This window comes from Thermogutta sp., assembly GCF_039793925.1.
Lineage (GTDB): Bacteria > Planctomycetota > Planctomycetia > Pirellulales > Thermoguttaceae > Thermogutta.
This window is the reverse complement of sequence record NZ_JBAMME010000202.1, coordinates 1-45,116: the sequence shown is the minus strand read 5'-3', so window position 1 is coordinate 45,116 and position 45,116 is coordinate 1. Positions and strand designations below refer to the sequence as shown.

At 58.0% G+C, this 45,116-nt stretch carries 33 protein-coding genes; 13 read left to right on the top strand and 20 right to left on the bottom strand.

All coding sequences use genetic code 11. From position 1 onward, the window contains the following. Window positions 1-340: 340 nt before the first annotated feature. Together ABJK56_RS08100 and trpD are read right to left on the bottom strand one after the other, a co-directional pair. Complete coding sequence (locus ABJK56_RS08100) at window positions 341-1,057, bottom strand: YqaA family protein (RefSeq protein ID WP_347244159.1); 717 nt, start codon at window positions 1,055-1,057, stop codon at window positions 341-343. 328 nt (window positions 1,058-1,385) lie between these two features. Continuing rightward, a complete protein-coding gene (trpD, locus tag ABJK56_RS08095; RefSeq protein ID WP_347244158.1) occupies window positions 1,386-2,408 on the bottom strand; it encodes an anthranilate phosphoribosyltransferase in 1,023 nt (340 codons plus the stop codon). A gap of 116 nt (window positions 2,409-2,524) precedes the next feature. Here trpD and ABJK56_RS08090 point away from each other — a divergent pair, with 116 nt between their 5' ends. Further along, on the top strand, window positions 2,525-3,496 hold the full coding sequence (locus tag ABJK56_RS08090) for a nucleoside hydrolase (protein ID WP_347244157.1): 972 nt from the start codon (window positions 2,525-2,527) through the stop codon (window positions 3,494-3,496). Between the two features lie 54 nt (window positions 3,497-3,550). Beyond that, window positions 3,551-4,987, top strand: coding sequence for a sugar porter family MFS transporter (locus ABJK56_RS08085; RefSeq protein ID WP_347244156.1), 1,437 nt, complete (start codon window positions 3,551-3,553; stop codon window positions 4,985-4,987). A gap of 88 nt (window positions 4,988-5,075) precedes the next feature. Here ABJK56_RS08085 and ABJK56_RS08080 read toward each other — a convergent pair whose 3' ends face one another. The 4 genes from ABJK56_RS08080 to ABJK56_RS08065 form a co-directional block, all read right to left on the bottom strand. Next, complete coding sequence (locus ABJK56_RS08080) at window positions 5,076-6,083, bottom strand: right-handed parallel beta-helix repeat-containing protein (RefSeq protein WP_347244155.1); 1,008 nt, start codon at window positions 6,081-6,083, stop codon at window positions 5,076-5,078. Between the two features lie 211 nt (window positions 6,084-6,294). Next, the gene (locus ABJK56_RS08075) at window positions 6,295-8,028 is read right to left on the bottom strand and encodes a diguanylate cyclase (RefSeq protein WP_347244154.1); all 1,734 of its coding nucleotides are present in this window, start codon (window positions 8,026-8,028) and stop codon (window positions 6,295-6,297) included. Window positions 8,029-8,236: 208 nt separating this feature from the next. After that, complete coding sequence (gene smc / locus ABJK56_RS08070) at window positions 8,237-11,887, bottom strand: chromosome segregation protein SMC (protein WP_347244153.1); 3,651 nt, start codon at window positions 11,885-11,887, stop codon at window positions 8,237-8,239. Between the two features lie 460 nt (window positions 11,888-12,347). After that, entirely contained in the window at window positions 12,348-12,728 is a 381-nt protein-coding gene (locus tag ABJK56_RS08065; protein WP_347244152.1) for a desulfoferrodoxin, read from the bottom strand. A 331-nt stretch (window positions 12,729-13,059) separates the two neighbouring features. Here ABJK56_RS08065 and ABJK56_RS08060 point away from each other — a divergent pair, with 331 nt between their 5' ends. Then, entirely contained in the window at window positions 13,060-14,082 is a 1,023-nt protein-coding gene (locus ABJK56_RS08060; RefSeq protein WP_347244151.1) for an aldo/keto reductase, read from the top strand. Between the two features lie 16 nt (window positions 14,083-14,098). On the opposite strand, the gene hypD is transcribed toward ABJK56_RS08060, so the two are convergent. Genes hypD through ABJK56_RS08045 form a run of 3 tightly spaced genes read right to left on the bottom strand, consistent with a single transcriptional unit; the run spans window position 14,099 to window position 18,238 of the window. Beyond that, window positions 14,099-15,199, bottom strand: coding sequence for a hydrogenase formation protein HypD (gene hypD, locus ABJK56_RS08055; RefSeq protein ID WP_347244150.1), 1,101 nt, complete (start codon window positions 15,197-15,199; stop codon window positions 14,099-14,101). Next, a complete protein-coding gene (locus ABJK56_RS08050) occupies window positions 15,199-15,474 on the bottom strand; it encodes a HypC/HybG/HupF family hydrogenase formation chaperone (RefSeq protein ID WP_347244149.1) in 276 nt (91 codons plus the stop codon). Before ABJK56_RS08050 ends, hypD begins: the two co-directional genes overlap by 1 nt. A gap of 49 nt (window positions 15,475-15,523) precedes the next feature. Continuing rightward, window positions 15,524-18,238, bottom strand: coding sequence for a carbamoyltransferase HypF (locus tag ABJK56_RS08045; protein WP_347244148.1), 2,715 nt, complete (start codon window positions 18,236-18,238; stop codon window positions 15,524-15,526). A 206-nt stretch (window positions 18,239-18,444) separates the two neighbouring features. Between ABJK56_RS08045 and lpxK the strand changes: the two genes are divergently transcribed. Then, window positions 18,445-19,533: a tetraacyldisaccharide 4'-kinase gene (gene lpxK / locus ABJK56_RS08040; protein WP_347244147.1), complete on the top strand. Its 1,089-nt coding sequence runs from the start codon at window positions 18,445-18,447 to the stop codon at window positions 19,531-19,533. A 34-nt stretch (window positions 19,534-19,567) separates the two neighbouring features. Here lpxK and ABJK56_RS08035 read toward each other — a convergent pair whose 3' ends face one another. Both ABJK56_RS08035 and ABJK56_RS08030 read right to left on the bottom strand, forming a co-directional pair. Further along, window positions 19,568-20,068, bottom strand: a complete 501-nt coding sequence (locus tag ABJK56_RS08035) for a TrmH family RNA methyltransferase (protein ID WP_347244146.1) — start codon at window positions 20,066-20,068, stop codon at window positions 19,568-19,570. A gap of 6 nt (window positions 20,069-20,074) precedes the next feature. Then, complete coding sequence (locus ABJK56_RS08030; protein WP_347244145.1) at window positions 20,075-20,533, bottom strand: PGPGW domain-containing protein; 459 nt, start codon at window positions 20,531-20,533, stop codon at window positions 20,075-20,077. 161 nt (window positions 20,534-20,694) lie between these two features. Between ABJK56_RS08030 and ABJK56_RS08025 the strand changes: the two genes are divergently transcribed. Then, the gene (locus ABJK56_RS08025; RefSeq protein WP_347244144.1) at window positions 20,695-21,057 is read left to right on the top strand and encodes a cupin domain-containing protein; all 363 of its coding nucleotides are present in this window, start codon (window positions 20,695-20,697) and stop codon (window positions 21,055-21,057) included. A 254-nt stretch (window positions 21,058-21,311) separates the two neighbouring features. On the opposite strand, the gene ABJK56_RS08020 is transcribed toward ABJK56_RS08025, so the two are convergent. The 3 genes from ABJK56_RS08020 to ABJK56_RS08010 form a co-directional block, all read right to left on the bottom strand. Further along, a complete protein-coding gene (locus ABJK56_RS08020; protein ID WP_347244143.1) occupies window positions 21,312-25,427 on the bottom strand; it encodes an SUMF1/EgtB/PvdO family nonheme iron enzyme in 4,116 nt (1,371 codons plus the stop codon). Window positions 25,428-26,021: 594 nt separating this feature from the next. Further along, a complete protein-coding gene (locus ABJK56_RS08015) occupies window positions 26,022-27,581 on the bottom strand; it encodes an FGGY-family carbohydrate kinase (protein WP_347244142.1) in 1,560 nt (519 codons plus the stop codon). Window positions 27,582-27,640: 59 nt separating this feature from the next. Further along, entirely contained in the window at window positions 27,641-29,305 is a 1,665-nt protein-coding gene (locus ABJK56_RS08010) for a fucose isomerase (protein ID WP_347244141.1), read from the bottom strand. Window positions 29,306-29,801: 496 nt separating this feature from the next. Here ABJK56_RS08010 and ABJK56_RS08005 point away from each other — a divergent pair, with 496 nt between their 5' ends. The 3 genes from ABJK56_RS08005 (at window position 29,802) to ABJK56_RS07995 (ending at window position 33,291) form a co-directional block, all read left to right on the top strand. Beyond that, complete coding sequence (locus ABJK56_RS08005; protein ID WP_347244140.1) at window positions 29,802-30,344, top strand: shikimate kinase; 543 nt, start codon at window positions 29,802-29,804, stop codon at window positions 30,342-30,344. Next, a complete protein-coding gene (locus ABJK56_RS08000) occupies window positions 30,344-31,618 on the top strand; it encodes an A24 family peptidase (RefSeq protein ID WP_347244163.1) in 1,275 nt (424 codons plus the stop codon). Before ABJK56_RS08005 ends, ABJK56_RS08000 begins: the two co-directional genes overlap by 1 nt. A 257-nt stretch (window positions 31,619-31,875) precedes the next feature. Further along, window positions 31,876-33,291 (top strand): sugar porter family MFS transporter, encoded by a 1,416-nt coding sequence (locus ABJK56_RS07995; protein WP_347244139.1) that lies wholly within the window; start codon window positions 31,876-31,878, stop codon window positions 33,289-33,291. A gap of 27 nt (window positions 33,292-33,318) precedes the next feature. Here ABJK56_RS07995 and ABJK56_RS07990 read toward each other — a convergent pair whose 3' ends face one another. The 4 genes from ABJK56_RS07990 to ABJK56_RS07975 form a co-directional block, all read right to left on the bottom strand. Next, window positions 33,319-34,494 carry an MlaD family protein gene (locus tag ABJK56_RS07990; protein WP_347244138.1) on the bottom strand — a complete coding sequence of 392 codons (1,176 nt, stop codon included), beginning with the start codon at window positions 34,492-34,494 and terminating at the stop codon, window positions 33,319-33,321. Continuing rightward, window positions 34,487-35,425, bottom strand: coding sequence for an ABC transporter ATP-binding protein (locus tag ABJK56_RS07985; RefSeq protein ID WP_347244137.1), 939 nt, complete (start codon window positions 35,423-35,425; stop codon window positions 34,487-34,489). The genes ABJK56_RS07990 and ABJK56_RS07985 overlap by 8 nt, the downstream gene beginning before the upstream one ends. A gap of 1 nt (window position 35,426) precedes the next feature. Beyond that, window positions 35,427-36,203: an ABC transporter permease gene (locus ABJK56_RS07980; protein ID WP_347244162.1), complete on the bottom strand. Its 777-nt coding sequence runs from the start codon at window positions 36,201-36,203 to the stop codon at window positions 35,427-35,429. Window positions 36,204-36,570: 367 nt separating this feature from the next. Beyond that, on the bottom strand, window positions 36,571-37,572 hold the full coding sequence (locus tag ABJK56_RS07975) for a PmoA family protein (RefSeq protein ID WP_347244136.1): 1,002 nt from the start codon (window positions 37,570-37,572) through the stop codon (window positions 36,571-36,573). Window positions 37,573-37,889: 317 nt separating this feature from the next. On the opposite strand from ABJK56_RS07975, the gene ABJK56_RS07970 reads away from it, so the two are divergent. Beyond that, entirely contained in the window at window positions 37,890-38,444 is a 555-nt protein-coding gene (locus ABJK56_RS07970; RefSeq protein ID WP_347244135.1) for a YqgE/AlgH family protein, read from the top strand. Window positions 38,445-38,514: 70 nt separating this feature from the next. On the opposite strand, the gene ABJK56_RS07965 is transcribed toward ABJK56_RS07970, so the two are convergent. Together ABJK56_RS07965 and tkt are read right to left on the bottom strand one after the other, a co-directional pair. Beyond that, window positions 38,515-38,814 (bottom strand): hypothetical protein, encoded by a 300-nt coding sequence (locus ABJK56_RS07965; protein WP_347244134.1) that lies wholly within the window; start codon window positions 38,812-38,814, stop codon window positions 38,515-38,517. Between the two features lie 59 nt (window positions 38,815-38,873). Beyond that, window positions 38,874-40,940 carry a transketolase gene (gene tkt / locus ABJK56_RS07960; RefSeq protein WP_347244133.1) on the bottom strand — a complete coding sequence of 689 codons (2,067 nt, stop codon included), beginning with the start codon at window positions 40,938-40,940 and terminating at the stop codon, window positions 38,874-38,876. Between the two features lie 886 nt (window positions 40,941-41,826). Between tkt and ABJK56_RS07955 the strand changes: the two genes are divergently transcribed. From ABJK56_RS07955 to ABJK56_RS07940, 4 genes are all read left to right on the top strand, one after another. Next, window positions 41,827-42,633, top strand: coding sequence for an NRDE family protein (locus ABJK56_RS07955; protein WP_347244132.1), 807 nt, complete (start codon window positions 41,827-41,829; stop codon window positions 42,631-42,633). A gap of 430 nt (window positions 42,634-43,063) precedes the next feature. Continuing rightward, window positions 43,064-43,657, top strand: a complete 594-nt coding sequence (locus ABJK56_RS07950) for a peroxiredoxin (protein WP_347244131.1) — start codon at window positions 43,064-43,066, stop codon at window positions 43,655-43,657. 355 nt (window positions 43,658-44,012) lie between these two features. Then, complete coding sequence (locus ABJK56_RS07945; protein ID WP_347244130.1) at window positions 44,013-44,681, top strand: HAD family phosphatase; 669 nt, start codon at window positions 44,013-44,015, stop codon at window positions 44,679-44,681. Window positions 44,682-44,772: 91 nt separating this feature from the next. Next, window positions 44,773-45,116, top strand: a 344-nt coding sequence (locus tag ABJK56_RS07940) for a HisA/HisF-related TIM barrel protein (protein WP_347244129.1), incomplete at its 3' end; no start/stop codon positions are given.

Here is a 45,116-nt window from a genome sequence, read left to right as displayed (position 1 = left end):
GGACTATTGCGTAAAGCCAACCTTGCGCGCATTTCGAGATCGCCGGAAAGAAGTTGCACACTCATAGCTGCTTCCGTCCTTGGTGCCAAGAATAACGAACCACTTCTGCCGGCCCGCGCCGGTTAGCTCATGCTGCCGAAACTCGGAGAAGCGTAGTCAAGGGCCGAATCAAAGCGGGTCGCGGCCTCACGGACCAAATGCCTCGATTTAACAATCATGCGGCTTAAACAAGCCACTGACATTTATATCACAGGACATCCGGCAGTCAAGCCCAAGCCGTCAAGGCAGCCAGTTTTTCAGACTTGATCTTCACTTAGTGTCCGGCTTCCTTGGGTTGAGGTTACATCAGCCATTTGATGGCCACAAAACCGAGGATTGCGAGAGCAGCCAGAGCCAGGGCCGCCCAATCGAAGTAGCGCTCAATCAACGACTTAACGCCAGGTCCGAAGAAGTACAGGCACGCGCCCACGAGAAAAAACCTGCCGAATCGGCCGATGATCGAGCCCATCACCAGCACCCCCAAAGAAACATATTCGTGGAACACACCGGCCGCGATGGTGAACACTTTGTAGGGGATCGGAGTGAAACCTGCACAGACGATCGCCCAGAAAGCGTTTTGCTGGTAAAGTTTCCCCACGTAATCGATATTTTCCTGAGAAAAGCCTGGAACATATTGCATAAAAAAGCCGCCCACTGCTGCCCATAAGACCAGGCCAATGGCGTAGCCCAGGATACCCCCCAGAACAGAGCCGACACCGCTCACGAGGGCATAATAAAAGGAACGTTTTGGCTTGGCGACGGAAAGGGCGATTTGCAGCACATCCGGCGGTACGGGAAAAAAGGAGCTTTCCGCTACAGCAAGAAAAAACAATGCCGGCGTGCCGTAGGGTGTATCTGCCCAATGGAGAACCCAATCATAGAGACGTCGAAGGAAATGGGGGCGGCGGGCCGAGGTATATGCCATCGGGCGAGAAGCCCTGTCCTCCTGCAAATGGCCCCCGTTGTCCGTGGCCATCGAAGAGGGCTGCGATTCAGGAAGTATTTTTCTCAGATTCATAGGCTATAGAATCATCTGTTCCAGTTCGGCGGATGTTGGGCCACTGCTCTATTGTAGCCGACGGCCATTGCTTTTCCGCATCACGGCACTTCCCATATCTTGCTGCCGGGTGCGAAGTTCCTGATCCAAACCGGCGGGCCAGCCGGCCTTTCGGGTCCGAAGGAAACGAGTTTGTAGTGGATGATACTCATCCGTTCCTCCCTACACGTGGTGTTGAAAACACCGAAAGAGTCCCGTGCCGCAGGCAGGTGGTGTGTGCAAGTTCCGCGCCGTTAATGAATTTGGTGTTCAAAAGTGGTTTTAGGAAAGGCCGCGATCAAGTCGGGTTTCAGGCTTTAGGTGCCTTCTTGGTTTTTTCAATCCATCGGTTGAGGAGATCTTTGGCGGCCCCGCTCGCGATGGCTTCCCGCGCCAGGCCGATCCCCTCTGCCAGGTGGCGCGCCGCGCCCGCCAGGACGAGAGCCGCGGCGGCATTGGCGAGGACGCAGTCGGTGACCGGGCCGGGGACACCCTCTACGACTTCCCGGATCCGCGCGGCACTTTCCTCCGGTCCGCTGACCCGCAGTGCTTCCACTGGCACTTCGGCAAAGCTGAAATCGGCGGGGCTCCATGAGAATTCCGTGAGCTGTTGCCCCTCGATGAGAGTTCCCACTGTGGGGCCGGATAAGCTCACCTCGTCGAGGTCGCCGTCTCCGTAGACCACGGCGCTGCGGACGGTGCCCAGCAAGCGGAGGGCTTCGGCAAGGAGGGGACGAAGGTAGGCTCGTCCCACGCCCACCAACTGGTACCGTACCTGGGCGGGATTCGTGAGCGGCCCTAGCAGGTTGAAGATGGTGGGATGGCCAAGCTGGCGCCGGACTTCTGCCACATTCTTCATGGCCGGATGCATCAGGGGTGCGAAACAGAAGCAAATCCCCAGTTCGGCCAGACACTCCGTCACCACGGGCAAGGGAGCTTCCACATTGAGACCCAATTCGGCGAGGACATCGGCGGATCCGGTCCGGCTGGTGATCCGGCGGTTCCCGTGTTTGGCGACGGGAACTCCCGCAGCGGCCACCACGATGGCGGCGGCCGTGCTGATGTTGAACGTGCCAGCACCGTCACCGCCAGTGCCCACAATGTCCATCACATTGGGCCGGTCGGTCGGAACCACCAGCATATGTTTGCGCATGGCTTGGGCGGCCCCTGCCAGCTCTTCCGCGGTTACCCCTTTGGTGTGGAGGGCGATGAGCAGGCGGGCGACAAGTTCCTGCGGGGCATTTCCTCCCACAATGAGATCGATAACCTGTTCCGCCTCGCTGATGGTCAGATCCGCACCGCGTTCGACCTTGGCCACAGCGCTTTCCAGCATGGGCGTCTCCTTCAGTCTAATAGTGACACACTCTTGCGAGAGGGGAAAGGGTCCCCTAAAATCGGCCGGTATCCGGCGGGCTGCCGGGATTTTCCGCACAATCCTGAGGAGGTGCAATGTCTCGAAAGATCATCATCGATTTTGATCCCGGTATCGACGATGCGCTTGCGCTTTGTCTCCTGCTATTTGATCCGGAGTGGGAGGTCGTTGCCGTCACAGCCGTCGGGGGAAACGTATCGCCCGCCATTGCCAACCGGAATGTTCAGGCTCTTATAGCTTACCTGGACCCGCCGCGTATTCCAAGGATCGGGGTGGCGACAGCCCCGGATGAGGGGCTTCCCGTTGAGGGCCGTTTTGCAAACGCCGTCGATGACCTCCGCGAGGCGGAACTGCCCGTCGCCGAACTCCGGACTCCGCACCCGTCGGAAAAAGTGCTCGCGGATGAAGTGCGGGCCGCTCCTCATGAGGTGACCGTGCTGGCCCTGGGACCGCTGACTAACCTTGCCCGCGCCATGCAGAAAGACCCCGACTTCCCCACTCTCGTTCACCGAATCATCATTGCCGGGGGGGCCGTCCAGGTGCCGGGGAATATCACGCCTGCTGCTGAATTCAACATTTACTGCGATCCGCGGGCGGCAAAGATCGTGTTTGCATCTCGGGCGCCCAAAACACTCATTCCCCTTGATGTGACCAACCGACTCAGTTTTTCCCTTTCCCTTTTGAACGATCTGCCGTCGGAAGAGACGAAAATCGGTGCGTTTTTGCGTAAAATACTCCCCGCTAAATTTCGGGCCTATCGCCAGCAATTGGGGTTGGAGACAATTCATCTGCACGACACGATCACCTACCTGGCGGCCTGTCGGCCGGACCTGTTGCGGTATGAAATGCTGGCCGGCGACGTGGAATCCACCGGCGAAATCACGCGAGGCGCCACAATTTTTGATCGGCGTCCCGTCCCCGCTTGGCGCGACAATCGGCTGGAAGTGGCGATGGGGATTGATGCCGGGGCGATGCGCCAGGAATTCTTTAAACGATTGCGGCAAGCCGCGGAAGCAGCCGGACCGCTGACTTCGCCAGAAGACGATTGACCACTTCCCTGCGGGTCGCCGAGCAAAGTTGGAGCTTCCTGGGAGGATCGTTCCTTGGTCACCGCGCATGAGTCAGTCACCTCTGTACAAACGCCGCGTTACCGGATGGGGTTCCTCTGGACCGTCTGTCTGGTAGCGGCGATGGGAGGTTTTCTTTTTGGATACGACTGGGTGGTCATCGGCGGGGCCAAGCCGTTCTACGAGCCCTATTTCGACATCCCAAGTGGTACGTTCTGGCAGGGATGGGCCCAGAGCAGTGCCCTCGTAGGATGCCTCATAGGTGCGGCGCTTTCAGGGGCTTTGAGCGACTGGGCTGGCAGACGCCGTCTGCTCATCACAGCAGGGTTCCTTTTCACGCTTTCCGCGATCTGGACGGCGCTGGCCTGGGATTATGCCTCCTTCAACCTGGCGCGCATTACCGGCGGGATCGGGATTGGTTTGGCTTCCAATCTTTCACCCATGTACATTGCCGAGATCGCCCCAGCGGAGCTCCGTGGGGTATTCGTGTCGATCAATCAATTGACGATCGTCATTGGTATTCTAGCGGCCCAGATCACCAATTTACTTATCGCGCAACCGGTCCCGGGAAATATCCCCCAGGAGCAAGTGGTGGAATTCATCCGGCAGTCCTGGAACGGGCAGTGGGGATGGCGCTGGATGTTCGGGGCGGAGACCGTTCCTGCCGCCGCGTTTTTTGTACTGATGTTTTTTATGCCGGAAAGTCCTCGCTGGCTGGTGAAATGGGGGCAGGCTGCTGTGGCAGAGAGAATTCTCGGTCGAGTAGGCGGCGCGGCGTATGCAAGCCGTGCCATCGCGGAGATCCGGGAAACTCTTTCGCAAGAAGAGATTGGACGGGTGCGACCGGCCGATCTCTTGGACCCCCGCCTTCTTCGGATCGTCGCATTGGGAGTGTTCCTGGCTGTGTTTCAGCAATGGTGCGGGATCAACGTCATTTTCAACTATGCCCAGGATGTTTTTCAGGCGGCTGGTTATGCGGTCAGTGACGTCCTGGTCAACATCGTTTTCACCGGTGTTGTGAACCTCATCTTTACCTTCGTCGCCATTTTCACTGTCGATCGCTGGGGACGCCGCATTCTCATGCTCTTCGGGGCAGGTGGGCTGGCACTCATTTTCGCGGCACTGGGGGCCGGTTACTATGTGCACAGCACGGGCACGCACATGCTCATCCTGGTGCTGGCCGCTATTGGATGTTATGCGATGTCGCTGGCTCCGATCACCTGGGTGGTGATCTCGGAGATTTTCCCCAACCGCATCCGGGGTTTGGCGATGTCAATTGCCGTGCTTGCTCTATGGGCGGGGTGCACGGCGCTGACGCTCACGTTTCCGCTTCTCAATCGCACGCTTGGCCCGCACGGCACTTTCTGGCTCTACAGCAGCATTTGCGTGTTCGGTTTTGTCGTGATTGCCTTCGCGCTGCCGGAGACCAAGGGGAAGAGCCTCGAACAGATCGAGCACGAATTACTGGGCTGAGGCGTTCTTCCCGCTCACCGGTGCAGTGCGCGGGAGCCTATTTGCCGGTAATGGGCATCGCCAGTGAGGCTTCCGCGTGGCACGTTGGTCAGGGGTTCGAAGTGTTTGATGAGGATGGCGGCTCGATGACATCAAGGCTGCCCTCCTTTTCCTGGCCATCCACAAACAGGCGTCCCCCTTTATCCACCCAGGCGGGCGCCGTGTTTCCCAGCACCTGACTGTTGAACACATGCAGTTCCGAGTAGGGAAAGGTGAGGATTTGAGCAGCTCCGTTATCACCAAGGAGAGAATCGACGAGGTCTGCACGACAGGCACCGCCGACGGACAATCCGGCCCTGCCGTTGCCCCGCAACACAACCCTTTGCAGGCGAATATCCCGCGCCGTGTTGGCGAGACTGATTCCATCCAGCTGATAGCCCTGGATGGTGAGGTCTCGGATAGTCACCCCATGAACATGATGGAGCGTGATTCCCACGGTAAGCTTCGCATAGCGAAGAGGATAATTCTCCGGCCGGTGGTCAGGTTCCACACAAAAATAGATTTTTCCTTCAAAAAGACACCATTCGAGCGGTTCGAGCTTGGGCGGTACCTCGGCCGATTTGTCCACAAACACCCGCTTCGCCGGTCGGTCGCCGAGAAAAAGCTGCTGATGACTTCGCTGCTCCGGGGTGAAGCGATAGACGGTTCGCCCCCAGCGTTGCCAGGAGTGTCGATCCAGTTCCCAGGCTTCCACAGGAATAGGAGCTGAGCCATCCATGACAGCCCCGTTTCCGTCGAGGATGAGGTCCTGCAGAATTCCCTGGCTGAGACGCTGACCGGCCAGCGTGATCGATTCTCGATACGGTGTTTTAGTGGGGGCCAGCACAATGCGATCGCCCGGCTGCGCCAGCTCAATTGCCCGGGTTATGGACCGCACGGGCCCATCGACGGTGCTTCCCGGGGTAGCGACCCGACCAAAGAACGCATCGTCGCCCACCTCGTTGTTGACAAAAACGTCGCGCCCGGGACAGAGTCCCACATCACCCATCCAGCAGCCGATCAGAGCCGCCATAATCAGGGACCAACGTGATGCAAGCCGATGCCTTCTCAAAGCCATGGTCCAGGTATCCTTTGCGGCATCACTCGTCAGATGTGCAACTCCTGCGAAAGCCTTCTGCCAGTATGCCACAGCGCGGGAGCGCAAAAGTTTCTTAACTGCCCAAGTTTAGCATCGGGGAGCGATGGCTGCCAACAGGAAGGTGGGACACATCGGAGGGACACGCTTGTCGTGCCCCGTGAAACCGCTATGTCGCTGGAAAAAGGCTCTGTTAATCGATCACGGAGCTCGCGCCGCAACCGAATTGTTCGCCAAAGGGGTTTTGGACCGCGGAGGCAAAGGCAAGGATGTCCACGGCGAGTTCCTGGAGGCGGCTGGCGGCCCCCACAAGATAGGCAGGCAGATCCGCCGGTTTTTCAGCGAGCTTTCGTTCCATCTTGTCGCGTTCCCGGGCAATCTGGTTGAGCGCGTCCTGGATGATGTCTTCAGCAGTTTTATCTGTGGCCGGTTGCTGCCCGTTTGCCCGGGCACGTTCCGAGAGCACAAGGTTTCGAAACCAGCGGAGGAGCGAAGCCCGACTCACCGCTCCGACGGGGACTCCCTGATCGGTGATGATCACTCGCCGCATGGCCACGCGGCAAAGAAACTCGTAAATGACACGCACCGGTGTGTCGGCGGGATAGGTGATCACGTGGGGACGCATGAGTTCCGAGATAGGACGGTTCCAGCCTTCCGAAGAAGTGATCGCCTCCATGAGGTCCTTTTCCGAGACAATCCCGACGAGCTGTCCGTTTTCATTGACCACAGGCGCGGAACTGATCCGCGAGCGGAGAAAGTAAGCAGCCACGTGCTCGACAGTCTCATCTCCCTGGAGAGGTGCCACGATGGGCGTCATGACGTGTTCCGCCAAAATCCCTTCGAAGAGATCGTGGCGGCGATGAGGGTCGTCCAGGTTAAATTCCACATTCTGATTGACCGTCTGGTAAGTGACCACTCGGTCACGACCGGTGCGCTTGGCGCACAGCAGGGCCTGATCAGCTTGATCGACGAGCTGTTCGGGCGTGAGGGTGTCCTCGTAAAGGCCGGAAACTCCGATGCTGCAGGTTACCGTCAGCTTTTTGTCCGCAACATCGATTTCGGCTGCTCTTAACGTCGCACGAAAGCGTTCGGCCCAATTGACGGCCTGCTCTTCAGTAGTTTCCGGAAGCAAGACGCAGAACTCTTCACCGCCATATCGAGCTACCACATCGGACTGCCGGCAGGAGCGGAGCAGGGTCTCTGCTGCCACCTTAAGCACCACATCACCCACAGGATGGCCGTAAACATCGTTGATCCGCTTGAAAAAGTCGAGATCCAGCATCACACAACTGAGCGGACGCTTTGTGCGTCGGGCCTGATGAAACTCATAATAGAGAATCTCGTAAAAGCTTCGCTGGGAGAGCAGTCCGGTGAGGGGGTCCGTTCGAGCAAGCTGCTGGAGTTTTCGCTCACCTTCCAGGATGCGGGCGGCTGCGCGAAGTCGGGCAACCAGTTCTGCTTCGCGAATCGGTTTGGAAAGGAAGTCGTCGGCCCCGCTTTCCAACCCTTCTACGACCCATTTCGGCTCGTTCCGGGAAGTCAGAATGAGCAAGTAAACGTAATGTTGAAGGCGCAACTGGCGGATCTCGTGGCAAAGCTGAGGGCCTTCGACGCCCGGCATTTCCCAGTCGGTAATGACAATGTCGGGCGGTTCTTCGCGGACCATCTGCAGGGCCTCGGTGCCGTTGGCCGCCTCCCGGACATTGTAGCCAGCCCGGGTTAACCAGCGTGCGAGAATCTTTCGAATGAGATCGTCGTCATCAGCCACTAAGACGTTTCGAACCTGGATCGGCGTGGTAGCTCCAGATGGTCTGAGAGAGAAAATGTCGTCCGTCTGGCCGGAGAGTCCCTGTTCCAGATCAACGACTGGCCGGGCAGCCGTGGAACCCTCCGGCGCCAAAACGCGGTTGGTTTGTGCCTCGCTCATACGATTCATCACCACAGTCTGTGTCCCCAGCAATGCACATCTTCCCTGTAACCATAGCCCACCCTGTGGGCGGAGAGGCCGTTTTTCATCTAGTGGATCGCCTAAAATAGGGTTCGAGTTTATGAGTGGAGCAGTGTGCAACGGCAAAACCGGGAATGCGAGATTTGCTGATGAGACCGCCCCTTAGCGGGGTCAAAAGGCGTCCATTTCAAGCCGCTTTTTCATGACCACGTGGAGATTCACGCGTCACTGGTGCGGTGCTCAGTATTTCGCCGTTGTCGCTGAGGTCCTCGAATCGAACGGAAACGCGTTTGGAGACCCCTGACTCCTCCATCGTGATTCCGTAAATTGTGTCTGCGCAGGTGACGGTGCGCTTGGAGTGCGTCACGATAACGAATTGTGTGAGTGACAGAAAATCCCGCAACACGCGCGTGAAACGATCGATATTGGCTTCATCCAGGGCCGCGTCCACCTCGTCGAGGACACAAAACGGGCTGGGCCGGCTGCGGAAGATGGCCAGAAGCAATGCGACGCACGTCAGGCTCTTTTCTCCACCACTGAGCAGCGAGATATTGCGAGGTTCCTTTCCAGGCGGTCGGGCGATGATTTCGATCCCACTTTCCAGGATGTCAACGCCTTCCTCGAGTTCAATACTGGCCTGACCTCCGCCGAAGAGTTCTCGAAACAGCATAGCAAAGTGTTCGCTTACCGTCTGCAGAGTGGCGGCAAACAGACGGCGACTGTCGGCGTTGATGCGTTCGATGATCCGCAAAAGCGCCGTTTTCGCGGAGACGAGATCCTGATACTGGCTGGAGAGTGTGTTGTAACGCTCCTCGAGTTCGCGAAGTTCTTCCAGCGCTTCCAGGTTGACGTTGCCCAAATAGTGAATTTTCCGTCGCAGATCGTCGATCGCCGCGGCGATTTCGGCACGGTCACGGGTTTCTTCGGGTGAGACGGGCTGATCAATTTCCGCCAGCGAGATGTTGTAATCTTCCTCAGCCCGCTGGAGGAGGCTCGCCTTTTCATGCCGGATGGAATTGAGTTCGAGATCAATCTTGTGCCGTTGTTCCTCGGTTTCTTTGAGGCAGCGGCGCGTCTCCTGGAGGCGGTGCTGAAGCGACTGCCTTTGCTTGTGGACGGCTTCCCGTTCTGTCCCTGCCCGGCGCAGGGCCAGCGTGAGGCCATCTTTAGCGGAATAGAGCTCGGCCAGCATCATTTCCACAGAGAGGATCTTCCGCTGGGATTGCCGCCAGGCCGTTTCCGTTTCCCCAAAACGCACCTGGAGATCAGCCAGCTCTCTGAGACGTTCTTGTGCTGCCTGTTCCTGCCGTTGCAATTCGTGGCGAAGGGCTTCCAGTCGCTCTTCGCTTTTTGCCAGCTCCACCTTGAGTGCCGTGAGCAGGCCGTGATGTTCCTGGACATCATTTTCCAGACTGGAAATTTCCTCTCCGAGTCGCGATAGATCCTGCTCGATCTGGTGTGCCGAGTGTTCGTACTCACCCCTGGCCTGAAGAGCCGCATCTCGGGATTGACGAAGTCTTTCACAGGCCTGATCTAACTCGGCGAGTTCACCCTCGATGGATTGCCAGCGGTGTGTGCTCTCCTCGATCCGTCGCTGCAATTGCCGCTCATGCTGTTCGATTTCGCGGAGTTTGTCGGCCAGATGGCGTCGCTGCTCAGCCAACTCGTTCAGATGTGTTTCGGCTTCTTCCCAGGTTCGTTGCGTTTCCTGGAGCTGTGCCTCCATCTCCCCGGCGATGTGCTCCCATTCGGCAAGAGACTGGAGTAGGCTCCGGAGTTCGCTGCGTCGCGAAATGAGGCCCGTCACGGCGCTTTTGGGGCCGGCAATGACCAGACCATCCGAAGTGACTACCTCCCCCGCCATGGTGACGAACCGGCTCTGGGGGCAGCGACGTGCCAACTCCAGCGCTGTTTCCAGGGACTCCACGAACCATACATTGCCCAGAAGAAGGCGGCGGAGAGGGAGGATTTCGTCGGGCACCTCCACAAATTCCTCCGCATTACCCAGAACACCGGGAGCGTCCCGCAGTGTGCCCGCGGTGTCCTTGCTGGGAAGCGTCATGGTGGCGCTCGATTCGAGGCGATCCAGGCAAAAAACGCCGACCCGACCAATCAGTCCCGCGTTGCCCTGCTGGAGTTGCTCGAGGAAAGACCGGCTGTCCCGCAGGACGACCCACTGAGGGGCGTCTCCCAGGGCTGCGTCTACAAGGAATGCCACCTGGAGTTCCACCTGAAAAAGGTCGGCCACCAGCCCGCAGAGGGCAGTGGCGGCTCCGTCACCACTTTCACGAAGACGCCGCAAAAAGTCCTTGACGCCGCTGTCGATGCCTTCCAGGCGTTCTTCCCATTCCTGGAGCAGTCGGGCACGCTCTCGCGCCGCCGTGCGCCGTTCCTGAAGCGCGGCCAGTTCAGACTGCACACGGAGATAGTCTTCGCGGCATCGGTCACGGCGTTCGGTAGCCAAGTGAATACCGTGCTGGACGTTCTCCAATTCGCGGAGCACATTCTCGTGATGACGACGCACAGCCTCAAGCTCTTGGCCAAGATCAGTGATGATCTGCTGCAAGCGTTCGCGTTCCTGATGCAACCGCTGAATCGCCGCTGCATGGACCTGCAACTGACCTTCGTGCTGTCGGGCTTCTGCATCCGCTGCAAGGGATTTCTGCAGTAATTCCCAGTGTCGTGTGCGGAGTTCTTCGTACTCCGCTCGCCGACGATCAAGAACCTCAAGTCGCTCCGTAAGGAGGCGTTCCCCCTCCGCGATCTGCCTGAGGAGGTCGCGGTACTGCGACTCTGCTGCCGCCAGGGCCTCCGCCAGAGAGTGCCGCTGTGTCTGAACGTCTTCGGCGCGGAGCGTCAGACCCGCCAGGGATTTTCTGAGTCGTGTCAGTTCCCGTTCCAGTTCCCGGGTTCGGGCATGCTCATGTTCGAGCTCTGCTTCCGCCGTGGCGATTTGTTCGCGGTTGTCGGAAAGGGCCTTCTGCAGATGGGAAAGCTGTTCGTCACACCGATTTTGCAGCTCTTCCGCGGTGGCGAGTTCCTGTTCCAGGTGTTCGCACTGAGTGGAAAGGTCCGCCTGGAGTCCAGCCAAGCGGTTCTCTTCCCCTTCCAGTCGAATAAGTTCCTGGTTGAATTTTTGCCAGTCGAGTCTGGCCAGATGGATCCGCAGAGAGCGAAGTTCCTCAGCGTACTTCTGATAGCGCTGGGCCTTTCCCGCCTGTGACCGGACCACGCGGAGGCGGCTCTCCACTTCCTCCACGATGTCGCGAAGGCGGACGAGATTCTGCTCCAGGCGTTCCAGCCGCCGCTGGGCTTCCAGTTTGCGGCTCTTGAACCGGCTGATCCCGGCAGCCTCTTCGAACACGGCACGGCGCTCTAACGGGGTTGCCTGCAAAAGCTGGTCGATCTTGCCCTGTTCAATGACCGAGTAGGCCTGCGTGGCCAGGCCGGTTCCTGCTAGCAGATCGCGAATATCGCGCAGTCGGCACGGCTGCCGATTGATGAGGTACTCACTTTCCCCGCTCCGATAGAGTCGCCGCGTGATATGGACTTCGGGTGTATCGATGGGCAGAATGCCCCGGGAGTTGTCGAGGGTGATGGTGATCTCCGCAAAATTGAGGGGCCGCCGCGTTGCCGACCCGTTGAAGATGACGTCCGTCATCTCTTTTCCGCGGAGATTTTTGACGCTTTGCTCGCCGAGTACCCACTTAATGGCGTCTACGACGTTGGATTTTCCGGAGCCATTTGGCCCAACAATGGCAGTAATCCCCGGACGGAACTCGAACCGGGTCCGGTCGGCAAAGCTTTTAAAGCCCACTATTTCCAACGCTTTAAGCATATCTCCCAGATTCTCACACCAATCGGGTTCCTCGGGAGAGCACAGGAATTTTCGGGGACCTGCCGTATTGGTCGCGAGCTAGCTCAGGCTATTTTTCCCAGGATACCTGATTCCACCATTCCGGACGAGGTCGTTTTTTGAGCGGGGTGAGGGAAAGTGTTCTCGGTGAGACTTTGCTGCACGGAGCAGGCCCTCTGAGGTGCCAAATTGTACGTTCTGTATCGGAAATGTCGCTCCCCAGCGCGTTCACCTAGCAGAATTCTGCGGAATTACCGTCTTTCCGCTACTGCTTCCGCTTGCCCATGGACGACATCTATCTCTGATTGTGTCAAATCTTTGGGTCGAGGATGCAAACGTGGTTGCCCTTCAGCTCGTACTTGCCTTTACGTTTCTCGCTGTGGCCGCCTTCGCGGGGGTCGTGTGCGTGCGCGGTTAAATGCGCAGTTAAAGCGGCGGCGGTTTACACGTCCGTTTTCCACAGGCCGTGCAGATTGCAGTACGCCCGAATGGTGGCCGGGCCTTTTGTAGCGGGCAGTTTTACCTCGGGCTGTTGGCCGGGCTGAAGTTCCACTCGACATACCGCTTCTTCTGTCACGACCTCGACCCATTCGATGAGATGTTCCGCAGTCATGGGGTGGGGCACGCTGCCGACCTTGACGTGAAAACAGGAACCTTCCCGGGTGGCCACGGGCACATGCTTTTCTTTGGAGGCGTCCACGGAATTTTCCTGCAAGTGCTTCATGGGCATATCGCAACAGGTGAGTTTGCCCTGGCCGGCGTCCACCACTTCCACGATGCGTCCGCATTCTTCGCAGCGGTACAGGTGATGCTTGTCACTCATGGCCAGCCTCCTCCCAACAAAAGACCAAAACCAGCGAGATTTCGGAACGATGCCTCCGAAACCAATTTAACGGATTCACGCCTCACACGGTTGCGGCGGGAAGCTCCCAGACGGCTCTAGATCGCCGCAATCAGGTAATTATTTGCTACTATTTGACTTTATTTTGTTTCTCTTGACAATAATGGCGTGTTGTCGATCCCACACAGCGGTTATCGCAGAAACCACCCCCGCGGCTACCTGTATTCTTCCGATTTGCGTGATCTGAGTGATCCGGGAAGATCCTGGCCAGGTTTTGTGGGTCCCCAATGTGCTGAGAAAAAAGGATCCAGCCATGACAAAGCGCAGTTCCCTTTCCCGTCGGGATTTCGTGAAGCAAGCGGGCGCGGTTGCCGGAGGAGCCGTGTTCGTTCCTGCCGTACTCACCAGGACCCAGTTGAGTGCTGCCCCATCGGCGAGCAGCGAACCGCTCCCCCGCCGCGTTCTGGGACGCACGGGCGAGGAAATCACCATTTTCACGCTAGGCACCGCTCCATGCGGGAATTCGCGATCGATTGAGGAAATCGCTGATGTCGTCAACGCGGCGATTGATGCGGGAATCAACTCGATCGACACAGCCCCGGCCTATGTGCGGGCGGAGGAGGGTGTCGGCTTGGTCATGAAGAATCGGCGGAAAGAAGTGTTCCTGGCGACGAAGGTGCCCGCCGACACGGTGGAACAAGGTGAGCGCTCCCTCAGTCGGTCGCTCCGTCTTCTGCAGACCGATTATGTGGACCTGCTCTATTACCACAGTGTGGGCAATCGGCAGGTGGAAGGCGCTCTCGATCCGGAGGGCGTGTTCACCTGGCTGGTAAAGCAAAAAAAGGCGGGGAAATGCCGTTTTGTGGGGATTTCCGGTCATAATTTGCCCGGCCGGTTTGCTCAATTCCTGAATACCGGCGAGGTGGACGTGCTCTTGGCGGCCGTCAATTACGTCGATCGACACACTTACAACTTCGAGGAGGATGTGCTTCCGATCGCGAGGGAGAAGCAAGTGGGAATCATCGCGATGAAGGTACTGGGTGGGGCTGATCCTTCCAAAGGGAGCTACGGTAACCCGAATTCCGTCGGCCGGCTTGTCTCCGACAAGCCCGAACGTATTGAGGCCGCCATCCGATATGCCCTATCGCTGCCAGGAGTGGCGAGCGTCAATTTGGGGATCAACAGTGTCGAGCAGCTCCACCAGGACCTTGCGTATTTCCGCAATCCGCAACCACTATCCGAGCAGGAGCTGGCCCAACTTCTGGAGGAAGGCCGGGAACTGGCCGCCAAGTGGGGTGCGCATTTCGGCCCGGTGAAGGAAAGGGCGCAAGCATAAAGCGGACGAGTGTCGTTTATCCGGCGGCTGCGCGCGCTCGCCGATAGCGATAATAGGCCGCACACGCGCCTTCCGATGAAACCATGGGGGCCCCCAGCGGGTGTTCCGGCGTGCAGCGGGTGGCGAAAGCGGGACATTCGGGCGGCTTTTTGTGTCCCTGGAGAACCTCCCCGGCGATGCACTCGGGCGATTCTTCCGCCAGAATGTCGGCGGCAGCAAATTTCTTTTCCGCGTCGAACTCCGCAAACTCGGGACGAAGCCCTAGGCCGCTTTGTGGGATGACGCCGATTCCTCGCCAGGCACGATCCACGACCTGGAACACCCGCTCGATCTGTGCTTTGGCGGCGGGATTGCCTTCCGGTCGAACCGAACGACGGTACTGGATGGTGACTTCCGCCTGATTGCGTTCCAACTGTTCCACGCACATCGTCAGGCCCTGAAGGAGGTCCAGCGGTTCGAAGCCTGTCACGACAATGGGGACGTGGTAGCGTCGGGCGATTGGCTCATATTCGGACGTTCCCATCACGGTGCAGACATGTCCGGCCGCCAGAAAACCACGCACCTGGCACTGCGGTGAACTGAGAATGGCCTCGATGGCAGGGGGAACGCGGACATGGGCAACCAGCACAGAGAAGTTTTTCAGACCCCATTGGGCGGCCTGCCAGACCGCCATGGCGTTGGCCGGGGCTGTGGTCTCGAATCCCACCGCGAAGAAGACGACTTCCCGCTGAGGGTTTCGCCGGGCAAGAGTCACGGCATCGAGAGGGGAGTACACCACCCGCACGTCACCGCCCTGTGCTTTCACGCGGAAGAGATCACTCTGCGACCCCGGCACCCGTAACATATCGCCGAAGGAGCAGAAAATGACGCCGGGAAGGGAGGCAATGGCCACGGCACGATCGATGAGCTCAATGGGCGTCACACACACCGGACATCCCGGTCCATGAACCAGTGTGATGTCCCGGGGCAGCAACTCGTCGAGACCAAACCGCAAAAAAGAATGTGTCTGGCCTCCGCAGATTTCCATGATCGTCCAGGGCCGGGTGACGGTTCTGCGGAGCCGTTCCAGCCACGCCTGGACAGCCTGGGCATCGCGAAATTCGGCGAGATATTTCATCACGGCGTCTCCGATTCCTGGGAAGCCGACGGCCAGGGGGATTCCTCTCCGGCGGCCTCAATTTCTCGGAGCAGAGCGAGTTGCTCCATCGCTTCGGCTTCATCCAACCGACTGATGGCGAAGCCCACGTGGACGATCACATACTCGCCCACCTCTGCCTCGGGAACGTACGCCAGGCAGATTTCCTTGGCGATACCGCCGAAATCGACCTGGGCATAGGGAAGCCCCTCTCGTTCATATTTTTGAATTATTTTTCCTGGCACGCCCAAGCACATGGGGGACTCCTCAACGTGAGCTGGCCGAAGCACTTTCCAGCTTCGGCTGTTAATTCTTTTCGTTGAACTGTGTGTTGACGTTTTCAGCAACACCGCCTCGTCCGGGGGTGAGATTCCCTCGCAGAACCTGGCGAGTCAACCAGATTTGGCCGAGGGCCAGGCCGCCATCTCCCGGTGGTACGCGACGGGCAAACCAGGCTGTCATGCCACGGGCACGGCTGGCATCGGCCAACAACCTTCGAAGAAGTTGATTGTGAAAGCAACCGCCGGAGCACATCAACCCCTGGACTTTGAAGTATTCCGCCACTGCCAGAACCGCATGGACCAATTGCCGATGGAAGTCGAAGGCCAGCCGCTCGCGAGGAACACCTTCATGGACACCCGCAACAAGTGATTCGATCATGGGCTGCCAGTCCAGCACGATCGGCATGTTTTCTGTGAGCGTGAAGGGACGAACGCTCAGCATTGACGAGCTGCCAGGCGTCTCACCAACCGCCTGAGGACTCATCCTTGGTTTGTCGGTGCGAATCATCGCTACTGAAGCAAAATAGGCCTTTTCTGCGGCGAATTGCAACGCCATCGCCGCCTGTCCTTCGAAACTGATCCGCGCACCGAGTCCCAGCAGTGCTGCGACGGCGTCGAAAAGTCGTCCCACGCTGGATGTCCACGGGCACTGGAGCCCTCGCACCACGGTGCGAAGGAGGATGCGAGCCTCGGTTTGCGTGAAAAAACTTCTCAATAATCCATCGGGGCCCTCCAGTTCGCGTTCCGCCAAACCACATGCTGTCAGCACCCCCAAAAGCGAACGGCGTGGCTGCCGAACGACAACTTCTCCGCCAGGGAGCGGGAACGGCCGCAAGTGCGCGACCCTCCGAAACGACCGTCCATCGTAGAGGAAAAACTCGCCGCCCCAGACGGTGCCGTCGATTCCGTAGCCTGTCCCATCCCAAATGACGCCCAAAAGCGGTAGAGGAAGCGGTTCAGTCTCGCGGTGCTCGATCCCCACGGAACCGGGCTGCTCCTCCAGGACGCCGTCAAACGCGGGATCGCTTCGAGGAGTCTCCCATTCCGCCAGGCAAGCCGCAAAGTGCACCACATGATGTTGCCAGCGAAACAGTGGGGCTTTTAAACGCTGGGCGAATTCCTCAGCTACCCGCGTGGATGCGTAATCGGGGTGAAGATCGCAAGCCACGACCTCGGGCACTGCCTGAAAGAATCGCAACAGATCTTCCACAGCTCGGCGGTGCGCTTCCCAGGCGAGGACATTATCCAGGTCGCCCACATGGGCGCTCAAAATGGCCTGATCGTCGAGTGCCAGACCGACCACATTCTTGAGATGTCCACCGGTGGCCAGGACGACAGGCCCTTTGGCAGCCAGGCGGATGGGACGGGGGGCAAATCCTCTGGCGCGACGAATCAGGAACACATCGCCAGCTTCTCCTTCTGCCAGGACCGAATCATCCACAGGCCGGACGATCGGCCGATTATGGACGAGGAATACGTCAGCGATCTTCCCCAATCGCTGGAAGGCCTCGTCATTCGCGATGGCCATGGGCTCTTCCGTCAGATTACCACTGGTGCACACAACGGGACGCCCCACGGCCTGCATCAACAGATGATGGAGGGCCGTATACGGGAGCATGACACCGAGATAAGGATTTCCTGGGGCCACGGCGTTGGCGACCGCATAGGCTCCGTTTTCAGTGCGGGAATCCTCGGCCGGGTTCACCGCCGGCTGGTTGCTTTGTTCCTCCGACACGGCCGAGCGGGTATCGCCGGTGTTCTGTTCCCCAGGGTGGCTGTGTGGGGGAAGTCGCCGACGAAGCAGGAGGATAGGAGCGGCAGGGGATCGCAACCACCGCCAAACGGCCTCCGACGGCTCCTCGCATGCTTGCCGGAGCATGTCTTCAGTCATCATCAGGGCGAACGGTTTGTCTGGCCGTCGTTTTCGCTGACGAAGTGTCTGCACCGCGACTTCGCTTCCAGCGTCGCAGATCAACTGGAATCCACCCAACCCTTTCAGGGCCAGGATTCGGCCGTCTCGAATCGCCTGGGCGGCCAGGAGGATGGCGGTTTCCCGTTCGCCGAGCAGTTCTCCCGATTCACTCCGCAGCTCCACATGAGGACCGCACGCGGGACAGGCCACAGGCTGAGCGTGGAAACGACGATCCGCGGGGTTGTGGTATTCTCTTTCGCACTCCCGACACATGGCGAAAATCTTCATCGAGGTGAGCGGCCGATCGTAGGGGACACCCTCGATGATGGACCAGCGGGGCCCACAGTGCGTGCAATTGATGAATGGGTACCGATACCGGCGATCGGTGGGATCGCGGAGTTCGGCCAGACACTCGGCACACGTGGCCAGGTCCGGGGGAATGGTGGGTTGACGGACGCCGCCTTCCCGGCTGGGAAGGATTTGAAAGGCTGGTTCCTGCAAAGCCAGCGGCGGAATCTCCGTTTTTTCAAGAGTTTCATAGACGGCCCCGGGCGGCCGGTGATGCAAAAACTCTTCCCAGAACCGCGCCAGTTGATCGTTGCTCCCCTGTACCTCCAGCGTGACACCGTCCGACGCGTTGAGGACCCATCCGGCCAGTCCGTGCTTTTGCGCGATGCGATAGACAAATGGCCGGAACCCAATCCCCTGAACAACGCCCGTCACATGAATCCGCCACCGAGCGAAGCTTGTCGCGGCAGTCGCTTCGGACGAGGCGCTCCATCGATGCTCGGGGACGGGAAAGGTCATAAGAAAACGAGTGGATTTCAATGATTCATGCTCATCGTGTGAGTCAGGTGTCTAATTTGACCGGCAGTCCTGGGAAAGTGTGCCAATTATTCCTATCCTGAAATGTAATCAAATGCTCTGGGAATGAGCGGATTGCACGCCGGTCTTTCCATTCTACGCATCAAAGCCGGAAAATTGTCGTGCTAGCACGTAAGGCTTTTTTCTTGCGACTTCTTTCAACGTGAGGCATGCGATTTTTTTCCGTCGAGAACTACTTGCAGATCATCAGCGGTCGGGATCGCAGCTTACAGGCGGCACTCCTTCGTGTAGGGCTCTGGCCAGCAGGAGCGGTTTATGCCGCAGCGATGGTGATTCGCAACAAAGCGTATGACTGGCACTGGCTGCGGACCGAGCAGGTGGAGGTGCCGGTGGTTTCGGTGGGGAATCTTACTCTTGGAGGAACCGGCAAGACCCCGTTTGTCGCCTGGCTTGCCCGATGGTTCCGCCGTCAGGGCGTCCGGGTGAGTATCATCAGCCGGGGATACGGGGCAGAGGAGGGAAGTCGCAATGACGAGGCCAAAGCCCTCGAATGGGCGCTCCCAGATGTGCCGCACCTTCAGAATCCCGATCGGGTGATGGCCGCTCAAACGGCCATCACGGAGCTCGAAACCGAACTGATCCTCTTGGATGATGCGTTTCAACATCGGAGATTGGCACGCGATGTGGATATTGTGCTCCTCGATGCGCTGCAACCATTCGGATTCGGGCACGTCTTTCCCCGCGGTATGCTTCGGGAGCCGCTCCGCGGAATCCGCCGCGCTCACGTGGTGATACTCTCGCGGGCCAATCTCGTCTCTGAGGAGTGCCGCGAGGAAATCCGGCAGGTGGTGACCAAGCTCCATCCCCGGGCCATTTGGGCGGAAATACGCCAGCAGCCAACGGCGTGGGTCAATGCAGCGGGGGAGGTACAGCCGCTCGACTCGTTTCACCCGGGAAAAATCGCGGCCTTTTGTGGCATCGGCAATCCGGAAGCGTTTCGACGAACACTCGAAGGATTGCAAGTGGATTTGAACGCGGGAGAAATGCGCTTATTTCCAGACCATCACCCGTACACCCGGGAAGATGTCGCCGATCTGACGCGGTGGGCTGAACAAACGAAAGCACAGGCGGTTGTGTGCACGGAGAAGGATCTGGTGAAAATCGGGCTTACACACCTGGGGAGAATTCCGCTGTGGGCGCTGCGGATTGAGGTAGCCTTTATGTCGGGACTTTCAGACGTGGAAGCCGCACTTCAGCCCTTGCTGGAACGCGTGGTCCGGCATCGGGAGGGCGTGTAATGGCCAGTGATGGGGGCACTCCCCTGTTGAAGGTTCATCCACGGGGATACTGGCGACAGTATTCATAGAGCGCAATGGCGGTCGCTGTTGCCACATTGTGGGCATAGGGCAGTCCGTAGACAGGGATTTCCACCACGTGATCCAGCATCGCGAGGATTTCCTCTTCGATGCCCAAACGCTCGTGTCCCACAACGAGGACGCATCGCCGTGGAAAGGTGAACTCGTAAATGCAGGTCGATTCAGTAGTTTGTTCCAGGCCGACGAGGGTATAACCTTCGCCCTTGAGCTTTTTCAGGACTGGTGGCAGTGTACGGTGAAACTCGATCTGAAGTTCGGGGCCTGTGTCGCGGGCAATTTCAGGAAGAATCCGCGCGTTGCCGCAACAAATGAGGCGCCGAATGCCGCAGCAACCTGCCGCCCGCACGATGCGAGAAAGATTGACGTTACTCTTCATAGGGGGACAGGCCACGATGAGTTCCCGCGGCCGTTCCAACGGAACCGGCTGCTTGTGACGTTGCTGAACGAATCGGGGCATTGGCGGTCAGGATGATTTCTCGGTGGGACTGCTTGACGGAGGATTATCCAAAGGGGTTGCGGATGTTTCCTGGGAAGCGGTTTTCGCTACCGGCGTTGTTTCCCTACCCCATCCCAGCATTGCTGAGCCCTGGGCGAGTCCGGCGTCCACGTAGCCTTTGAGGCGTTTGAGCAACCGCCGAGCCCAAGCGTACTCGAGCCCCAGGACCGCAAGCCCCAGAGGTATGACCACAGTGGCAGGTCCTGGAGCCACGATCATGATAACGCCCACCAGCAGGAGCGTTAACCCGACGATTGTAATGATGATCCGTCGGACCCAGCAAATACCGATACGCAACAAGAAGCGATCGGTCCAACTGAGAGAGGCCATCAAATCTTTGAGGCCGGCCGTCGGCTGGCCTTCGGGTGTAAATTCGATGTGCGGGGACTTCTGCCCGCCCAGGCTATTTTGCAGGGGTGTCCACATTGATATGTCCTTTCCCAGTGTTTCTTGCGGAATTTGCACCTATTGACAATGATAGAGCCAAGAACACCGTCTGTGACAAGGTGAGTGGGCCTGCCCGAAAGGTGCTCCTGGAAGCGCTGGAAAACACCGGCTGCTCTTTCCACCGGAGAGGAACTGGCACCATGGACGTGAAAAACCTCAATGAAGTTCCGGCCTTCATTACAAAGGATGGCTCCGAGATCCGCGAACTCCTCTCTTACAGGAATTCGTGCATTCGGAATCAATCTTTAGCTGAAGCACGGCTTCCCCCTGGAGGTAGTACGCAAGGCCACCATCACGTGAGAACAGAAGAGATTTATTACATCCTTGAGGGGTTTGCCCGAATGCAGGTGGGCGATGAAGTTCGCGATGTTGGTCCTGGGGATGCCATCGCGATCCCGCCTGGGGTGTATCATCAGATCACCAACACTGGGACGACCACGTTGCGTTTTCTGTGCTGCTGTGCCCCCTGTTATGAGCACGAGGACACGGTAATTGAGGCGTGAAGCCATTGACGATTTAACGGTCTAGAGAATGACACCCGCGCAGCACGGACGGCGAGTCGCATGCAACAGAATCGCCCTGTTTTTGAACATACCCCCTGAACTCTTGTCGCCGGGGCTTGTTTTGGACAAGTTGTATCCCTCAACCGGGCACTGCCGGGCTGAAGGGGCCTCCCAGAGTCTGTTCCTCTTATGGCGTGTCCTGGTAATTGGCGAATTCTGGGCAATGCACGGAAGCTGATCTCCAGGAAATTAGATCATGGACTCGCCGTTGACTGCGGCGAAGCCTCGGGTAATGCTTCGGCGATAACGCGAAATCCGACGTTAAAGAGTCGCGCATAAGGAGGATAGGCGAGGCGGAATGACGAAGTGGAACGTTTTGGGCGATCGTACCAGGAGCCACCACGCACCACCCGCCATCCAGATGAGTTTCTGCCATTTCGCCCATCGTTTTCCGAGTATGGATAGCTTTTGTAAAGGGAAAGCGTCCACTCCCACACATTGCCGTGCATGTCGTAAAGGCCCCAGGGATTCGGCTGATAGGACCCGACGGGCATCGACACAAGCCCCCCATCATTCCAGCGGGGGTCTTTGGGGATCCAGTCATCAAACGGGTTAGGATTAGGAATGATCCGCACCTGAATATAGGTGTCGATGACAAATTCGCTCAATTTTCTATCCGCTAAATTGGCATAACCGGAGAAGTCGTCATCCAGGGTGCCATACCAGAACGGTTTTTCACTTCCGGCCCGGCAGGCGTATTCCCATTCGGCTTCGGTGGGAAGGCGGAATCGAACTCCGTGACGTTTGGACAGCCAATCGCAAAAAGCCACAGCCTGGTACCATGTGACGCGGACGACGGGCTGCTCCGGTTGATTGAGGGGCAACCCATGAAAGCCAAATTGGTAACCGTGAAGGGACTCCACATGACTATCATGATTTGGATCAAATACCGCAAACTGGCGATTTGTGATCTCGTATGCGCTCATCCAGAAATCATGCGGGATTTGAACTACGCACGGCGGAGTTTCGTCGGCCTCCCCGGTCACACTCCCCATGACGAATTGTCCTGCTGGGATTTTGACCATCGGAATTGTCACTCCCGGTGCAATTGTGATCGCTCTTAGCCAGTCACCAAGTCTCCTTTGCCGATCTTGGGCTTCTTCCGCCGAGTAGGGCCAACCAGCGAGCTTGGGCACGGCCATGTCGTGGCGATGAGTGTGTGTTTTTTCGGAACGTGCAGATGGAATGAGATCACCGACGGGCTCCAATCCGTTTTCTTCCATCCTGGAGCGTTGGGACGGCTCAATCTCTGTTCCGAAAACAGTTATGGTGGGAATCTCTTCCCAGTTATCATCCATGCCGGTGTATCGTTTGCGCATTTCGCGAGCACGGGCCAGTAACGGCTCCACCGCCGGGCGGCCCACAATTTCCGACCAGGTTCCGTGATAGGGAGCATTAAGGTCGATCCAGGTGTACAGTCGATCCCAGGCTTCTCGTGGCAACTGAACCCCGTAATGGCCTTTTTTAAGCATTTGAATGAGTTCAGTTGTCGCCGCGTGGTATTCCATGGGCGAAAGAAGATGAATATCACTTTCAATCCCCGGTCGTCGCACATAGCGGTGCAAGTTGGCGTAGGCTATTGAAAATCTTCCCCCCACTTTCTCCGAAACATGCCCAGCGATAGCCGATGACCAACCTCTGAGGGGGACGTTTCCCCTCAGATCCAAAGCGTTCGATTGCCCGGGGTCGCCGTTGTGGCAAGATACACAGTAACGATCCAAAACGGGTTGCACTTCCCGAGAAAAGCTGAATCCTCTGGGCGGACCATACCAGGGATCGATGGTGGCGGGTGGTTGTGAGAGAGCCCGGGTTGCCAGATTAGGAACCGCCTCGTTGGGGTGTTCATGACAACCGATGCACGAGAGGACCTCCCCTGGCATCGCCGTGAACCAACTCCGCATGATTTGCAAGGCACGGCCTTCCGCATCCAGGGGTTGCACAGCGATTGGGGTGTAAGCCGGCACTCGGAACAAGGCCGAACCATCCTCGTGGACTGGAACAGTGCCCAGGATTCGTTTGACATCCCAGGGACCGTCCATCCCCACCGCTCCCAGCAATCCTCCCATTCCTCGAAAGCTGAATTCGTAGCTAATCAGTCGAAGTTTCTTAACAGTGCCGCGAGGGATGTCCTTTAACCCAGGTCCCCGGTACACATCAACGAGGTAAACGAGCGCCTCTTTTTGAGAACGATCAACGCGATCAGGAATAATCGGCGGCCGACGACGGGGAACGAGCGGAATCGGCTCAAGCAGGGCATAACCCGGTTTTTCCCGAATAAGAACCAAGTTGCCGAACACGTCGGCCAGGTAAATTCCCCATGGCTGTTCGGGTGACGGCTTGCAACTCACCAGGAAATAGTTCTCATTCAGTGGCCACGGTGTCAAGAACTGCGGCCAGACTCCATCAACTAGTTCATCCCGGATGACAGGTTCCACTTTGCCATCAGGCGGTGGAATCTCGTGCACGACACCCTGGGCCTCGTGCCGCCCTACCGCCGGATCGATGACCATGAGTCGTCCCGATCGTCGCACCCCATGGTGACCACTGACAATGCCCACTACCTTCGTCGGATGGTTAGGGATCGCACGAGCGTAAAAGAATGAATTGGGAAAATAGCTATTGCTTCCATAATACGCCATCTGATTTGTTCCATCGGGGTTCATGGAAAAGAGAATCCGGGAGTGCGCATGGGGAAGGTCCGTGTATTCCCAGCGTAGATAGAGGACTCGCCCATTGTTGAGGAGGCTGGGATGCCAATTGTGTTCCTGATCCACCGTTAATTGTCTGATCGATCCATCAGGGTCCAGACGGTAGATATTGGTCACGTGCGAGCTCCCATAGACGCAAGGAACTCCCACGAAAGGTGCGGTGGAGGTGAAAATGACGCGATCATCGGGAAGGTAGCAAGCGTCGTAGTTGTCGACATCGGGTTCCCGAATGAGCGGCAATTCCGTGGCTCGACTGACACACAATCGCCCATTCTCGCGTTTCAAAAAAAGCTCGAAGACCTGAAATCGGTTGAACGACCCCGGCATTGAGACGAGGAGCTTCTGGGCATCAAAGTGCACATCAACATCGCCCACGTAGCGACCGTCAGATGGCTCAAACAAGTGCTGAGGTGGATCGTTTACCCGACGAGGTGAAACCACACACAAGCGATTGTCATACCCCGTCGGGGGAAGACTGGAGTGACTCTCCCAGTTTGCGGGCAGTCCTAGATTTGGCTCCTTTCTCTCTACATAGAGAAGCTCATCGAAGTCCAGAAGAGGATTGGCATCCACAAGGGCTTGTCGTTGCAGTTCCAGGAACGACCTGCGAACCTTCGCGATTGATTGGCTATCAACGGAACTTTGATTTCGCAAGTCATCACAGGCAGCCACGAGCTCGTTCAACCTTTGCTGAAAAATCTGACCCCTTGGGTACCGTTCGCCAAAACTGGTCATCAAATCTTCGATAGCGGCTCTCAAGGCCGACAACTCTTTGACGGTCGGGATCTCAGAACCTGTGGATAAACCCGTGACGAGGGGCTGTTCTGGCCACTCCACCCATTTTGTCCTATCGGAAAGATAGTCAAGAATGTTGCAGGTCAGTTGTTCCAGGGCTTTGCGATGGACATTGTGCGCGAGCGAATAATTCGGGATTCGCCATCCAAGGACGATAATCCTCCCTTTCCCTAGGCGGTACTCAACCAGAGGGTTTTCGTCGGCGTAATTAGAGCGGGCCAGAAGCCGTCCAGCCAAAGGGCGTGGGCTTTTATAAAAATCCGCGAAGGCCGGATACCCACCAGACGTGAAAAAAATGACGCCGATTGGGTTAGAAGGCAAGCTCGCAAAAACGGGATGATCTTTCACAACAGGGACCAATGCCGCCTGAAAGCTATCGTGTCCTGGCGCCACTATACGCATGGACGCGGTTTCCAATCCCATCTCAACCACCAACCGCGCAGCGACTCCTGACAGAAAAAGTCCCTTACCTTCGGCAACAAAGCCGCGTAAGGCCTCCACAGTCCCGGGGTTTTGGAGATCGGCAGGAAGCGTTGACAAATCTCCCTGATGGCACCACACGACATCGAACTGGGTCAATCGCACGCTCTGTTTTTGCTCGTCGACAAATCGTTCTGGTCCCTCGAGATAAATGGGTTGGCAATTTCGGAGTGTCTGGCAGCAACGGAGGGCGGCTTCGCTCTCCTTCATCAGTGGTGTTCCGGGGCCTTGTGAAACCAGGAACGCAATGCCTGCTGCGAGACTCACCTGTCCCACCCACGCAAAGGCAGAGGCCAGAACACTCAAGATTAACCCGCGCCCGATCATCGATCTTGCTCCTGGTAAGAGAAAGAGCCTCCGCGAACGCATACATTGCCAGAGCGAAAGCGCGTTTGCTCTGGCGCCTGTCAAGTCTAATAGGCAACCGCACGGCAGTAAATCTCATCAAGAAACTTCAAGCACTTCGCTTTGCTTCTCTTTGCCGTCCATGAGAGGACCCACGAAGGTTCCGGGAAGACTGTTAGTTGCAGGGTGTGCCGGAAGATCGATTTTGCGTGTTGTTGCGTGAACTTCTGCGGTGCCATTGAACAGATTTTCGTGTGTCCCAACCACGACCGGCACTGAATAGTGTGTCACAGCGTCCTGTCATTCGGTGATACGTCCATTCCTGTGGATCACCTAAGCAAACAAACAATGGGTGAGCCCCATACAGATTGAAAACCGTCGATCTTCCGCGTGTTGATCTGTCGGCCAACGAATGGCAGCAGAAATGCGATTGGGCACCGCGATGAGACGGCAGAACACGCAGCCCTACGTAGGGGCGATTGATAAATCGCCGTTATCGTTTTCGCCTAACGTACGCCTCGGTCTCTTTACCTGGAGGTGGAAAAAATATCTCCAAGCGCGTTGACAAACGCTGCGTCATCCACGCAATCGGGCGAGTTCTTCTCGGAAGCGGGCAAGGCCCTGGCGGTAGTTTTCCGTCCAGGCTGGATTGGGCTCCACCGTGCCGCGGAAGCGCACCATCACGGCAACGGCGTCGGCCACGGTGAATTTCTTACGAATCCCTTTTTGCTTCCGCAAATATGACTCCATCGCCGCAAGAGCCGTTACAGCCGCCCCCAGTGCCGGCCCCTCTTCGGATTCCAAACGAAGAAGTGGCCGATTGAGCACCGTGGCCAGGATTTCGCACATCAGGTTGCTGCGGGCAATTCCGCCGGAGACGGTGATCCGGGTGATCTTCTGGCCGGCGTCCTCGTGTTCGGCAATCGCCAGCGCGATGAGATAAGCGATGGCTTCGAGGGCTGCTCGGAATCGATGGCCCATTTCCTCGGGCATGCGTGGGATCCAGCGAAGCTGTGCATCTTTCTGAGAGACGCCGAGGGATGGCTCGGGATTCACGAAGGGGAGGACGAGAACACCGTTGCAACCCGGCGGGACGTTCCGCGCTGCTTGTTCGAGAGCGGCCCAATCGGGTTTGGGACCCACCACCTGGTCAAGGAATTGGGCCCCGTTATTGTAGCATCGCATCCACAGGTAGGGGCCCCAGTTGAGCCGCATGACATCGAGCTGTCCCCGCTGCGGTCGCTCTTTCGAGGAGCTGTTGACCACAGCAGAATTGCCCAAAATAACTGCGACCTGGCCGGCATCCACGGCGCCACCGCCAACCAGGCCGGCCTGCTGATCGTCGGAAGTGGGAAAGATGAGCGGTCGAACGCGGGGCGGCAGACCGGCCTGAATGGCCACTGCTTCGGAGAGCGGTCCTACAGGTGTGTAATGATCGATGATCTTGGGAAGTTGTTTCCAGGCCAGGCGGCGGTATTCCTCGTTTTCCAGCGCGTCCAGCATTTCCCGCCGCCACTTGTTAGTGCGGAGGTCCATGATGCCAGAGGATGCTCCCACAGAAACGCTGCAGACGTCGAAATTGCCGGTGAGATATCCAGCCGCGAGCACTCCGTGAGCGGCGATGCGCCGAGTCCGACGCCAATCCGCAGGGCTGAGGTGAACCTCGTCTTTGACCAGGTGGCTCAGGCCGTAACGAATGGCCCAGGGGCCGCCGATGAGTTCCTGAACGCGCTCCTGGCCGCCGAGCCGGGCGAGCCCTTTGGCGTGATATTCGGCCAGGGTTGCGTCGTTCCAACAAATGGCCCGGCGGACCTGATTACCGAGGGCATCGATCCGCGCGGAGGTGTGATGCGTTGCCGAAATGCCACCGGCCACCCAATCCTTGATTCGCCCCAGGCGGGTTAATTCGGCGGCAATCGCCCGCACGGAAGCATAGGCCTGGCCTTCCAGTTGCATGACGTTGAGTTCCCGAATTCCAGTGGCGGGGCTATCGCCGAACCAGATATCGGTGGGCAAACGAACTTCCGCCAGCACATGCCCTTCGGTATCGAAGGCCAGGCATTTGACTCCCCCGGTGCTGAAATCCCATCCTGTGATGACGGCAGTTTTCTTGACACACTGGAGCCCTTCTGGCATGGCAGTCCACTCCTTCCCACACGATGTTTCAGCTCAGAATGTTTCCCCTCATGAGCAATTCATGCCCACGGCTTGCCATTTTTGCGGGTTCCGCACATGTTGACGCGGATTCCCAAGGCGTCCGCCATGGCGGCTTTGGCCAGGGCCGCTTCGTCTGCTGCATCCGCATCTTCCGCATAAGCGACCTGCACGTGATTGGCCTTGTGTTTGGCCATGAACTGATCACGCGTGATGCCATAGGTGACCGCGTGCATGATAGGCCACTGAGGTGTGGTTTCTTTCCAGCGGCGTTCGGTTTCTTCGGGTGGCAATTCCACCACACCCGCTCGACCGATGTCCATGCAGAGGCGACCATCGTCAATGTAAACCCGGGACCACACAATTTCGCCCGGCTTGGAAATCCCTTTGAGTGTTCCCCCACCGAGGCGGAAGTACATCGGGGGCTGGCGTTCACTGGAGGCCCCGGCCCAGCCTCCGATGAAATGGGCAGGAGGAGCCGAGCCGCTGATGAGGAAGACCCACACGTAATCCTGCACGGTTCCAGAGCGGTCCCAATCGCCCCAGCGAACATCGTGGAGCGTGGTCTCCACCGGTTGGCCCATCGCCTTGTGGACGCGGTAGGTCATCAGCGCGTCCAGTCCTGCGCATTCGTCCACCTCATTGAAGTGTGGGAGCGGTTCCCCTTCGTAGAGGATCCGTTTGCCGTCACGGCTTTTGACGGGAGGCCGGTCGGAATTGTTGAGCATCCCCTCCACCAGATCGCTCGCCGGTAAAAGGTCCTTAAGCCCCTGCTGATACTGAATGCCGATCGTATCGCAGCCGAAATCGTCGGCCAGCCGCAACGCGGCAATGTACATTTTGCACTGGGTGAGGACCTGATCTTCGGTGAGGTCCGTCTCGGGGTTTGTACCGAAGACGAATTTCATGCCCCGATCCACCATCCACTGAAAAACTTCGCGGGCTTCCGCATCGCTGACCTGAGTGGTTTCGTAATAGAGGGTGGACTGGCTGAGCCGTTCCTTGAACACACCGAGCGGCATGAGGAGCTCGTCCGGGATGATGGCGTTGTACATCCCCATGCAGCCTTCATCAAACACGCCCATGATCGATTTCTTCCAGCGCAGTTCCTCCGCCAGTGCCTGGCCCAACCGCTTGATGGAGCTCGGAATTTTTACCTTCTTAAGCGGTGTCACGTGTTTGAGCGGATGACGCACCTCACCTTTTTCCAACCAGGTGGCCAGTTTTTTGCGAAATTCCGGAGCGGAGAAATTCTCGCTCCATAAGGTCGAATAGGGCTTGCCCGCCTTGGTCAAGCAGGCATTGAGGTTGAGCATCCCCACCAGACCAGGCCATTGGCCGGACCAGTTGGCTACGGTGAGGATCGGACCTTCGTGACTGAGAAGGCCCGCCAGAACGTGGTGCGAGTACTGCCACACGGCCTCGGCCACGATGAGTGGCGCTTTGGGATCGATGTTGGCAAACACCTCCATGCCCTCTTTCTGAGAGCTGATGAAGCCGTGCCCTTCTTCCGGCTTGTAGGGGTGGGCACGGACCAGCTCATAGCCTGCTTCGCGCACCGCTTCCGCGAGAGCCTCTTCCATAGCTTTTTGAGCCGGCCAGCAGACCTGGTTGGCCGATAAGCGAAGATCCCCACTGGCCACCAGAAAGACCTGTTTCCGTTTGGCTTTTGGTGGTTTGGAGAGTTTAGGCAATTGATAAGCCATAACGGTGACTCCTTGCGTATGCGAGACCACTCCCGTCCGCGAAGATTATTTCCCGGAGATAGACGTTGTTTGAGCTTTGGCGATTCATGATAGCCTTTTATCTCTATCGCGAAAAGAACCCGGGAAAGACGATCTTCGCGGGTATTCCCCTCTCCGTTGGCACGGTGTAGACGGCTTGTTTGTCAAGCTGCCTAGAATGCGGCGCGCCGCCGTGCAGGCAGGGGATGTTCGGAAAGCGGAATCAAAGCGGCTGAGAGAAAGCGGGGGCCGGCCACGTCCAGGCTGGCGAAGTTCAGCTTGGTAGGTCACGCGCATCGGCCTGCCTCTGGAACTCGGACTGACAAACGTCTCCCGAGCAGTGCGGTTGGGGGCGTGCTTTGTCGGCAAAGTTGGCCTATTTGGGGTGGTGGCCGCTTGGTATCATAGATGGGTTAGATCGAACGGACGACTTCTTGATTCTGCGAATCGAGCGCGGATTCTGCGGCTGCGTTGGACAATGAACATCATTCTGATCGGTTACCGAGCCACGGGAAAAACGACCGTCGCGCGACTTCTCTCCGAGCAACTCGGCTGGCCCTGGGTGGATCTAGACGTGGAGATCGAACGGCTGGCGGGCAAATCCATCGCCCAAATCTTCGCCGAAGACGGGGAGCCGGCCTTTCGGGATTTGGAATCCCAGGTGGTGGCCGACTTCTGCGCCCGGCCAGGCTGGATTATTGCGGCGGGTGGTGGGGCGCCGTTGCGGCCAGAGAATCGCCAGGCCATGCGCCAGGGCGGAAAGGTCTTCTGGCTCACCGCCACTCCAGAGACCATTTATCGGCGAATGACCACCGACCCCACGACGGGAGCGCGACGCCCAAACCTGACGGCCCGCGGCGGACTCGACGAGATTGTTGAACTTCTCGCTAGACGCGAACCCATCTATCGAGAAACCGCTGATTGGGTGATCGATACCGAGAATAAATCCCCGTTACAGGTTGCAGAGGAAATCCTCAAGCTTTGGTCTGCTGTCAGGGACGATAAAGGAATGCATCCGTGATGTGGGCGGCCCTTTCATTTCCCGTCCAGATGATTGTGCTGGTGGTGGTCGGCGCGCTTCTCGGATCGCTCGCCACCTGGGCGGCCGATCGTCTGGCCTGGGAATCCCGTGCGGTTTCCCTGTGGAGCCGCGTGGGTCGGCTGGGGCCACGTCATCCGGTCGCGTATATGCCGATTTTGGGCTGGTTCTTTCAAAAGACTCCTCCAGATGGGCAGGGGCGCTGGTCGTGGTTGCGACCCTTTTGTGTGGAGTGCCTCAGTGCCGCGGGACTTCCCTGGCTTTACTGGTGGGAAGTGTGTGAAGCGGCAATTGTGCCGGCGGGCGTTCTTCCGCCGCCATTTCGGGTCCTTTTCCTGGTATTCATCAAGCACACCATCCTCTTGCTGTTCATGCTGGTGGCCTCACTCATCGACTGGGATGAGAAAGTGATTCCCGATGCGGTCACCATTCCTGGAACACTTGTGGGTCTGACTCTGGCCGCCATTCTGCCTGCCGGTCACCTGCCGGTGCCGCAGGAGAGGCCGCGGCCTCCGCTGCTTCTGGTGAATGTCCCTCCCCCAGGACCGATTCCGGCAACCTATCTGAAACTCACGTCGCCTTCACCCTGGCCGAAGACGCTGGATGGGCAGCCTCACGGCCATGGCCTGAGTTTGGGCTTATTTTGCTGGTGGCTGTGGTGTTTTGCCCTGATGCCCCGGCGCTGGTACCGCCATCGGCGATTCTGGAAAGCCGTGCAGTTGATGTGTGCGCGGCTTTATCGGTCCCAAGTGACCGGGGGACTTTTGGTGATGGGGTTCATCGGGACGGCCGTGATCCTGTTCGTATGGATCCTCGGGGGAGAGCCTTGGCGCTCGCTGCTTTCGGCTCTTGTGGGCATGGCAGCCACGGCGGGCCTGACGTGGATCGTGCGGATTGTGGGAACGCTGGTCCTCGATCGAGAGGCGCTCGGGTTCGGTGACGTGACCCTGATGGCGATGATCGGATCCTATCTGGGCTGGCAACCAGGACTGATTCTCTTCTTTCTCGCCCCTTTCGCGGGACTTGTGGTGGCGATCTACATCATTGTTCGCCATCAAGAGGTGGAAATACCCTATGGGCCGTTTCTTTGTCTGGGGGCAGTGGCGACAATCGTGTTTTGGAGAGACGTGTGGGGGTTTGCATCGCTCATCTTTGAACTGGGTGGGATCCTGCCGCTTTTGCTGGTTGCGCTGGTTGTGCTTCTGGCGTTCCTCCTTTTGGTGATTCGCCTCATCCGCGAAGGATTGAGGATTTAGTACCGCGCTGTACCATCCTTCTCTGAGACATAGGTGTCATGTAGTCACGGTTGTCCGGAATCACAACGGTCTTTCGCGTCGATAACGGGTCAGGCCCACCAGTGCTCGCCCTGGTTCACCGAGCGGACCGATTGTTATTCATAATTATCTCTTCACTTGCACATAACAAACAAAATAGTACCATAATGCCAATTAATGTCCTGCTTAGGCGACCACTCGTTTTCGGTTGGAAACTCTTTCTCCCGAAAGGCCCCCCTATGATCGCTCACGTTCAGAGTAATTTCGGGGCGGAGCCTCCGCCCTATCAGGGAAGGACGGGCTACGTTTTGCTGCTCACCGTCGTCGCCGCGTTGGGTGGTCTGCTGTTTGGATACGACACGGCCGTCATTGCGGGGGCCATCGACTACCTCACAGAGCACTTTCGGCTTTCGCCGGAGCTGAAAGGCTGGGCGACCTCGAACATCCTGCTCGGATGTGCCCTCGGTGCGGCGGTGGCGGGGCCCCTCGCGGATTACCTGGGCAGGCGCTGGGTCCTGGTGCTGGCCGCCATTTTCTTCGCCATTTCCGCGGTCGGAACGGCGATCCCGGCCACCCTCACGCAATTTGTGCTTGCTCGCATGCTGGGAGGCCTGGCGGTTGGGGCCGCCGCCATCGTTTCGCCCCTCTACATTGCCGAGATTTCCCCTGCTCATCTCCGGGGAAGGCTGGTGGCCCTTCAGCAGATCGCCATTATTTCGGGGATGGTCGTGGTTGCTGTGGTCAACTGGCTCATCGCGCTCCAGGGGGATCACGCCTGGAATGTGGTGACCGGGTGGCGCTGGATGTTCGGCTCGGAAACGCTGCCCGCCGTACTCTTCCTTGCTTGCCTGACCCTGGTTCCGGAAAGTCCCCGCTGGTTGATCAAGATGGGCAGAACGGAGGAAGCGCTCGCCGTACTCACCCGACTGGCCGGCGCCGAGCGGGCAAAGTGGGAAGCCGAGGATATCCAGCGTACGGTGGCTGAAGAAACCGGCCGATTGAGTGAACTTCTCCGGCCCGGCTACCGGCGGATTCTCGTGATCGGTGTCATCCTTGCAATCCTCCAGCAGGTCACCGGGATCAACGCCATCGTTTATTACACGCCGAGCATTTTTCGCAGTTCTGGCAGCACCGACATCTGGGCCCTGTTCTGGACTATCATCACGCAGGCCGTCAATCTGAGCTTCACCTTGGTGGCTATCGCTGTGGTTGATCGACTGGGGAGAAAACCCCTCCTGCTTCTCACGTCAACAGCGATGGGCATTTCTCTTGTGCTTCTGGGTTGGGCCTTTTACCGGCAATTACCCAACGCCTGGGTTGTGGTATTCATCCAGCTATACATGGCGTCCTTTGCAGTGGGGATGGGGCCGGTGGTGTGGGTTGTGCTTGCAGAAATGTTTCCCACCCGAACACGTGGCCTGGCGATGGGGATTGCCACGGTGGCCCTTTGGTTGGCCGACTTTCTCATCACGCAGACAGCCCCCATGATGTACGCGGCGTGGGGCCCGGCGTCGGCATTCTGGACGTACGCCGTGATGTGTGTTGCCTGCCTGGTGTTCGTCCTGCTGTTTGTGCCGGAGACGAAAGGCAAGACCCTGGAAGAAATCGAGCGAAGCTTTTTGGGTCTGGGAGTCGCTGCGAGCCGGAATCGCTGAATCAATTCCTTGTACGCGACGGCAAGCTCAACGGAAAGCTCCGGGCAGGATGGAGAACCGGCGTCCCGTCTCTGCCTGGGGCACCGGAACGACTGCAGATTCTTCTTCACCGAACGAAGGAATGTTGGGCAGACCCTTGGTTCCTGCCTGACGTTCCAGGGCCCCGCGGACGCCCAGCAGTTCGGGATGGCGGGCAATTTTGTCGCTGAATACGCGGAGATCACTGATCACCGGTCGAAGATCCTGCGTTAACTGCTGGACGTTGGTCATGGTACGGTCGAGTTTCTGATAGAGCGTGGGATCCCGTACCAGACGGCCAAGGGTGGAGTCTTCGCGATTCAGGGTTTCGCTGAATTCGGCGAGCTGGGTGGTCACACGCTCCAAATTCTGTAAGCTGGTGTCCAGCCGCCGGACCATGGCAGCGCCGTTTTCGGCCAGCGGAGCCGTCACCCCGCGGAGGTTGGTTAAATTTTCTCGAGCAGCGCGAATGGTCTGGTTGGCTTCGTCGAGGGTGTGACGAAGATCGTCCACTACCTGGGGGACGCGGCTCAACGTGTCCTTGAGCCTCGCTTTCAGTTCCGGGTCTCCCACGATGTCATTGGCGTTACTGACCGTCTGCTGGGCAACCGTTACCGTTTTGTTAGCATTGGCAAGAAGGTCCTTCAATTGCTGTTCGTTATCCGTGAGAATCCGATTGACGGAGCGAACCGTGTCGCCCAGATCGGCCGCCGTTTGATTCACTGAGTTGATCGCGGTCACCAGCCGTTCCTGAAGATTGGTGAGAATCACGATGGGATCGGGGGGGACGATTCCCTGCATGACATCGCCTTCCTTGAGAGGTTCGGGAGACGCCTTGGGGTCCGGGGAGAGGGAAATCTCCAGTGTGGAATCGCCGAGCAGGGCCCGATTCAACCGGCATACCTCATTGTGGCGCAGCACGTACTTGCGTTCGACACGGGCGGTGACAAGTACGTTTCCCTGGGGCGTCAGTTGCACATCGGTCACGTGACCGATGACAATCCCGCTTTTTCGCAGGGGGGAGCGTTCGGCGACGCCGGGAGCCTCGGGGAAGCGGATATAAATCGTGTATTCCGACGGAAAAGGCCAGCGCCATTCTCCAAACGTAACCAGGAGAATGGCCGCAATGAGAATGGAGGCCAGCACCATCACCCCGATGCGGAACTGCATAAGCCGTTCATCCATGGGCTGACTCCTCCACGCGCTGCATGTGATTGTTTTCTTCGCGAGCCATTTCCATCAAGCGCTCGCCCGCTTCGCCACGAACAAATTGAATGACCCGACGATCGTTAGCTTTTTCGATTTCTGCGGCCGGGCCATCATACAGGATCTGGCTCTCTCCGGGTTTGAGGCGCGCAAGGGGATAAAGCATGACGATGCGGTCGCATACTTTCATGGCCGTTCGCATGTCATGCGTGACGATAATGCTCGTGACAGGATGCTGGCGACGAGTGCGGAGGATGAGTTCGTTGATCACATCGCTCATGATGGGATCGAGTCCGGTGGTGGGTTCATCATAGAGCATCAGTTCTGGCTCCAGAGCGAGGGCCCGGGCAAGGCCCACCCGCTTCCGCATCCCGCCTGAAATCTCTCCCGGCTTTTTTCGAAGGACGCTGAGAGGAAGCCCCACCTCCGCCACCCTCGCCCGAACGATGGCCTGGATTTCCTCTTCACTCAATTGCCGGTGTTGGCGAAGGGGAAAAGCAATATTTTCGCCGATCGTCATGCTGTCAAAGAGGGCTGCGTTTTGGAACACGAAGCCCATCCGCGTGCGCTGCTGGGCCAGTTCCGCGGCATTGAGGCGGAAAAGGTCCTGACCGTCGAAGAGGACTCGGCCACGGCTGGGTCGCTGGAGGGCCACGAGAGTCTTCAGGAACACCGTCTTTCCGCAGCCGCTTTCTCCTAGAATCGCCACCGTTTCCCCACGCCGTATCTGGAGGGAAATATCCCGCAGTACCGTCTGGCGGCCGAAGGTCACCGTCAGGTGGTCCACTTCCACCAGGACGTGGCCGTCAGTCGGAGCGACGGTGGCTGTCGGGCTGACGTGGGTTTCTGTGGCATAGGTCATGACGACTGACGAACGTTGCTTCTCCGGAATGTCACTCGGCAGTCTCACATTAAATCAATCGCGGGCCCTGGGGAAACAGCACGTTGTAGAGCGCATCGAAACCGATTCCCAAAAGCAGATCCAGAAGCAGGATTGTCACGAACGAGTGGACAAACGCATAGGTGGCAGCGCGGCCGACGCCTTCCGCACCCGGATCACAATGAAAGCCGTGGTGGCAACCGATCACGGCGATGGCGCCTCCGAAAAACAGCGTTTTGGCTGTTCCCGAGAACAGATCAAACCATCCCACATAATTCGCAGAATTCTGAAGGTAATAATAGGCGTCGATGCGGAGCAGGTAAACGCTGTAATAATAACCCCCAACCACGCCCATGAAGTCGGCCACGAGGGTCAGTGCAGGAATGAGCACCAGGCAAGCGAGAAACCGAGGCACGACAAGGTAGTGAATGGGGTCCGCTCCCATGACGGCTAGGGCGTCGATCTGTTCCGTTACCCGCATTGTGCCCAACTCGGCCGCCATGGCACTGCCCACCCGACCCGCAAGCATGGTGGCGGCCAGCACCGGACCCAGTTCCCGGACCAGCGACATATTGATGACCGCCCCCAGCCGGGTTTCCAGGTTAAGCATTTTGAACTGCGCGTAGCTCTGCACGGCAAGGACCATCCCCACAAAGGTCCCGGTAAGAGCCACCACTGGGAGGCTGAGCACCCCGATCTGATAAAAGTTCCAGATGATCGTCTCCCGTCGGGGGCGCCTGATGACAAGCCAGCGGACCGTCCTCGCGAAAAACAGCGAAATACTCCCTAGCCCGACGATCCAGTCCATCGTTCGGGCACCGACATCCGCCACCCACTGCGCAAAATTGTTGAGCATCCCCCCGGGAACGCCGGGGAGTCCGTTGGGCGAACGTACTGAAGCTGTACTCACCGCGTGCCTCCGAGAGAGCCTGGACTAAATACCTGGCCGAAACTCGGCCTTTTGGTGCGCAATATCCCTGCTCTCTCTTCGACTTTATCGAATCTACCGCTTGAGCTAAATGGAAGGGCAGGGCCGATCACGAGGACCGCGGTGGCCTTCAAACAGAATTACCGAGTCGACTTGCACGGCGCAAATTTTCTAGAGTGTCTGTCTGATCGTAGTGCCTGCTGGATCGCAAAGGACTTCCCAGCGAATTCGGAAAAATGGGACTTGTTCAGGGCAGCGAAAGCGGAGCCTCAGCCGCGTAGCTTTCGTAAAGTTCGGCAACCTTCGCATCCGCGGCACGCCCCTTGTGGAGGATCACGCGATAGCGGAGTTCGATGCTTTGTCCCTTGTCCAGAGTGTAAGCGCCACTGACATCGGAGCGACCAACAAAATCATGCCAGCCGAACGGGTTGGCCGCGAACAGGCCGTAGGTCCGCACGTGCCAGTAGGTAGGAAACCGGAAGCTGCTGGGGTGATTGAGCACGGCGATTCCCACGATTTCGCCGTCCACAGGCCCAGAATAATCAACCCATTTCGCTTTCTTTCCCCACGCGTCTTTGTCCTCCTGGCCTTCGCTATTAACGATCTTTCCACCTTTTTTCGCATCGACAGTTATTGAGTCGGCCACGCGAAGCCCGAATGTCCCTTCTTTGGTATCGCCGAAGGTAACACTGGGCGCAACGGCTGTTAAACGGATAGCAAAATCGATGACACGATTTTCACCAAGCGGGAAAAAGACCAGTTTGCGGACGTCGTTCAGGAGGATCGTTCCATCAGGTGCGACCCAATCATTGCGGGTGACGACGACCGCTTTGGTACCCCCTTCGAGCGTGACAAACTCCCGGTGAACGGTCTTGCCCCGGCCGGGCGCTTCCTCCCAAAAACTGATGCCATTAACATTACCGTGTGTGAACCACAGGGAGCGCTGGTGGGGGTGGTCGTGTTTCTCCCCTTCCCCGGGGCCCATGGGCCATTCCCGCGTGACTGGTTTGCCGGTTGGGCCGATGATTGGCCAAACGTAGGGCTTGAACTCCCCATCTGCCACATAGGCTGCCCAAAGCTGCCCGTTTCCCAATATTGCCACCCCGTGGTCGGTCTTCTGAACGGAAAAAGTCACAGTGGATGACGCCTCTTTGCTAACCCCACTTCCTGGGAGTATTATAGCGGCCATTAATGGTATCGCCAAAACAAAATCGCGCCGCTGGCGTCGGGAGAAGTTGCTCTCACTCATGGAAGTCTCTCCTTGATCCAATAAAATAGACCCCAACTTTACCCCGTAACTGACAGAGATTGTAATCCACAGCTGGAGGCAATGCCATCAAGTGGGTCGCGGCGATGTCAAAGGGCTGCCGCGCGGTTGCCGGTGTAAAAGCTGGGGTCAAATCTGACGGGAATGACTTCCTGCCAGAAACGAGATCTGTCCAGGGTAAACTAAGATCTCTGCACGTATGATGAATATAGGGAGGGACCTAGCTTGGTGAAAATTCAGAATGGGGCGAGTCCCTTCTTTGATAGAGCGGTTCGTCTTCAACTGGGAGGGTGCAACCGATGGAATCACTGCAAGGCCATTTGCTTGCTGCTTCGCCATATCTTGTGGATCCCAATTTTGTGGGGACGGTGGTACTCATCATTCAACACAACGAGAACGGCGCGTTTGGCGTCATTCTCAACCGACTTCACCCCAAGCGGATCAAAGAACTTTGGGCGGAGGTGTCAAACACCCCCTGCGTCAACGACCGGTTTTTGAATATTGGAGGACCGGTGAGCGGCCCGCTCATGGCTCTCCATGATTCACCCGAACTGGCCGAATTGGAGGTCATCCCGGGCGTTTACTTCTCACTCCAGCGTCACAATCTGGAGCGCTTGATGACGGAAGAAGGCCACGAAGCCCGGGTGTTCCTCGGGCATTCTGGTTGGGCAGGCGGTCAACTGGAAGGAGAATTGGCCCAGGGTTCCTGGCTGGTAGCCAAGGCCACGAAGGATCTCGTATTTCCCGAAAACGAACGGGAGCTGTGGAAAAGAGTGGTCTTTTCGATTGGTCGAACGATCCTTGTCAACGCCCTCAATTTGAAGCATCAACCGGCTCATCCGTGGCTGAATTAAAGCCTTTGGGGCCCACCACGCCCTTTTTCCCTCATCCCGCTTTCATCGAGTGGCGATTCTCTCGTCGATTTCAACGAGGATTTTCACGAGTGGCCAGCCAAATGGCGAGTCCTGCGTAAAAAAGGGCCAGCGCCAGGGGATGCCCGGTAGTGAGAAGCCAGATTCCGCCTCCCACCATGAGCGCCAAGCCCAGGCCGTTTTGGAAAGCAGGGGTCAGAATTTCTCTGCTTCGGCCGAATAATCGCGAAGACTGCTGTGCCAGGTGGTCGCGGAGCTGTGCGCGTAAACGGGCAAACTCCCGCCACAGTCGCCGGAATGACGACTCATGCCGCGTCTGGTCCTCATTTCGCTGAGTTTGTGGCGAAGACATCCGGGGGATCCTGAACGCCTCAGGCCCCGGTCGAAGGGAGCCTCCAACCTATCAGCCTATCAAGCCTGGCCAAGGGATTTTTTGGCGGCTGCCGCGACATTTTCGGGCGTGATTCCGAAGTGTTTCATAAGGACTCCCGCCGGTGCCGAGGCCCCGAACCCTTTCATTCCCACGAAGATCCCTCTGGCTCCAAGATAGCGCTCCCATCCCTGGGAGATACCGGCCTCCACGGCCACGCGGGCGGGCACCTCCGGTGGAAGGACAGACCGGCGGTACTCCTCCGGCTGGCTTTCGAAGAGCTCCCAACTCGGCATGCTCACGACCCGCGCGGCGATTCCTTCCTGGGCGAGCAACTCCCGGGCAGCCAGGCACACGGCCACTTCGCTGCCTGTCCCGATGAGGATCACGTCGGGAGGCGATTTGGAAGCCTCGGCCAGAATGTACGCCCCGCACGCCAATCCGGCCGCAGATCCGAGTTGGCTTCGGTCCAGGGTGGGAAGATTTTGCCGGGTGAGAATGAGGGCTACCGGATTGCGACGCATCTGCAAGGCCACACGGTAGGCTTCCGCCACCTCGTTGGCGTCAGCCGGTCGAATGACCACCAAATGAGGAATCGCACGCAATGCCGCCACATGTTCCACCGGCTGATGGGTCGGCCCATCCTCGCCCACCCCGATCGAATCATGCGTGAAGATGTACAGGACGGGCAATTCCATAAGGGCGGCCAGTCGGATGGACGGCCGCATGTAATCGCTGAAAACCAAAAATGTCCCCGCGTAGGGACGCAGGCCAGTGAGCGCCAGACCGTTGCTGATCGCTCCCATGGCGTGTTCACGGATGCCATAGTGAAGATTCCGTCCGGCGTAATTATTTGCCGCAAAATGGCCCGCGTCTGGGAATGTGAGAAGCGTGTTGTTGGATGGGGCGAGATCTGCCGAACCCCCGATCATCCACGGGATGTGTTTGGCGATGGCGTTGAGCACTTTTCCGGAGGACGCCCGAGTGGCCAATCCTTTGGCATCAGCGGGGAACGTCGGGATTTCACGGTCCCAACCGTCGGGAAGCTCCCCATTGATGATCTTTTGAATTTCGTCGGCCTCTTGGGAATAGTTCTCCGCGTATCTGGCGAAAAGGGCCTCCCACTGCTCGCGGAGCTGCGGTCCCCGCGTGCCGATTCCCATACGGAAATGTTCCAGCACTTCCGGCGGCACAAGGAATTTGGCGTCCACCGGCCAGCCGTAAAACTGTTTGGTGAGCCGAACTTCTTCCTCGCCCAGCGGAGCCCCGTGGGCCTCGTGAGTATTCTGCTTGTTGGGCGCGCCCCAGGCGATGATGCTCTTCACGATGATCAGCGTGGGACGCTCGCCGGCAGGGTTGAACTGCTTGAGGGCGCTCCGCAGAGCGTCCAGATCATTAACGTCGCCCACACGGTGAACATCCCAACCGTAAGCCTGAAAACGCGTGGCCACGTCTTCACTGAACGCCAGAGAGGTGTGGCCTTCGATGGTGATCTGATTGTCGTCGTAAATCCAGCAGAGGTTTCCCAATTTGAGGTGACCGGCCAGCGAAGCCGCTTCGCTGGAGATGCCCTCCATCAGATCGCCGTCACTACAGAGCACATAAATCCCGTAGTTGAAAAGGTCGAATCCTGGTCGGTTGTACCGTGCGGCGAGCCATTTTCCAGCAATAGCCATGCCCACACTGGTCCCCGCCCCCTGACCCAGCGGACCGGTAGTCACCTCGACGCCGGAGGTATGCCGGTATTCGGGATGGCCGGGGCAACGGCTGTGAAGCTGCCGGAATTGCTGGATGTGCTCGAGAGGAACTGCCAGTTCGCCAGTGGGTCGGCCATTCTCGTCCACCTGCTGGACCTGCGCCAGGTGGAGGAGCGAGTAAAGGAGCATCGACGCATGCCCACAGGACAGCACGAACCTGTCCCGATTGATCCAGAGGGGATGTGTGGGATCGTAACGAAGAATTTCGTTAAAGACGACATATCCCACGGGGGCCAGTGCCATCGGAGTGCCTGGATGGCCGCTCTTCGCCGCCTCCACGGCGTCCATGGAAAGTGTCCGAATGGTGTTGATTGCGAGTTGCTCGATCGAACAGGTGTGGGTTTCCGCCATTGTCACTCCCTGAATTTTCCAGAAAGTTGCAAAACCTGTGTTCCCGCAATTTGCTCAATCGATGTATCAGGTAGGCACGTCGTCGACAGCCCCGGTGACGGGCGCTGGTTGGACATGCAACATGATGCGTGACGATAACTGGTGTTTCTCCGCGCCGGCAATGCGCGGATCGACCGGCCGGATCGCAAGCTCGGCGGCGATTTGGCCGAGAAACCTTGAAACGTCCAATTTAGGGAGGAAACTTCACAGCGTCAACGCAACGGGGCATGAAGTTGGCTCCGCCGCGACGAGCATGCTCGCTCGCCAAGCACTTTTTGCTTGCCCCCATATCGAGGGGTTTTCATTTGAGTGAAAGACATTATCTTGAGAGTTTTATGGGGCTTTGGGTCCAGAAAACGTCGCACAAGACGGGGCAGACGGGGCGACCTTGAGAGTATGTCGTCGGGTGCCGTTCCAGGTTCCCGTAGGTGGTGGCCGTCGATAGCGAAGGGAACGGGCAAGTACTCCAAGCTAGGTCACATTCTCCGTCCGGCCATTTGGGAAAGCAGGAACGCTCAACCCGCGGCGCGTGTCTGGCGGAAATTTTGTCGGCCTGTTCGCGGACAATGTTGCCCGGGAAGTCGCCGACGAATAATTCAATAGGAGAGCTTGTGTCTTAAACGAGTCACCACTGGGTGTTATATTATCCCCCGCCGCCTGCCCATTCGCCGGAAAGTAGTTCGCTGGGGGCTCGGCCAATTTCGGGGCATGACCGGGCGCCAGGCTGCCAAGGGCGGGCGTCGGATCCCCAATAAAGAGGGGTTTATAGACGCTTCCTGGGAGTGAGGGGTCAGAGTCAACGACGGTCTTGGTCTTTGGAACAGCGACGGGAGTGTGGTGAGACGCGATGTGTATCCTGGCTTTGCAGTATCAAGTAGCGAAAGACGCACCGATCTTAGTAGCACACAATCGTGAGGAGGCTCTTGATCGGCCGAGTCAGCCGCCACGCATTCAGTCCGGGCGACCGCGTGTGGTCTGTCCTGTGGACCGAAAAGCGGGGGGCACCTGGCTGGGAGTCAATCAGCATGGGCTGTTCGTGGCGGTGGGCAATCGGCCCAAGCGGAATGTACCCCTGGAGCCCATTTCTCGCGGCATCCTATGCCGAAAATTGCTGGGATTCACGAACGCACGGGACGCTGCCCAGTACGCCGTGGAGGAGCTTTCCACGGGACAATACATGGGTGCGAACTACATCTGCGCAGATGCCAACTTTGCTGCAGTGGTTTATGGAGGTGACGAGATCCGGCTGGTGGAACTTCCGCCGGGGCTTCACATTTTGACCAACGGCGACATCAACGACCCTAACGACCCCCGCCAGGAATTTGTGCGGCGGCTGCTCACGTTACAGCGGCTGGATTCGGCCGTGGCGTTCCTGGCGGTGGCCAGCCGAACTTTCGCACGCCGGTGTGACGCCAACGGGAAATGGGGTGTCGTGTTTAGCCGGGGCAATTTCGGAACGGTCAGTTCCACCCTCCTTTCTCTTACCAAGAAGACGCACCACTCCATTCTGCAGTACTCGGCAGGGCCGCCGGACCAGGTTCCGTATGAGGATTACTCGGCCCTGTTACGGCAGGTGCTGTCGAGCGATCGTGCGGCGAGGGCCCAGATGGCCAAAAAGGGTGTCGCCTGCCCGCCGCAGACTTCCGGCGCATGATACGCGGATCCGGCGCGAGATCCCGACGCAGCCCGCTAAGCAAAAACGCCGATTGCAACGGAGCAATCGGGTAAGCCCTCTGCGAACTGTCGCTAACTAGAAACGTTTGCAACGTGTCGGCCGAAATGTCCGGGGTGTCCAGGCGACTGCCCCGGGCATTTTTTTGCGCGCTTGGACCTTGGGCATCAATCGTATCTTGTTCTCTTGTCGAAACTTATGACTGTCTCCTAATTGCCGCGGGATCGGGGAAGCGAATTTTTTAAAAGATCGGCGGCCAACCGAGATACACTATCCCTTGACTCAATATTCGAACTGATATGATTGAATGATCCCGGCAGCGGTGTCGGGACGAAAGCGAGGGTTGCTACGCCAAGGGATGAGCTCTTGGCCGATGTTGGGTTCGTTCTGAGGTGAAGAGGAGGTTCAATTTATGGCGGTGCTCGTATCGAAGGAAGCCCCTGATTTCAAGGCGATGGCCGTTATGCCGGATGGTTCGTTCAAGGAAATTTCTCTCCAGGATTACCGCGGCAAGTACGTGCTCCTGTTTTTCTGGCCACTGGACTTCACGTTCGTCTGCCCCACCGAGATCATCGCCTTCTCGGATCGGGCAGAGGAATTCGAGAAGCTCGGAGTGCAGATTCTCGGTTGCTCGGTGGACAGCCACTACACCCATCTGGCCTGGCGTAACACACCGCGCAGCCACGGCGGTATCGGCCAGGTCAAGTATCCGCTCATTGCCGATTTGAGCAAGAAGATCGCCCAGGACTACGACGTGCTGCTGCCAGACGGTGTGGCCCTCCGGGGGCTGTTCTTCATCGACAAGCAGGGAATTGTCCGGCACCAGGTGGTTAACGACCTTCCGCTTGGCCGGAGTGTGGATGAAGCCCTCCGCGTGGTCAAGGCATGGCAGTTCTACGAACAACACGGGGAAGTTTGCCCCGCCGACTGGCAAGAGGGGAAACCCACGATCAAGCCCGATCCCAAGGCGAGCCAGGAATTCTTCTCGAAGGTTTACAAGGACTGAGCGCCCCCCTGCGTCATTTGCCGCATTGGGTTCGATTAGGTGATTGATCGGAGAAGGGGCGGCGTGGTGAGACGCTGTCCCTCCCCGAGAGTGAGGACTGGCGATTCTACGACGTCCTGCGACGACCTCGCCTGCCCAGGCGGGGTCGCTTTGTTTTTAGGAGAAAAGAAGTCAAAATGAAAGATTCGCAAAAGCTGATCGCACTCCGGGTAGGTTTCGTGCAGTTGTCGCTCCGCTCGGCGAACATCTCAGTGCGAAGGGTACGAGATATTTATGGCCCATGCGTACTGCTGGGGGCGAGGCTTCGTGCGACACCCCGACATCAAAGCGGCAACAGGAGAACCGGATTACGACGATGGACAAACTAGCCGTTATCTTCGATATGGATGGCGTGCTCATCGACTCCTATCATGCGCACTTCGAGAGCTGGCGAATGATTGCGGCGGAAGAGGGGCTCCAAATCACTGAGGAGCAGTTTGCCGGGACTTTTGGGCGGACGAGTCGTGAAATCATTGCCGCTTTGTGGGGACAGCACACACCGAACGATGCCAAGATTCGGGAACTGGACGAACGAAAAGAAGCGGCATTCCGCGAACTGATTCGGGAGAATTTCCCCATCATGCCCGGCGCGCCAGAGCTTCTGGAAGCCCTCCATCAGGCGGGATTTGCACTGGCGATTGGCTCATCCGGGCCACCGGAGAATGTCGAGTTGACCGTGCAGAAACTGGGCCCCGCCGCTCATTTTGGGGCGATCATCACAGGCAAGGACGTGACCAGGGGAAAACCCGATCCCCAGGTGTTTCTTTTAGCGGCGGAGCGTCTGGGCGTTGATCCCCGTTATTGTGCCGTGGTGGAGGATGCACCGCCAGGGATTGAGGCGGCCCATCGGGCGGGCATGAAGGCCGTGGGGTTGGCCAGCACAGGGCGGACGAGAGAAATGCTCGCAGCGGCTGATCTGGTGGTATCCTCTTTGAAGGAACTGTCTCCGGAGGTATTTCGCAGGCTCATTTTGGGGAAAGAATGAACAATGAAGTCGGGGCAGTGAATGAATGATGGGTTGTTGCCCATCCATATGGATGGCAGTAGTTTTTCGGGCTCGATGAGCAGAGGTCGCCATGTTGGCGAAGCGTGTGATTCCGTGTCTGGACGTTGATCGTGGTCGCGTCGTGAAAGGAACCAAGTTCCTGAACCTCCGCGATGCCGGTGACCCCGTGGAAGTGGCTGCGCGCTACGAAGAAGAAGGTGCAGACGAGCTGGTGTTCCTGGATATCACGGCCAGTCACGAGGGCCGGGAAATCATGTTGGACGTCGTTCGGCGGACGGCAGAGGTGGTTTTCATGCCCCTGACAGTCGGTGGTGGGATCCGGACCCTGGAAGACATCCGGAAGTTGCTTAACGCAGGGGCCGATAAGGTTTCTATTAATTCTGCTGCCTGCCGCAATCCAGACTTTGTCTATCA

What these genes read in the sequence shown, in the direction of transcription:
- ABJK56_RS08100 (WP_347244159.1), bottom strand. Translation starts at nt 1,057, where the DNA reads ATGAATCTGAGAAAAATACTTCCTGAATCGCAGCCCTCTTCGATGGCC.
- trpD (WP_347244158.1), bottom strand. Translation starts at nt 2,408, where the DNA reads ATGCTGGAAAGCGCTGTGGCCAAGGTCGAACGCGGTGCGGATCTGACC.
- ABJK56_RS08090 (WP_347244157.1), top strand. Translation starts at nt 2,525, where the DNA reads ATGTCTCGAAAGATCATCATCGATTTTGATCCCGGTATCGACGATGCG.
- ABJK56_RS08080 (WP_347244155.1), bottom strand. Translation starts at nt 6,083, where the DNA reads ATGGCTTTGAGAAGGCATCGGCTTGCATCACGTTGGTCCCTGATTATG.
- ABJK56_RS08075 (WP_347244154.1), bottom strand. Translation starts at nt 8,028, where the DNA reads ATGAGCGAGGCACAAACCAACCGCGTTTTGGCGCCGGAGGGTTCCACG.
- smc (WP_347244153.1), bottom strand. Translation starts at nt 11,887, where the DNA reads ATGCTTAAAGCGTTGGAAATAGTGGGCTTTAAAAGCTTTGCCGACCGG.
- ABJK56_RS08065 (WP_347244152.1), bottom strand. Translation starts at nt 12,728, where the DNA reads ATGAGTGACAAGCATCACCTGTACCGCTGCGAAGAATGCGGACGCATC.
- ABJK56_RS08060 (WP_347244151.1), top strand. Translation starts at nt 13,060, where the DNA reads ATGACAAAGCGCAGTTCCCTTTCCCGTCGGGATTTCGTGAAGCAAGCG.
- hypD (WP_347244150.1), bottom strand. Translation starts at nt 15,199, where the DNA reads ATGAAATATCTCGCCGAATTTCGCGATGCCCAGGCTGTCCAGGCGTGG.
- ABJK56_RS08050 (WP_347244149.1), bottom strand. Translation starts at nt 15,474, where the DNA reads ATGTGCTTGGGCGTGCCAGGAAAAATAATTCAAAAATATGAACGAGAG.
- lpxK (WP_347244147.1), top strand. Translation starts at nt 18,445, where the DNA reads ATGCGATTTTTTTCCGTCGAGAACTACTTGCAGATCATCAGCGGTCGG.
- ABJK56_RS08035 (WP_347244146.1), bottom strand. Translation starts at nt 20,068, where the DNA reads ATGCCCCGATTCGTTCAGCAACGTCACAAGCAGCCGGTTCCGTTGGAA.
- ABJK56_RS08030 (WP_347244145.1), bottom strand. Translation starts at nt 20,533, where the DNA reads ATGTGGACACCCCTGCAAAATAGCCTGGGCGGGCAGAAGTCCCCGCAC.
- ABJK56_RS08025 (WP_347244144.1), top strand. Translation starts at nt 20,695, where the DNA reads ATGGACGTGAAAAACCTCAATGAAGTTCCGGCCTTCATTACAAAGGAT.
- ABJK56_RS08020 (WP_347244143.1), bottom strand. Translation starts at nt 25,427, where the DNA reads ATGATCGGGCGCGGGTTAATCTTGAGTGTTCTGGCCTCTGCCTTTGCG.
- ABJK56_RS08015 (WP_347244142.1), bottom strand. Translation starts at nt 27,581, where the DNA reads ATGCCAGAAGGGCTCCAGTGTGTCAAGAAAACTGCCGTCATCACAGGA.
- ABJK56_RS08010 (WP_347244141.1), bottom strand. Translation starts at nt 29,305, where the DNA reads ATGGCTTATCAATTGCCTAAACTCTCCAAACCACCAAAAGCCAAACGG.
- ABJK56_RS08005 (WP_347244140.1), top strand. Translation starts at nt 29,802, where the DNA reads ATGAACATCATTCTGATCGGTTACCGAGCCACGGGAAAAACGACCGTC.
- ABJK56_RS08000 (WP_347244163.1), top strand. Translation starts at nt 30,344, where the DNA reads ATGTGGGCGGCCCTTTCATTTCCCGTCCAGATGATTGTGCTGGTGGTG.
- ABJK56_RS07995 (WP_347244139.1), top strand. Translation starts at nt 31,876, where the DNA reads ATGATCGCTCACGTTCAGAGTAATTTCGGGGCGGAGCCTCCGCCCTAT.
- ABJK56_RS07990 (WP_347244138.1), bottom strand. Translation starts at nt 34,494, where the DNA reads ATGGATGAACGGCTTATGCAGTTCCGCATCGGGGTGATGGTGCTGGCC.
- ABJK56_RS07980 (WP_347244162.1), bottom strand. Translation starts at nt 36,203, where the DNA reads ATGGACTGGATCGTCGGGCTAGGGAGTATTTCGCTGTTTTTCGCGAGG.
- ABJK56_RS07975 (WP_347244136.1), bottom strand. Translation starts at nt 37,572, where the DNA reads ATGAGTGAGAGCAACTTCTCCCGACGCCAGCGGCGCGATTTTGTTTTG.
- ABJK56_RS07970 (WP_347244135.1), top strand. Translation starts at nt 37,890, where the DNA reads ATGGAATCACTGCAAGGCCATTTGCTTGCTGCTTCGCCATATCTTGTG.
- ABJK56_RS07965 (WP_347244134.1), bottom strand. Translation starts at nt 38,814, where the DNA reads ATGTCTTCGCCACAAACTCAGCGAAATGAGGACCAGACGCGGCATGAG.
- tkt (WP_347244133.1), bottom strand. Translation starts at nt 40,940, where the DNA reads ATGGCGGAAACCCACACCTGTTCGATCGAGCAACTCGCAATCAACACC.
- ABJK56_RS07955 (WP_347244132.1), top strand. Translation starts at nt 41,827, where the DNA reads ATGTGTATCCTGGCTTTGCAGTATCAAGTAGCGAAAGACGCACCGATC.
- ABJK56_RS07950 (WP_347244131.1), top strand. Translation starts at nt 43,064, where the DNA reads ATGGCGGTGCTCGTATCGAAGGAAGCCCCTGATTTCAAGGCGATGGCC.
- ABJK56_RS07945 (WP_347244130.1), top strand. Translation starts at nt 44,013, where the DNA reads ATGGACAAACTAGCCGTTATCTTCGATATGGATGGCGTGCTCATCGAC.